This window comes from Methylobacterium currus, from assembly GCF_003058325.1.
Classification (GTDB): Bacteria; Pseudomonadota; Alphaproteobacteria; order Rhizobiales; family Beijerinckiaceae; genus Methylobacterium; species Methylobacterium currus.
This window is the reverse complement of record NZ_CP028843.1, coordinates 3,142,501-3,199,176: the sequence shown is the minus strand read 5'-3', so window position 1 is coordinate 3,199,176 and position 56,676 is coordinate 3,142,501. Positions and strand designations below refer to the sequence as shown.

The window sequence follows — 56,676 nt, the reverse complement described above, 5'->3', positions numbered from 1 at the left end:
GTTCTGGATCCTCGACGATATCGGCGATGCCGAGCAGCTCGTCGCCCGCAAGGGCACCGGGATCGTCTCGGTCAAGGACCTGAAGGGCAAGACGGTCGGCGTGCCGTTCGTCTCCACCGCCCATTACCAGCTGATGTTCGCCCTGCAGGAAGCGGGCTTGAGCGCGAAGGACGTCCGGGTCCTCAACATGCGGCCGCCGGAGATCGCGGCGGCCTGGGAGCGGGGCGACATCGACGCCGCCTTCATCTGGGCACCGGTGCTGACGGCGGCGAAGAAATCCGGCACGGTGATCGCCTCGGCCGGCGACTTCGCCCGCAAGGGCAAGGCGACCTTCGACGGCATCGTGGCGACCAACGCCGCGCTCGAAGCCCATCGCGACTTCCTGATCACCTTCGTGCGGCTGCTCGCCGCCGCCGACGCCGACTACGCCAAGGGCGGCGCCGCCTGGACCGAAGCCTCTCCGCAGGTCGCGGCGATCGCGAAATGGACCGGCGCCGCCCCCGCCGAGGTGCCCGCGGCGCTCAGTGCCTACCGGTTTCCGACGCTGGCCGAGCAGGCCTCCCCCCGCTGGCTCGGCGGTGGGGCGGCCGACGCGCTCAAATCGACGGCGGAATTCCTGAAGGCGCAGGGGCGCGTGCCCGATCTCGCGCCGGATTACGGCGCCTTCGTCACCACTGACCTGGTCGACGCCGCCATCAAGCCCTGACAGGTGTGCCGATGCTGGAGATCCGCAAGCTCAGCGTCCGCTACGGCGAGGGCGCGGGCGCGACGCTCGCCCTGTCCCGGGTCGACCTGGCGATCGAGCCGGGGGAGTTCGTGGTCGCGCTCGGCGCCTCGGGCTGCGGGAAGACGACGCTGCTCAACGTCATCGCCGGCTTCCTCCCGGCAACAGAGGGGCAGATCCTCCTCGACGGGCGCCCGGTCACCGGGCCGGGGGCCGATCGCGGCGTGGTGTTCCAGCGCCACGCCCTGATGCCCTGGCTCGACGTGCGCGACAACGTCGCCTTCGGCCTCACGATGCAGGGGGTTCCGCGGGCGCAGCGTGCGGCGCGGGCCCGCGCCATGCTCGACCTCGTCGGCCTGGGCGATGTGGCGGACAGGAAGATCTACGAGCTTTCCGGCGGCATGCAGCAGCGCGTCGGCATCGCCCGGGCGCTCACCGCCGATCCCCGCATGCTGCTGATGGACGAGCCGCTGGGTGCGCTCGACGCCTTCACCCGCGAGCAGGTCCAGGAGCTGATCCTGACCCTGTGGGCGCGGACGCAGAAGATGGCCTTCTTCATCACCCACGAGGTCGAGGAGGCGATTTTTCTGGCGACCAAGCTCGTCATCATGACGCCCCGGCCGGGGCGCATCGCCGAGATCATCCCGCTCGATTTCTGCCGGCGCTTCCTCGCCGGGGAGACGTCCCGGGCGGTGAAGTCCAGCCCCGACTTCATCGCCATGCGCGAGCGGGTGCTGCGCGTCATCCACGGCCATGGCGGGGCAAGCCCCGCCGCGCACGGCCATGGCGGGGCAAGCCCCGCCGCGCACGGCCATGGCGGGGCGATGCCGGACCCCGAGCGAGGAGCCGCCGCATGAGCGAGGCCGCCACCGATTCCCCCGAGGCCGCGATCCGCGTCCCGCCCTCCGCGCACGGACGCCGCGCGGCTTTGCGGTGGGGCGCGCCGCCCGCCTGGCTGATCAGCCTCGCGACCATCGTGCTCGCCCTCCTCGCCTGGATGGCGGCGACGCAACTCGGCCTCGTCAAGCCGCTCTTCCTGCCCCGCCCAGGCAGCGTGCTCGGGGCCTTCTCGGATGCGCTGGACGGGCGCATCGACGGCGCGCCGCTCCTCGATCACGTCCTGACCAGCCTGATGCGGGTGGCGAGCGCCTTCCTGCTCGCAGGCCTCGTCGGGATCCCGGTCGGCCTCGCCACCGGACTCAACCCCGCCTTGCAGGCGGCGCTCGACCCGTTCATCGAGTTCTACAGGCCGCTGCCGCCGCTCGCCTACCTGCCGCTCGTCATCATCTGGTTCGGCATCGGCGAAACCTCGAAGATCCTTCTGATCTTCCTCGCCTGCTTCGCCCCGGTCGCGCTCGCCGCCCGCGCCGGCGTCGCTGCGGCGAGCATCGATCAAATCAACGCGGCCCGGGCGCTCGGCGCCAGCCGCGCCCAGGTGGTGCGCCACGTCGTCCTGCCGGCGGCCCTGCCCGACATCCTGGTGGGCCTGCGGATCGGCATGGGCGTCGGCTGGACCACCCTCGTCGCCGCCGAGATGGTGGCGGCCTCCACCGGCATCGGCCAGATGGTGCTCAACGCCTCGAACTTCCTGCGCACCGACATCGTGGTGATGGGCATCCTGGTCATCGGCACCCTGGCGGCGGGGTTCGAGATCGGCATGCGCCGGCTGGAACGGCGCCTCACTCCGTGGAAGGGTAGGGCGTAACCCCCCGCCCGGACCCTCTTCGATTCGCGAGACGCCCGATGAACGACATGCTCCGCACCAACGACCTGCGCCACGTCATCGAGGCGGACCGGGCCCATGTCTGGCACCACCTGTCGCAGCACAAGGCCTACGAGACCACCGATCCGCGGGTGATGGTGGAAGGCAAGGGGATGCGGATCTGGGACGCGACCGGCCGCGAATACCTCGATGCTGTCTCGGGCGGCGTCTGGACGGTCAATGTCGGCTATGGCCGCACCAGCATCGCCGACGCGGTGCGCGACCAGCTCGTCAAGCTCAACTACTTCGCGGGCGCGTCCGGCTCGGTGCCGGCGGCCCTGTTCTCCGAGCGGCTGATCGCCAAGATGCCCGGGATGACCCGGGTCTATTATTCGAACTCCGGGTCGGAGGCGAACGAGAAGGTGTTCAAGATGGTGCGCCAGATCGCGCACCGGCACCATGGCGGGCGCAAATCCAAGATCCTCTATCGCGAGCGCGACTATCACGGCACCACGATCGGGGCCCTTGCGGCGGGCGGCCAGGACCAGCGCCGCGACCAGTACGGGCCGTTCCCGGACGGCTTCGTGGCGGTGCCGCACTGCCTCGAATACCGCAGCCAGTGGGGCGCTGTGGAGAATTACGGCGAGAGGGCCGCCGATGCGATCGAAGCGGTGATCCTGCGCGAGGGGCCCGACAGCATCGGGGCGATCTGCCTCGAACCGATCACCGCCGGCGGCGGCGTGATCACGCCCCCGACGGGCTACTGGGAGAAGGTGCAGGACATCTGCCGCCGGCACGAGATCCTGATCCATATCGACGAGGTGGTCTGCGGCATGGGCCGCACCGGGGCGTGGTTCGGCTACCAGCATTACGGCGTGAAGCCGGATTTCGTCACCATGGCCAAGGGCGTGGCTTCGGGCTACGCGGCGATCGCCTGCACCACGACGACCGAGGCGGTGTTCTCGCTGTTCAAGGACGACGCCGCCGACCCGCTATCCTATTTCCGCGACATCTCGACCTTCGGCGGCTGCACCGCCGGCCCGGCGGCCGCTCTGGAAAACATGCGGATCATCGAGGACGAGGGCCTCATCGACAACACGGTCGCGATGGGCGAGCGGCTGATGGCCGGCCTCCACGGCCTCGCCGAGCGCCACGCCGTCATCGGCGAGGTGCGGGGCAAAGGCCTCTTTTGCGGCGCCGAGCTCGTCGCCGACCGCGCCACCAAGGAGCCGGCGGAGGAGAAGCGCGTCCAGGCCGCGGTGGCGGATTGCATGGCGAACGGCGTCATCATCGGCGCCACCAACCGCTCGCTCGCCGGGCTCAACAACACGCTCTGCCTCAGCCCGGCCCTGATCGCGACGCCGGCCGACATCGACCGGATCGTCGAGGCGATCGACGGGGCGCTGGGGCGGGTGTTCGGGTGAGGAGGCCAGGCCACTGCCTCGCCTTCGCCACAGGGTTGCGGGCAGGTCGCTTGGAAGGCGCCATTTGGAAGGCGCCGTTTGGAAGGCGACATGACGATCCGGTCGGCGCGCATAGCCGCGCCTCACACGGAAGGGCGGTCGCGTCCTAGTAGTTGATCGTCGCGCGCAGCCCCATCACGGTGGCGTTCTTCAGCCGGCGGCCGTCGTCGCCGGCGAGGCCGCCACCCGGGCGCATCACGTATTGGAAGTCCGGCTGCACCGTGAAGCCGGGCACCACTTCCGCCTGGTACGTCGCCTCGATCACCACCTCGCTGCTGCGCAATGGGCCGGTACTCTGGCCGAACCGGATGCTGTCGCGGTCGAAGGCGCGGGCGGCCGGGCTGATGCGCGAGTAGATCACCCCGAGCGCCGCGGTGTCGTTGGGCCGGCCGGGCAGCAGGCCTTTGTAGGCGATGCCGCCGTCGAGGTAGACGTCGATCAGGTTGCGGTCGCCCGGCACCTTCGACAGCCGCAGGAAGGCGCTGGCGCCCTCGTCCTCGGTGTCGGGCTCGCGGTAGAGCGTCTGGTCGATGATGCCGTAGACCCCGCGGTCGCCGCGGAAGCGCCGGGCGATGCCGCTCGCCTCCGGATCGGCCAGCAGCCGGCCGGCGACGCCGTCGAGCCGTGGGCTGTCGAAGCCGCCGGCATGCTGCCAGCCGCCCAGCGTCGCGGTGCCGTGCAGGTTCTCCCCCCACAGGCCGAGCGTGTAGGCATACGCGACCTCGCCGATCAGCAGGGGCGGGTCGTTGACCCGGAAGCTGGTGCCGGTGCGGTTGATCCGCTGCGGGTCGGTGTCGTCGCCTCGGTGCATACCCGCGGGGTCGCCGTTGAAGAGCGCGGCCTGGACCGACAGGCGCGCGTCGGGAACGTATTTCACCCGCACGGCCGGGGTGGCCAGCGGATAGATCGGCCCGCCGCTCGGCAGCACCACCGCGCCGATATTGGGCCAGCCGAAGCCGGCATTGAAGAACACGACCGCGGATTGGGCGATGGCGAACTCGGTATCGGCCGAGACTTGGCCCACCTTGATCGAGAGCGTGTTGTCGAGGAGGCTCTGCTCCAGCCACAGCTCGAACAGCCGCGTCGCCGGCAGGGCCTCGATGCCGCTCACCGTCGTCAGGTTGTTGACATAGGAGCGCGATAGCCCGTGGCCGTGGATCTGGAAGAAGTCGGTGTGGAACTTCGCTCCGGTCCAGCCGGCGAGCCGGCCGAGATCGACGTCGAGGGAGGTATCGAGGCGCCCGCCATAGGTGGCGCCGCGCTTGAGGCCGCCGCGTAGGTTGGCCAGCCCCTCGCCAATATAGGTGATCGTATAGGTGATGCCGCGCTCCGAGAGGGCGGCGCGGAATCCGAGCGGGTCGCCATAGGGGCCGAGCGACGACTGGATCGAGCCGCCGATCGTCACCGAGACCTGGTCCGAGGTGCGCGCCTGGGCGATGGCGGTCTGCGGGTCGCCGCCGGCGCCGGTGAGGGGCCAGGCTGGCGGGACGACCGTCAGGCGCGGGGCGGGCTGCGCGGCGACTTCCCCCGAGGCGAGGGCAAGGACGGCGAACGTCGCGCGCAGAAGCCCGCTCAAGACCCCGCCCCGTCCGTGCTCAGTACCGCGCCGGCACGTACATCTCGGCCGGAACCGGCCCGCGGACATAGTCGGGGTTGCGCACCCGCTCCGGCAGGCGGACGGGGGGACGCTCGACGGTGCCGTAGGGCACCTGCTCCAGCAGGTGGCTGATGCAGTTGAGGCGGGCGCGCCGCTTGTCGACCGCGTCGACCACCCACCAGGGGGCCTCCGGGATGTGGGTGTGGGCCAGCATGTCTTCTTTCGCCCGGGTGTAGCTCTCCCAGCGCCGCCGCGACTCGACGTCCATCGGGCTGAGCTTCCACTGCTTGAGCGGATCGCGGATGCGCATCTCGAAGCGGGAGGCCTGCTCGGCATCGGTGATCGAGAACCAGTATTTCACCAGGACGATGCCCGACCGGATCAGCATGCGCTCGAACTCGGGCACCGAGCGGAAGAACTCCTCCACGTCGGCCTCCGAGCAGAAGCCCATGACGCGCTCGACGCCGGCGCGGTTGTACCAGGAGCGGTCGAACAGCACCATTTCGCCGCCGGTCGGCAGGTGGCTGACGTAGCGCTGGAAGTACCACTGGCCCCGCTCGCGCTCGCTCGGGGCGGGCAGGGCGGCGACGCGGCAGACCCGCGGGTTGAGGCGCTGGGTGATGCGCTTGATGACGCCGCCCTTGCCGGCGGAGTCGCGTCCCTCGAACAGGACCACGACCTTCAGCTTGTTGGTCTGGACCCAGTCCTGGAGCCGCACCAGCTCGTGTTGCAGGCGCAGAAGCTCGCGGAAATAAAGCCGGCGGTCGAGCTCCGGGGCGGCGCCCTCCCGCCGCGGCATCAGCCCGGCGAGGCGCTCCTCCTCGATCTCGAGCTCCAGCTCCTCGTCATAGGCCTCCGCGATCTCACGCCGCAACGCCTCGATCGTGGCCGCCTGCTGCGGCGCCTCGAACTCGCTCATGGCCGACCCCGTCCCTCGTGCTCGCCTCACGCGGCTGCCTTACAGCAGCGGCACATGACACTGATGAGAAGAGGCGCGGCCGGCCCATGACGGAGCGGAACGGGGGCCGGAACGCGGAAGGGACGACGCCGCCGCGCGAGGCGGCGCCGTGGCTGTCTGCGGAGGTGCCGGGCGCGTCAGCGCCGGGTCGTGGAGCCGGCGGTGCCGGACTTCGTGTCGTTCATCCGCGAGGTGGTCCCGGTCGTGTCGGACTTCATCGTGTCGGACTTCATCTCGTGGCCGGGAGCGTAGCCGGAGGCGCCGGGGCTGCCCTTGACGCTGCCGCGATCCTGCATCTCGTGCCCCGGTGAGCGCGCCGAGGCGCCGGGCTGCTCCGCCGCCATCGCGCCGCCGACGAGGGTGGCGGTGGCCAGCAGGGCGATCGTGATCCGCTTCATCGCTGTCTCCTGTGTGAGAGTGCGGAGAAACGGCACCTCCCGCGAAGTGGTTCCACGCCGTTTCGACACTGCTTCGGTGACCAGACGAAGAAGAATTTCCTCATTCGTCGAAGCGGCGAGGACGGAACGGTTTTCGGGACAGGGCCGTTGCTGGTCCCGATCGAGCCGAATGGAGATGTGCCGATGCGCAGGACCGTCCTTCCCCTCGCTTTCACTGCCATGGTCGCGGCGACCGGGTTGTTCGGCGCCACCAGTGCGGCGCGGGCCGACCCGCCCTGGGCCCGCGGCGGCTACGGCGAGTTCCGCGGCGGCCCGCCGGCCTGGGCGCCGGCGCATGGCTGGCGCCGCAAGATGGAGCGCCGGATGGATCGCTGGGACGACGACCGGCCCTACCGCACCATGCGCTACCGCGAGGAGCGGCGGTCCTATTACCGCGACTGACGGGACAGGCGCGCGACGCGAGACCCGGGAGCAGGCGCCTCACGGGCCTCGCGTCACGGCCGGCCTGTCCCGGCCGGGGCGTCGAGGGCATGCGTGGCATCGTACGCTGCCGCTTGGGGCTGCGGGGACGCCGCGTCGCCGCAGCGGGGCGCCGGTACCGGCAGGCAGGCCTCCGGCCGTCCGCCGCAGCAGGATTGCGTGAGGTAGTCGGTCAGGCCGGTGACGCCCGCGGGGCGCGCGGAATAGATCACCAACGCGCCCTGGCGGCGCGACTCGACGAGCCCCGCCTCCTGCAGCTGCCGGAGGTGGAAGGTGAGGGTCGAGGGCGCGCAGCCGACCGCGGCGGCGAGCCGACCGGCCGGGATCCCCTCGGGGAGGGCGTGCAGCAGGGTCCGCACGATGCGCAACCGCGTTTCCTGCGCCAGGGCCATGAGGGCCGCGAGGGCGCCCGCTTCATCGAGCATCGGTCAAGCTTCTATTGCCATCGAAATTCGAACCGTTAAAAAGAGGGCCTTCAACGGGATCAGGGGCCTTCTCGCGACAATGAAGATCGAACCGACCGCGCTCCCTCCCGCGCCGCCACCGTCCTCCGACACACGACCCTCTCTCGTCATCCAAGACTTCCTCAGAAAACCTCTGCAACAATACTTCAGCCCGGTCGAACAGACCGAGCTGCCGCCCCGCCTCGCCGAGGTGCTGGCCCGGGTCGAGGCCGCCCTGGCGGCGCGCGGGGATGCCATCAGCTTCGACTTCCGTAACGCTTTGATGACGGCGTTGCCGGCCCTGCGCACCTTCGGACTCTCGCTGTCGCACGACGTGGTGCGGGCCGACGACCTGGTTCAGGAAACCTGCGCCCGGGCCTGGGCGAACCAGCATCGGTTCCAGCCTGGCACGAACTTCACCGCCTGGCTGTTCACGATCATGCGCAACCAGTTCTACACGGATCTGCGCAAGGGGCGCCGGGAGGTCGAGGATGGCGACGGGATTCTGGCCGGTCAACTGGCCGCGCCGGCCGACCAGGACCATGCCAGCACCCTGCGGGTGGTGCGGGAGCGGATGGAAGCCCTCCCCGAGGCCCAGCGCCAAGCCCTGCTGCTGATCGGCGCCGAGGGCTACACCTACGAGGAGGCGGCGTTGCGGCTCGGCTGCCAGGTCGGCACGGTGAAGAGCCGGGTGAGCCGCGCCCGGTCGTCGCTGCTGGCGGCGCTCGGCGAGGTGGTGGATCACTGATCCACCCTCATCCGGTCCGCATCATCGCGGCTCAGGCCGCCCGGACGATCGTTCGAGAAGAAGAGGGAGGATGGTGGGGGAAGTAGGACTCGAACCTACGAAGGCATAGCCAGCGGATTTACAGTCCGCCCCCTTTGCCGCTCGGGACATTCCCCCACGCTGCCGTTGCCGGCAGGGGCCGCCGCGTCGGCGGCGGGTCCTTATGCTGGGGCGGCCTGCACCTGTCAAGGTGACGGAAACCCCACGATCCGACACCATCGATGTCCTGGAACATCCAAGATGGCGGACGCAAACTGAAAGAAGAGATGGTGGGGGAAGTAGGACTCGAACCTACGAAGGCATAGCCAGCGGATTTACAGTCCGCCCCCTTTGCCGCTCGGGACATTCCCCCACGCTGCCGTTGCCGGCAGGAGCCGCCGTGTCGGCGACGGGGCCCTTATGGTGGGGCTGCCGGGGGGTGTCAAGCCGGATACCAAGCCGGATCCATGGTCGGCTCAGCAGCTCCGCCGAGGGGAGCCGGACGCCGCCGCTCAGTCGGCCTCGGCCACGTCGCACAGGCGCAGCTCGACCCGGTCGCTGCCGCGCCAGCGGTCGCGGGAGAGCGTGCCGGCGGCGTGGATGTCGCGGCCGATCCGGGACAGGAGCAGGCGCCCGACCGGCGATTCCGCCGCCCGGAACGCGATGGCGCCGACCGCGACGCCGTCCCGGCCGCGCAGCTGCGCCTTGACGTGGCCGGTGCCGACGACGCGCGCATCCGCGACCCGGTGGCGGGCGAGAGCGAAGACCGGCTCCGGTGCGCCCTGGCCGAACGGGCCGGCCCGCTCGACCGCATCCGCCAGGTCCGGCTGCACGCCGCCGGCGGAGACGAGGCCGTCGACGAGCAAAGCCTCGCCGAGGCGGGCCTCCGCCACGGAAGCGGCGAGGTCGCCCGAGAGAGCCTCGCGGAATCGGTCGAGGTCGAGGGCGGCGAGCGTCACCCCCGCCGCCATGGCGTGGCCGCCGCCCTTGGCCGCGAGGCCCGCCTCGACGCAGGCCCGCACCGCCCGGCCGAGATCGGCGCCGGGGATCGAGCGGCCGGACCCGGTGGCGGTGCCGTCCTCACGCAGCGCGAAGGCGAAGGCCGGTCGGCCGAAGCGCTCCTTGAGCCGTGCCGCGATCAGCCCGACCACGCCCGGATGCCAGTCCGGGCTGCCGGCGACGAGGACCGGCTGGTCGGGGTCGCGCTCCAGCCGCATCCCCATCTCCGCCTCCGCCTCGGCGACGGCCGCGGCCTCGATCGCCTGGCGCTCGCGGTTGAGCGCGTCGAGCTGCGCCGCGATGCCCGCGGCCTCGATCGGGTCCTCGCACAGGAGCAGGCGGGCCCCGAGCGTCGAGTCGCCGATGCGCCCGCCGGCATTGATCCGCGGCCCGAGCAGGAAGCCGAGATGCCAGGCCTGCGGCGCCTCCGACAGGCCGGCCGCGTCGAGGAGGGCGGCGAGGCCGCGCCGCCCGCGGCCGCGCATCACGGCGAGCCCCTGGCGCACGAAGGCGCGGTTGAGACCGTGGAGCGGCACCACGTCGGCGATGGTGGCGAGCGCCACGAGGTCGAGCCCGGCCATCAGGTCGGGGATGGTAAGGCCGTCCCGGCGCAGGCGCCGGTTGAGCGCCACGAGGGTGAGGAAGACCACGCCGGCGGCGCAGAGATGGCCGAGGCCCGACAGGTCGTCGAGGCGATTCGGGTTGACGACGGCACGGGCCGGCGGAAGCAGCTCGGGGGCACCGTGATGGTCGAGCACCACCACGTCCAGCCCGAGGCGGGCCGCCTCGGCCAGCGGTTCGTGCCCGGCGGTGCCGCAATCGACGGTGACGAGGAGGGTGGCGCCTTCCTCGGCCAGCATCCGCACCGCCGCGACGTTGGGGCCGTAGCCCTCGGTGATCCGGTCGGGGATGTGGAGCCGGTAGGGCACGCCGAGGTCGCGGAGCGTCCCGGCGAGCAAGGCGGCGCTCGCCGCCCCGTCGACGTCGTAATCGCCGAAGATCGCCACCTTCTCGCGCCCCTGGATCGCCGCGGCGAGGCGGTCGGCCGCCGCCTCCATGTCGACGAGCACCGCGGGGTCGGGCATGAGGTCGCGCAGGCGCGGCTCGAGGAAGCCCGGCACCGCCTGAAGGTCGACGCCGCGGCCGGCGAGCACCCGGGCCAGCACCTCCGGCAGGCCGTGCCCCTGCGCGATGGCGACCGCCAGGCCCTGGGCCTGCGCCGAGGCGCAGCGCTCGTGCCAGGGCCGTCCGAGGGCGGAGCGGCGAACGTCGAGGAGCGGGTGGGGCAGGTCGAGGAGCGTGGACACGGGGTGCAGTCTTAAGGCGGTTCGGGCGTGGTGTCGTGCGGTTTTCCGCCCGGGCCGCTCCGTGCTGAGGCGGCCCGGCCGCCCTCCTTCGCCCAGGGAATCCGGCCAGTAATCCGCAGGTTCCCGCGACCATGATCCGCCCACTGACCCAGAGACGTCTCAGATTTTTGCGGTCCAAGGAGCGGCCTCGGCGTCGATGGGCGATTTGTGCTCATCGGATCCGCTCATCAATATTTTACCATTTCCATTCATCATGCGACGATCACGCCCATCCGCCAAGGTAAGTTCAAACGCCATGACATCCTGGTCCCTGCGAGCAACGATCCTGTCGATTGTGGTGATACTCGGGATATCCTTGATCGCGGTCGCAGGTCTTCAGGTCGTCGCAAGCATCGATGGCCGGGAAACGGCACGTCAGGTCAGCATCGATGCCGTCGCCGGCCGCGACCTCTTCACGAGCCTGAGCCAGGTCCGGCTCGAGCGCGGCTTCATCCGGTCGGCCTTCATGGCCGAGGGCGAGGCCGGCCGCCGCTACCGGGCGCCGCTCCTCGAGGCCCGGACCGAGGCGGACCGGTCGGTCGCGGCGGCCGCTTCGGGCTTGCGGATGGCCGCCGCCCCGGCTCTGGCGGAACGCGGTGCGCGCCTCGATGCGCTCTTCGCCGAGTGGCAGCAGATCCGTGCCCAGGCCGAGGCGGAGCTCGGCAAGGCCCTCCCTGAGCGGGACAAGTCCCTCCTGACCCGGCTCTACGCCGTCGGCGACCGCTTCCTCGCCGAGATCGAGGCCTCGGCCAAGGTCGTCGATGCGGCGATCCAGTCGCAGGATGCCAGCCTCGGGGTCCTGCTCAACACGCGGGCGACGACGTGGCTCGCCCGGACCGAGACCGGCCGCCTGAACGGCATCATCGGTACTCTCGCGGTGGCCGACCGCACCGCCACCGAGGGCGAGCGGCTCCAGGCCATCACGGCCGACGTCCAGAGCCGGACGGCCTGGCAGGTCGTCGGCCGGACGATCGAGGCCGGAGGCTTCGACCGCGCCCTGCGGGAGGCCTATGACCGGGGCAGTGCGGTGAATTTCGGCGGCCGCCTGGAGGCGATCCGCCGCGAGGCGGTGACGGCGATCCTCGCCGGGCGCAAGGTCCCGGTGACCACCGCCGAGTGGGACACCGTGACGGGGGAGGGGCAGGCTGCCGTGTCCGCCATGGGCCTGGCGCTGATGGACAGCGTGGTCGCCGAGGCCCAGGCGCGGTCCGACGCCGCCACCCGGAAGGTCCTCGTCTATGCGTGTGTCGTCGGCGTCACCATCGTCCTCCTGCTGTGCTCGGTCGTGATCGTGCAGACCCGCATCGTCCGGGGACTGCGCGAGCTGGCGGCGGCGATGCGCGACCTCGCAGCCGGCAGGGCCGACATCGCCGTGCCCGGCCTCACCCGCCGCGATGAGCTCGGCGCGATGGCGGCGGTGGTCCAGGTCTTCAAGGACAACCTGATCCGCACCCGCGCCCTGGAGGAGGAGACGGCTCTGGCCCGGGCCTCCGCCGAAGACCAGCGCCGGGCGGCGATGCGGCAGATCGGGCAGGACTTCCAGAACGCCGTCGGCGGCATCGTGCGCAGCGTCTCGACCGCGGCGACCGCGCTGCAAGGCACCGCGACGGCGATGACCCACGCTGCCGCCGAGACGGTGAGCCAGGCCGCCGCCGTGTCGGCCTCCGCCGGCCAGACCGCCTCCAGCGTCGGCACCGTGGCGACGGCGGCGGAGCAGCTCGGCAGCTCGGTGCAGGAGATCGGCCGGCAGGTCGCCGGATCGAACGAGCTGGTCCGCATCGCCGTGGGCGAGGCCGAGCAGGCGGCCGGCGGCGTCGAGTCGCTCAGCGCCATCGTGGCCCGGATCGGCGACGTGGTGAGCCTGATCTCCTCGATCGCCGGCCAGACCAATCTCCTGGCACTCAATGCCACCATCGAGGCGGCGCGGGCCGGCGAGGCGGGACGCGGCTTCGCGGTCGTCGCCGCCGAGGTGAAGGCCCTCGCCGACCAGACCGCCAAGGCGACCGAGGAGATCGGCCGCCAGATCGCGCAGGTGCAGGGCGCGACCGGCCGGACCGTGGCGGCGATCGGCGGGATCGGCGCGCGCATCCGCGAGATCAGCGCCGTCGCCGCCTCGATCGCCGCGGCTGTGGACGAGCAGGGCGCGGCGACGCAGGAGATCGTGCGCGGCATCGGCCAGGCGGCCGAGCGCACCGACGAGGTGACGCGGACCATCGCCGGGGTGGCGCGGGTCTCGGAATCGACCGGAACCGCCGCCGGCCAGGTCCTCGACGCCGCCTCGGACCTGTCGCGGGAATCCAGCCATCTCGCGGAGGAGGTCTCGTGCTTCATGGTCTCGCTGCAGGCGGCGTGATCCGGAAGAGAAACGCCGTCTCGGGCTCGGAAGTCCGCCGGGGCGGCTCGCCGGCGCTCCCGGCGCCATCAATGGTTTGGTCATCAAGAGAAAGGCCCGGATCCTCTCGGATCCGGGCCTTCTTTGTCGACGCGGCCGGTGGCGGGCACCGGTGGTCTCGCGGGGACGGTCGCGGCCCCCGAGGGCGCCCCCCCCGTCAGAGGTTCTTGACGATCTCGTCGACGACCTTCTTGGCGTCGCCGAACAGCATCATGGTGTTGTCGCGGAAGAACACCTCGTTCTCCACGCCGGCATAGCCGGAGCCCATGCCGCGCTTGATGAACAGCACGGTCTTGGCCCGCTCGACGTCGAGGATCGGCATCCCGTAGATCGGCGATTGCGGGTCGGTCTTGGCGGCCGGGTTGGTGACGTCGTTGGCGCCGATCACGAAGGCCACGTCGGCCTGCGGGAACTCACCGTTGATGTCCTCCAGCTCGTGCACCTCGTCGTAAGGCACGTTGGCCTCGGCGAGCAGCACGTTCATGTGGCCCGGCATGCGGCCCGCCACCGGGTGGATGGCGTACTTGACGTCGACGCCCGCCTTCTTGAGCTGGTCGGCCATCTCGCGGAGCGAGTGCTGGGCCTGCGCCACCGCCATGCCGTAGCCCGGCACGATGATGATCTTCTCGGCGTTCTTCATGATGAAGGCCGCATCGTCCGCCGAGCCCTGCTTGACCGGCCGGGTCTCGACCTGGCCGCCGCCCGAGGCCGCCGCGGCGTCGCCGCCGAAGCCGCCGAGGATCACCGAGATGAACGAGCGGTTCATCGCGTGGCACATGATGTAGGACAGGATCGCGCCCGAGGAGCCGACCAGCGCGCCGGTGATGATCAGCGCGAGGTTGCCGAGCGTGAAGCCGATGCCCGCGGCCGCCCAGCCCGAATACGAGTTGAGCATCGAGACCACGACCGGCATGTCCGCGCCGCCGATCGGGATGATCAGGAGGCCGCCGAGCACGAAGGACAGGATCACGATCAGCCAGAACAGCACCTTGCTGCCGCCGCCGATGAAGCCCGCGAGCAAAGCCACCAGCACGATGGCGAGCACGACATTGATGGCGTGGCGCTGCGGCAGCATGATCGGCTTGCCCGACATGCGGCCGTCGAGCTTGAGGAACGCGATCACCGAGCCGGTGAAGGTGATGGCGCCGATGGCGACACCGAGGCCCATCTCGAACAGCGACTGCTTGTGGATGTGGCCGTTCTCGATGATGCCGAAGGCCTGCGGCGCGTAGAGGGCGCCGGCCGCCACCGCGACGGCCGCGAGGCCGACGAGGGAGTGGAAGGCCGCGACGAGCTGAGGCATCGCGGTCATCGGCACGCGCTTGGCGATCACCGCGCCGGCGCCGCCGCCGATGCCGAGGCCGAGCAGCACCAGGAACCAGGCGCCGACGCCGGACGGCGCGTGGCCGACCAGCGTCGTCAGGATGGCGATGCCCATGCCGATCATGCCGTACAGGTTGCCCTGCCGGGAGGTGGTCGGGTGGGACAGGCCCCGCAGCGCCAGGATGAACAGGACGCCGGAGACGAGGTAGAGGAGCGAGGAGACGTTCTCCGACATCGCCTCAGGCCTTCTTCTTGTACATGCTGAGCATGCGCTGGGTGACGAGGAAGCCGCCGAAGATGTTCACGCTGGCGAAGACGAGACCGATGAAGCCGAAGAAGCGCGCCCAGCCGGTGCCCTTCTCGATCAGCGGCACGCCGACGGCGAGCAGCGCGCCGACCACGATCACCGAGGAGATCGCGTTGGTGACGGACATCAGCGGGGTGTGGAGGGCCGGGGTCACCGACCAGACCACGTAGTAGCCGACGAAGATCGCCAGCACGAAGATCGCGAGGCGGAAGACGGTCGGGTCGATGGCGCCGTGGGTCACGGCGGCGACGCCGTGGCCGACGCTGTCGGCGATGATCGCGGCCTGGTCGGCGGCGCGGGCGGCGATGTCGGCCGCGTTGCGGGCGGCGGCGGCGGCGGCGCGCGCCTGCTCGGCCGCCTGGTCGGGGGGAAGGGTAGCCATGAGGTCTCCTCCGATTGCGGGCGAGCGGCCTTAGGCCGCCTTGGGCTGGAAGTTCGGGTGGACGACGGCGCCGTCGCGGGTCAGGCAGGTCGCCTTGACGAGCTCGTCGTCCCACTTCACCGCCAGCGCCTTCGAGGCCTTGTCGACCAGGGTCTCGACGAAGGCGTAGAGGTTGCGGGCGTAGAGGCTCGACGAGGTGGCGGCGAGCCGTCCCGGCACGTTGGCGTAGCCGACGATCTTCACGCCGTTCTGCGTCTCGACGATCTCGTCGGCCTTGACGCCCTCGACGTTGCCGCCCCGCTCGACCGCGAGGTCGACGAGGACCGAGCCCGGCCGCATCGCCGCCACCATGTCGGCGGTGACGAGCCTGGGCGCCGGCCGGCCCGGGATCAGCGCGGTGGTGACCACGATGTCCTGCTTGGCGATATGGCTCGCCACCAGCTCGGCCTGCTTCTTCTTGTACTCGGCCGACATCTCCTTGGCGTAGCCGCCGGCGGTCTCGGCCTGCTTGAACTCCTCGTCCTCGACGGCGACGAACTTGGCGCCCAGCGACTCGACCTGCTCCTTGGCGGCGGGCCGCACGTCGGTGGCGGTCACCACGGCACCGAGGCGGCGGGCGGTCGCGATCGCCTGGAGGCCGGCGACGCCGGCGCCCATCACGAAGATGCGGGCCGCCGGCACGGTGCCGGCCGCGGTCATCATCATCGGCAGGGCCCGGCCGTAGACGGCGGCGCCGTCGACGACGGCGCGGTAGCCCGCGAGGTTGGCTTGGCTCGAGAGCACGTCCATCACCTGGGCGCGGGTGATGCGGGGCATCAGCTCCATGGCGATCGCCGACACGCCGGCATCCGCCATCGCCTTGACCTCGTCCTCGTGGCCGTAAGGGTCCATGATCGCGATCACGATCGCGCCGCGCTTCAGCGCGGGCAGCTCCTCGGCGGCGGGGCGGCGCACCTTGAGGACGATGTCCGCCCCGTCGGCGGCGGCCTTGGCGTCCGGCGCGATCGAGGCACCGGCGGCCTCGTAGTCCGCATCCGGCACGCCGGCTTTGAGGCCCGCTCCGGACTGCACCGTCACCTCGGCCCCGAGAGCCTTGTACTTCTTCACCGTTTCCGGGACTGCCGCGACCCGCGGCTCCGCCGGATCGGTCTCGGATAGGACCGCGATCCGCATTCAGGCTTCCTTTGGTCGATACACGGCGCGACGCGCCGATCCCCCCTACAAGGGCGGCATGTACAAGGCCACGCCTGCCCCACAACTGTAAAGCCGTTCCCTGTCGCCAGGGAACGGCTCCGTTGCGAATTTTTTACAATAAAATTGTGTGCAACTTATCGGACAAGAGGAAAGGGGCGGGCTGGCCGCCCGCGCCCTCGTTCCTTAGTAGAAAGCCAGCATCAGGGCGAGCAGCACCGCCACGACGGCGGGAGCGCGCCAGCCGATGGACGGCGAGAGGGCGCCGATGGCCCCGGCGATGCCACCCAGCACCACGCCCACGATGGCGCTGATCCAGGCTTCGCGCACGCCGCCCACGGCGAGCGACAGCACCCAGCAGATCACGACGCCGGTGGCGATCTCGACGAAGGTGACGAAGCCGCGATAGGTGGCCTCGTGGGACGGGCCGTCCATCTCCGGGCTGTAGGCGGAGTCGGTGGCGTGTGTGATGTCGGCCATGATGCGGTAGACCCCGTCTTGTGCTCGTTGGGCGGGCTTTAGCGCATGCTCAAGGTCCCGGCAATCAACCGCAGCAAGACCCGCGCCCAACCCCCGGGTGCTGCCGGCCAAGCTCCAAATCCTTGTGGATACTCGGGTCTTGGGCACCGGGACGGGTCTGCGGGCCCGCTTAGGCCGAAGGTCGAGGTGCGCAACCGCACCTTTTTCCAGATCGAAAGTGGGGCGCTGCGCGAGCGCCCCGCCTGTCAGGCCGGCTGCGGCAGGCCCGCCTTCTCCAAGGCCGCATGCTGGCGGGCGGCGAGGTCGTCGAGGGAGAAGCGGTCGATCTGGGCCTCGAACAGGCGGTGGTAGTTGAGTTCCGAGCGCAGGTGCAGGAACACCGCGCCCAAGCCCACCGCCGCCCGGTCCATGAACACGAATTCCCGCGGCACCGTCACGGGCCCGCGCTCCTTGAGGGCGCGGTGGACCTCGAAGGCCTGGCGGCGGCCATACTCGCCCGGCTTGACGCCGTCCGCCACCGTGCGGACCCGGTCCTCGAGCAGCGGCCCGTAGATGAAGCGGGCCCAGATGTTGAGGATGTCGACGAGTTCGCGGGTGAGGTTACGGAACCCCCAGCTCTCGTAGGCGTGGACGATGCGCGCCTCGTCTTCGTGCAGGAGCCCTTTGTAGAGATCGACCACGCCGCCGACGAAGCGGGGATGGAAGATGCGGATGCAGCCGTAATCGAGCAGGTTGATGCCTTGCGGTTCTCCATCTTCCGAGAAGACCGTGTAGTTGCCGAGATGGGGATCGCCGTGGATCACCGCGGCGCGGCTGAAGGGGTGCCACCAAGCCTGGAACATCGCGTGGGCGAGGCGGTTGCGCACCTCCAGCGGTCCGCCGGTGAAATTCAGGATCTTCTCGCCCTCGAGCCAGCCCTGGGTGAGCAGGCGCTTCGTCGAGAGCGCGGGGAAGACGACCGGAACCCGCACCGTCCCGATGCCCTTCAGCACGTCGGCGTAGAGGGCGGCGTGCTTGGCCTCGCGGTTGTAATCGAGCTCCTCGCGCACCCGGTCGCCGATCTCCTTGGCGATCTCGCGGGTGTCGATCACCGAGCTGATGCGCCGGTGCAGTGCGAAGGCGAGTTCCAGCTGCTTCAGATCCGCTTCAACGGCGGATTGCATGTCCGGGTATTGCAGCTTGCAGGCAAGCGGGATGCCGTCCAGGGTCTCGGCCCGGTGGACCTGTCCGAGGGAGGCGGCGGCGGCCGGGCGCAGCGAGAACTGGCCGAAGCGGGTCTGCCACTGGGGCCCGAGCTCGGCGGCCATGCGGCGCTTGACGAAGGCCGCGCCCATCGGCGGCGCCTCGGATTGCAGCTTCTGCAACTCGGCGGCGTATTCGGGTGGCAGCAGGTCCGGCACGGTGGCGAGCAGCTGCGCCACCTTCATGATCGGACCCTTCAGGCCGCCCAGCGCCTGGGCCAGGGCCGCGGCGCTCGACATGTCCTCGCCCTTGCGGCCGAGGAGCCGCGCGCCGGCCATCCGGGCGGCGACGCCGCCCACATTGGCGCCGACCTTCGCGTAGCGGGCGGCGCGGGCGGAGAAGCGATTGGCTTCGCTGTCGGAGGCGGACATGCGGAATGAGGCTCGTGCGTGAACGCGCGCAAGGGTCTGACGCGCAGGACTTCGAGCCTTAGATAAGCCCGGGCCCCGGTGCCGCCAGGGCGACCGGACAGCGCGGGGGTGCCATGGTCTGAGACGGGCATGACCCCGACGGGTACGGTCCAGGCGCGCCGTCTCAGGTCTGCCGCAGGGCGGCGCGCAGGACCCGCACCATCTCCTCGATGGCGCCGTCCTGGTCCTTGGCGCGGACCGCGTAATCGACCGAGGCGTCGAGATGGGTGCTGATGAGCTGGAGCACGGCCTCGCGCACCGCCGCCGTGATTGCGTTCATCTGCTGCACCTCGTCGAGGCAGTAGCGGTCCTCCTGCACCATCGCCTGGAGGCCGCGCACCTGGCCCTCGATGCGCTTGAGGCGCTGGAGGATAGGCTTCTTCTCCTCATCGGTGCGGCGAATCTGGAGGCGCCCGTCGACGTATTGGTAATCCATGATGTGCCTTCCCCGACCGTGGGGCCGCCTCGTCCGGGGGACTCGGGCGGCCCGGGCGACGTCGGGTCTGGTGATCGAGTGCCGCCCTGTCCCTAAGGAACGGCAATCGATCTTACATCCAGGGCGCGCAGGTCAAGCTCAATCTTGGCGCCCGGCCGGCGCGCCCGCGGGCCGGACGGCCTAGGTCTTGCGATCCGGCGAGTTCCCCGATCACCCGGCGAAGGGGAGTGGGACCGTTCCGATCCCCGGGGCCTCTCCCGCCCGCCGGAAGAGGAGGCGTCCAGACTTTCCGCTATCCGCATCGCCATGTCCGACAGTCAGCGTCCGACAGTCAGCGAGATCGCATCGGATCTCGACGCCGAAGCCCACCGATCCGCCGATACGAGACGCGACAAAACCGGGCTCCGGCCAAAGCCGATCCCCGGTCTCACTCGTCGAGGACGATGTCCAACCAAACAGAGGTTTGGTGGAGCTGAGGGGATTCGAACCCCTGACCTCCGCAGTGCGATTGCGGCGCTCTCCCATCTGAGCTACAGCCCCGCCGAAAGCGGGTATATGTCGTATCGCCGAGGCGATGTCACTACCCGGTGGCTCCGTACCACCTGCCTGCCACCTTGCCAACCCTGCGTTAACCACGCTGGGCAGGCCTGGTGGAGCTGAGGGGATTCGAACCCCTGACCTCCGCAGTGCGATTGCGGCGCTCTCCCATCTGAGCTACAGCCCCGTCCGAGGCGGGTGCCTTGTAGGCCGGCCCTTCTCAGCCTGTCAATTCCCTTGGTGGGCCCGCCGCGATGCGATTGCGCGCGGGTGCCCCGGGCTCGCACGGACCGCGCATGCGCTCGATTCTCTGGCTCATCGACAACATCATCACGCTCTACGTGTACCTGCTCATCGCCAGCGCCGTGCTGAGCTGGCTGGTGGCCTTCAACGTGGTCAACGTGCGCAACCCCATCGTGTCGCAGATCGGGGAGTTCCTGTACCGGGTGACCGAGCCGGCCCTGCGGCCGATCCGGCGCATCCTGCCGAATCTCGGCGGCATCGACATCTCGCCGATCATCCTGGTCCTCGGCCTCTTCTTCCTGCGCAACCTGATGTTCGAGCTCTTCGCCGGCATGGCGTAGGGCCGTGACCACTCCGCCCTGGCGGGTCACGCCCGCGGGGATCGAGGTCCGGGTCCGGGCCACCCCGCGGGGCGGGCGCGACGCCCTCGACGGCGTCGAGATCCGGGACGACGGCGCGGCCGTGCTGAAGGTGCGGGTGCGGGCGGCGCCGGAGGACGGCGCCGCCAACGCGGCGATCCGGGACGTGCTGCGGCGCGCCCTCGGCCTCCCGGCCTCGGCGGTGACGCTCGCCGCCGGGGCCACCGCACGCATCAAGCTGTTCCGCATCGCCGGCGACGGGCCGGCCCTGGCGGAGCGGCTGCACAGCCTGACCGGCGAGACGCCCGCCGGCAGGGCTTGACCATAGGGCGGGGCTGATCCTCAAATCGCCGGGAGCGGCCTGCTCTTCGCCGGCCCGACACCATCCAGAGCCTGCCGGGCTTCGCGCCCGGCAGGCTCTCGCACGCGAGCAGCGCCCGGTCATGGTGCGATCGGGCATTGCTCTCGGCCTTTGTACCGCGTTGTCTGCGACGGACCGGTGTCCACGTCGCCGGACGATGCTCGAGAGCGGATTCCCGCACGAGGGGCGACGATGAAGACCAATCCGGGCCGATTCTTCGAGGATTTCCGCCTCGGGGAGACCATCCGCCACGCCACGCCCCGCACGGTCACCACCGGCGACGTGGCGCTCTACACCGCCCTCTACGGCCCGCGCTTCGCGGTGCAATCCTCCGATGCCTTCGCGGCGGCCTTCGGCTACGCCCGAGCGCCCCTCGACGACCTGCTGGTGTTCCACGTCGTGTTCGGCAAGACCGTGCCGGACATCTCGCTCAACGCGGTGGCCAATCTCGGCTACGCGGAAGGCCGCTTCCTGCGCCCGGTCTATCCGGGCGAGACCCTGAATTCGGTCTCGGAGGTGATCGGCCTCAAGGAGAGCTCGAACCGGCAGACCGGCGTGGTCTATGTCCGCTCCACCGGCTACGACGCGCAGGGCGGGGCGGTGCTGAGCTACTGCCGCTGGGTGCTGGTGCGCAAGCGCGATCCCGAGGCCAGGATCGAGGGCGAGTTGGTGCCGAGCCTCGCCAAGGCGGTGGCGCCGGAGGAGCTGGCGGCCGCCCTGCCGCCCCTGAACCCGCAGGCCTACGATCTCGGCCTCGCCGGCAGCCCGCACCGGTTCAGTGACTACGAAGCGGGCGAGCGCATCGACCACGTCGACGGCATGACCGTCGAGGAGGCCGAGCACCAGATCGCCACCCGGCTGTTCCAGAACACCGCCAAGGTCCATTTCGACGGCTACGCCGCCAAGGACACCCGCTTCGGCAAGCGGCTGATCTATGGCGGCCACGTCATCTCGCTGGCCCGGGCCCTGAGCTTCAACGGCCTCGGCAACGCCTTCTCGATCGCCGGCATCAATGCCGGGCGCCACGTCGCGCCCTTGTTCGCCGGCGACACGGTCTATGCCTGGAGCGAGGTGCTGGCGACCGCCGAGCTGCCGGGGCGGACGGATGTCGGGGCCCTGCGCCTGCGCACGATCGCGACCAAGAACCAGCCCTGCACCGCCCATCCGGACAAGGCCGGCGAGAGCACCGACCCGGCGGTGATCCTCGACCTCGATTACTGGGCATTGATGCCGCGCTGAGGACCGGGGCGGCCCCGGCGGAACCGAGCCGCCCGATCCCTCGTCCGCGCGAGCCGGTGCAAGATCTGTCAACGACACTCGTGGAAGGTCCGCGCCGGCCCGTGGCGATCATTGCGTAAGACTATGTTCACAGCTCGCTTGTACTCACGGCGGAAGACGAACCGGACCGACATCCCGATGCTGAAGCGCTTCGCACGCAAAGACGGCTTTCTCGACCTGCTCGCGACGCGCGCCGGGGTGGGCTTATGGGAGCTCGTCCCGTACCGGGGCGACCTCGCCCATCCCAAGACCCAGGTGACCTGGACGCCGGAATTCCGCCGTATCGTCGGCTACCCGTCGGCCGAGGCGTATCCGAACACGCTGGAATCGTGGTCGAGCCGGATCTACCGCGACGACGTCGACCGCATCATGGCGGCCCTGGCGGCGGCGGTCAAAGACGTGGCGAACAAGGGCGCCTACGACGTCAAGTACCGGATCGTGATGCCGGACGGGACGCCGCGCTGGTTCCGCGCCACGGGCGGCGCGGCTTACGACGAGCACGGCGTCCCGCTGCGGATCTGCGGCTCGCTGGTCGACATCCACGCCGAGATGGAAGCCAAGATCAACGACGAGGCGCGGACCCGGCGGTTCGAGGAGATGGTCGCGTCCTTCGCCAAGGAGTCCTCCGCGCTGTTCTCGCGCCTGACCGGTGCCGCGTCGGAGATGCAGGCGGCAGCCGCCGCGATGGCCGGCACCGCCGACCAGACCAGCGCCCGCTCGAGCGAGGTGGCCGGCTCCGCCATGCAGACCTCGACCAATATCGGCACGGTCGCGGCGGCCTCGGAGGAGCTGGGCAGCTCGGTCACCGAGATCGGCCGTCAGGTCCAGGGCTCGGCCGGTCTCGCCGAGGCGGCGGTGGTCGAGGCCGACGCGACGGCGCGCCTGGTGCAGGAGCTGAGCGGCGCGGTGAGCAAGATCGGCGACGTGGTGAGCCTGATCTCCTCCATCGCCGGCCAGACCAACCTGCTGGCGCTCAACGCCACGATCGAGGCGGCGCGGGCCGGCGAGGCGGGACGCGGCTTCGCGGTCGTCGCCGCCGAGGTGAAGGAGCTCGCCAACCAGACCGCCAAGGCCACGGACGAGATCTCCGCGCAGATCACCCGGATCCAGGATTCGACCGCGCAGGCGGTCTCGGCGATCGGCGGCTTCGGCGCGCGCATCCGCGAGATCAGCAGCGTGACGACGGCGATCGCCGCCGCGGTCGAGGAGCAGAACGCGGCGACCCAGGAGATCGTCCGCAACGTCTCCCAGGCCGCAGCCGGCGCCGGCGACGTGATGAGCGGCACCGCGAGCGTCTCGGCCTCCGCCGAGGAGACCGGTCAGAATGCGGCGCGGGTGATCACCGCTTCGTCCGAGGTGTCGGACCGCACCCGCGATCTGAGCGCTCAGACCGAGGCGTTCCTCAAGAGCGTCCGGGCCGCCTGACCGCAGCCGCGCTCAGGCGTCGGTCCGGGTGGCGGTGAAGCGGCGGAACGCCTCCAGGGTCTCGCCGCTGACATGGTGCTCGATGCCCTCGGCGTCGCAGCGCGCCACGTGCGGGCTGACGCCGAGCGCGAGCAGGAACGATTCGACGATGCGGTGGCGCTCCCGCGCCTCCGCGGCCAGCGCCCGGCCGGCCTCGGTGAGGAAGACGCCCCGATAGGGGCGCTGCTGCACCAGGCCGTCCTCGGCCAGGCGCTTGAGCATCTTGGCCACCGTCGGCTGGGCCACGCCGAGGCGGGCCGCGATGTCGACCTGGCGCGCCTCGCCGCCATCGCCGATCAGGTCGGCGATCAGCTCGACGTAATCCTCCACCAGCTCGAGCCGGCGCGCCTCGCGCACCTGCCGGAAGCCGGCGGAATGCGCCTCGGCATCGACCAGGACGGCGGGCTCGCGCGGGTGATCGGGATCCTGCATGGGGTGGGGTCGTCGCCTCGTTCGGTTGGCTCGGGGTCACGCAGTCTTACCCGAGGCAGTCTTACCCGAGGAATTGCCGGGTGTGCAGGGCCTGAGGGACCGCGCGGCGGGCGGCATCCCCCGATGGGCCCTCACGCCTGCGGTGCCCGCAGATGGGCGACGAAGTCCTGGGCGAAGGGGGGCAGGGCGGCGAGGTCGCGCAGGCAGATCGTCAGGTCGCGCACCGCCCAGGGATCCTCCAGGGCCACGATGGCGATCGCCATGGTGCGGGCGGCCCGGCGGGCGGTCGTCTCCGGCACGATGCCGAGGCCGACCCGGCACTCGACCAGGCGGCAGACCGCGTCGAAGCCGCGGAGCTGCACCCGCAGGCGCAGGGGCTGGCCGCTGCGACCGGCCTTGGCGGCGAGGAAGCGGGTCAGCGCGCTCGCCCGGTCGAGCCCGACGAGGTCGTGGCCGAGCACCTCGGCGAAGGGGACCGAGGCACGGGCGGCCAGCGGATGATCCGCCGCCACCACCAGCACGAAGCGGTCGCTCCGAAAAGGATAGGTCGCGAGGCTGCCGGTCTCGACCGTGCCGGCGACGAGGCCGAGATCTGCCGCGCCCTCGGCGACGAGCCCGACGATCTCGTCCGACAGGCGCTCCTCGATGTCGACGCTGACCCCCGGATGCAGGGCGAGGTAGGCCGAGAGCACCTCCGGCAGGAACTCGGTGAGCGCGTTGGTGTTCGACAGGACGCGAATCTGCCCCGCCGCACCACCCGCGAAGGCGGCCAGATCCCCTTGCAGCCGCTCGACGCTGCCGAGGATCTGGCGGGCATGGGCGAGCAGCGTGCGCCCGGCGGGCGTCGGCGTGACACCGAGCCGCGCCCGGGTGAGGAGGGCGGCGCCGAGCGAGGCCTCCATGCTGCGGATGCGGTGGCTCGCCGCGGCGAGCGCCAGGTTGGCCCGGTTCGCCCCATGGGTGATCGAGCCCGCCTCGACCACGTGGCGGAACAGGCTGAGGTCGACGAGATCGAAATGCATGGCGGCGCCTCCCCCGGGCGTCGAAAGCCTGTCCCCGGCCGATCGTTTCGCCGGCCACGAAGGTAGATCGCGTCGGCGCACGATGGCCAGGGGCCTGTCCAGCCTTCGCGGATGACGAAGCCTGGGTCAACGAGAACCGCATTGCGAATTGGACGCGTTCCAGAGAGACAGGCGGACGCTTCTGTCACCAGCGCAAGTCCGCGGCCACGTTGCGCTCGCGCGGCGGAGCCGGTAGGTGACCCAGTTTAGAGCCGGTACAGACCAGGACTTCTCGAGGATCACGATGGCGGACACCGCAAGGCCCACGAATCCCGCCGGCAGACCGGTCGTGCGACCGCTCTCGCCCCATCTCCAGATCTACCGCTGGACCTGGACCATGGCGATGTCGGTGGCCCACCGCATCACCGGCGTCGCGCTCTACGGCGGCACCGCGCTCCTCGCGCTCTGGCTCGTGGCGCTCGCCGCCGGACCTGGCGCCTACGGCCCGGTGGCGTGGTTCTTCGGCTCGATCCTCGGGCGGCTGATCCTGTTCGTTTACACCTGGATCCTGATGCACCACATGCTCGGCGGCATCCGCCACCTGGTCTGGGATTTCGGCCACGGCATGGAGCCCGGCACCCGCATCGCGATGGCCCGCTTCACCCTGATCGGCTCGACCGCCCTGACGGTGCTGATCTGGCTCGTCGCCCTCGTGGCGCGCTGAGAGGACGACGAACGATGGTCGACAACCGCCCCGACATCCGCCCCTCGATCCGCACTGCGCGCGCCCGCGTCAGCGGCCTGGGCGCCGCCCATCACGGCACCCGCGAGTGGTGGATGCACCGCGTCACCGCGGTCTCGAACGTGCCCCTCGTCCTCGCCTTCGTGGTGATCGTCGCCCTGATGGCCGGCCGGCCCTACCCGGAGGCGGTCGCCCTGGTGTCGCACCCGCTGGTGGCGATCCTGCTGATTCTTGGCGTGCTCTCGGTTACCAACCACATGCGGATGGGCCTGCAGATCGTCATCGAGGACTACGTCCACGACAAGGGTCTGCGGATCGCCGCGGTGATCGCCAACAACTTCTACTGCGTCGTCGTCGCGGTCGCCTGCCTCTACGCCATCGTGCGTGTGAGCCTGCGGGCCCTCGCGTAACGCCAGAAACAGGAAAACCGCAATGGCCTCAACCGCTTCCGCTGCGCCGGCCCAGAACGGCAAGGCGTACACCATCATCGACCACAGCTTCGACGTGGTGATCGTCGGCGCCGGCGGCGCAGGCCTGCGCGCCACCGTCGGCTGCTCGCAGGCGGGCCTGCGCACCGCCTGCATCACCAAGGTGTTCCCGACCCGCTCGCACACCGTGGCGGCGCAGGGCGGCATCTCGGCCTCGCTCGGCAACATGGGCCCGGACGATTGGCGCTGGCACATGTACGACACCGTGAAGGGGTCGGACTGGCTGGGCGACCAGGACGCGATCGAGTACCTGGTGCGCAACGCTCCGGCGGCGGTCTACGAGCTCGAGCACTGGGGCGTGCCGTTCTCGCGCACCGCCGAGGGCAAGATCTACCAGCGCCCGTTCGGCGGCATGACCACCGATTACGGCAAGGGCACCGCCCAGCGCACCTGCGCGGCGGCCGACCGCACCGGCCACGCCATGCTGCACACCCTCTACGGCCAGGCCGTGAAGGCGCAGACCAACTTCTTCATCGAGTATTTCGCCCTCGACCTGATCATGGACGAGGAGGGGCGCTGCCGCGGCGTGATCGCCATCGACCAGGCGACCGGCGAGATCCACCGCTTCCGCGCCGCCATGACGGTGCTCGCCACCGGCGGCTACGGCCGGGCCTACTTCTCGGCGACCTCCGCGCATACCTGCACCGGCGACGGCAACGCCATGGTGCTGCGGGCGGGCCTCGCGCTCGAGGACATGGAGTTCGTCCAGTTCCACCCGACCGGCATCTACGGCGCCGGCTGCCTCATCACGGAGGGCTCGCGCGGCGAGGGCGGCTACCTGACCAACTCCGAGGGCGAGCGCTTCATGGAGCGCTACGCCCCCTCGGCCAAGGATCTCGCCTCGCGCGACGTGGTCTCCCGCTCCATGACCATGGAGATCCGCGCCGGCCGCGGCGTCGGAAAGAACAAGGACCACATCTTCCTCCACCTCGACCACCTCGACCCGAAGATCCTGCACGAGCGCCTGCCCGGCATCTCGGAGAGCGCGAAGATCTTCGCCGGCGTCGACGTGACCAAGGAGCCGATCCCGGTCATCCCGACCGTCCACTACAACATGGGCGGCATCCCGACGAACTATCACGGCGAGGTGCTGACCCTGAAGGACGGCAACCCCGACCACGTGGTGCCGGGCCTGATGGCGATCGGCGAGGCGGCCTGCGTCTCGGTCCACGGCGCGAACCGCCTCGGCTCGAACTCGCTCATCGACCTCGTGGTGTTCGGCCGCGCCGCCGGCCTGCGCTGCGCCGAGACGGTGGAGAAGGGCGGCCGCCTGCCGGAGCTGCCGAAGGATTCCGCCGACAAGGCGCTGGGCCGTCTCGACAAGTTCCGCTACGCCAATGGCGGCACGCCGACGGCCGAGCTGCGCCTCGAGATGCAGAAGACGATGCAGAACAACTGCGCCGTGTTCCGCACCGGCGAGGTGCTGGAAGAGGGCAAGGGCCTGATCCACAAGGTCTGGGCCGGCGCCGAGGACGTGAAGGTCACCGACCGCTCGCTGGTCTGGAACACCGACCTCCTGGAGACCCTGGAATTCGACAACCTGATCGGTCAGGCGGTCGTCACCATGGAATCCGCGGCCAACCGCACCGAGTCCCGCGGCGCGCATGCCCGCGAGGACTTCCCGGATCGCGACGACAAGCAGTGGATGAAGCACACCCTGGCCTGGCTCGACCCCGACGCCCGCAAGGTCGCGATCGATTACCGGCCGGTCCACACCTACACGATGTCGAACGACATCGCGTATATCGAGCCGAAGGCCCGCGTGTACTGATGATCACGACTGGCTGGCCCCGACGGGGCCAGCCATCGCGCGGCGAATCCGTCCTCCCGCATCTTTTACAATCCGGCCGCCGCGAGCGGGTCCATCCGCCTCCGCTCCCTCGGATTGATCGCACCGATCAGGCATAGACAGATGGCCCAGTTCAACCTTCCCAAGAACTCCCAGTACACCGAGGGCAAGACCTGGCCGAAGCCGGCCGGGGCCAAGAACCTCCAGGAATTCCGGATCTATCGCTGGAACCAGGACGACGGCGCCAATCCGCGCATCGACACCTACTACGTCGATCGCGACGATTGCGGCCCGATGGTCCTCGACGCGCTGTTGTGGATCAAGAACAAGGTCGATGCGACCCTGACCTTCCGGCGTTCGTGCCGCGAGGGCATCTGCGGCTCCTGCGCCATGAACATCATGGGGCAGAACACGCTGGCCTGCACGCTCGGCATCGACGACTGCAAGTCGGGCCAGATCAAGATCTATCCGCTGCCGCACATGCCGGTGCTGAAGGATCTGGTCCCCGACCTGACCTCATTCTTCGCCCAGCACGCGGCGATCGAGCCGTGGCTGCAGACCGAGACGCCGTCGCCCGAGAAGGAGTGGCGCCAGACCCCCGAGGACCGTGCGCGGCTCGACGGGCTCTACGAGTGCATCCTGTGCGCCTGCTGCACCACCTCCTGCCCGAGCTACTGGTGGAACGGCGACCGCTTCCTCGGCCCGGCAGCCCTGCTCCAGGCCTATCGCTGGCTGATCGACAGCCGCGACGAGAACACCGGCGAGCGCCTCGACGGGCTGCACGACCCGTTCCGGCTCTATCGCTGCCACACCATCATGAACTGCGCCAACACCTGCCCGAAGGGCCTGAACCCGGCCAAGGCCATCGCCGAGATCAAGAAGATGATGGTGTCTCGCGAGGTCTGATCGACCCCGCGAACGCTCCGGGTGCGGCCGACTGGGTCCTGTCGGCCACACCCTCCCGAAAAGGCGCCTCCGGGCGCCTTTGTCGTTGGGGAAACCCCTGCACGCGCCCTCGCGGGATCGTATTTGCCGGGCACAACCGATCCTCGATGAACGGCCACCGGCCAGGCCGGGACTCCCGGACCGGGACCGCATTCTGGGCCGGGATTCTTGCAGGACCCCTCGATCAGGACCCCTCGATGCCGCGTCAGATCCTCTGCACCGTCGCCGCCCTGGCCCTCGCCGCGAGCGCCGGCGCCTGCTCCTCGTCGCGCTTCGATACCGGGCTCAACGCTTCGGCGCGGCCTGCTTCCCGCCCGGCCCGGCCGCTCGCGCCCGAGGAGCCGGATCTCGGCCCTGGCCTCTCCTCCGGCCCGGTGACCTCGGCCCCCCTGGCACCGCCGCCCGGCGCCGCCGCGGCTCCGTCCGGCCCGGTCGTCGCCAATCCCGGGGGTTCGATCATGGCGGAGGCGAGCCCGCCGCCGGTACAGCAGCAGGCTGCCATCGCGCCCCCGCCCCCCCCGGTGGTGGCGAGCGGCGGGCGCTCGGCCGTCGTCGGCGGCTGGACTGCCAAGGATGCCACCGGCGCGAGCTGCCGGGTCAACCTGGCGAGCACCCCGGCCCTCGACCTCTACAAGGCCTCGTCCACCGGCTGCGCCAACAAGGACCTCGCCAAGGTCACCGCCTGGGACTTTCGCGACGGGGAGGTCTACCTCTACCAGCCTGGCGGCACCGTCGCGGCGCGCCTGCGCCCGGCGGGCGGCGCCATGGACGGCGCCCTGTCGAAGTCCGGCGCGCCGCTGGCCATGGTGCGCTGAACCGCTACTCCGCCGCACTGAGCCGGAAGGCGGGCCGCGGCGGCACCGCCTCGCCGGCCATGCGCCGGCAATCCGCGATGGTGGAGCGGGCGGTCTCGATCGCGATCATCACCGCGGCCATGGTGCGGGTGTCGGTCTCGCGCTCGCGGGTGTAGCGCACCACGTCGGCGGCGAGGGTGTCGACCTCGCCCGTCAGGGCGTCGAGGCCGGCCGCGTCGGCCCGGCGGGCCTCGGCCAGGATCTCGAGCAGGCGGTCCATCACCACGTCGATGCGCTCGCGCCGCAGGCGCCGCAGCCGCTGGCGCAGCCAGGCGAGAGCCGAGCCGAAGCCGCCGCCGAGCACCGCCAGCAGGTAGATCCAGTCGCCGTAGCGCTCGATGAAGCCCTGCTGCTCGCGCTCGTAATAGTCGATGGCGCCCGGATGGATCGGCAACCGCGCGCTCGTCGCCTCGGCGGTGGTCTCGTAGGCCGGCGCCGCGACGTAATCCGCCGCCGGCGTCGCGTCGGAGAGGCGCGAACGCAGCTCGAACAGGTGCTGGGTCACGTCGGCTGCCACGGTGCGGCTCATCGAGGCCTTGGCCATCAGCCGGTAGGAGGCGCCGACGGTCTTCACCTCCTCCTCGGGCACCTTCGGGCTGCCGCCGAACAGCCCGGCCGGCACCGTCACCGCCTGGAGCCGGGGCAGGCGCTCGATGATCGCCGGCCCGTCCTCGACGCCGACGAAATCGACCTTGCGGGTCCGGCTCGCCGCCTGGACCGTGCCGACGAGGCGGAGCGCCATCGGGGCGGCGGGCGCGATCACCGCGACCACCGCGTCGATGCGCTTCTGCGCGAAGGCGCTGGCGAGATCCTCCTCGGCGAGCGGCACGAGCCGCACCTGACCGGCCGGGATCGGGCCGGTGCCGCCCTCCTGGAGGGTGAGGCCGTAATAGCCCATCAGGCTCTTGAGGAGCCACAGATCGGCGTCGCGATGCGCCACGATGCCGAGGCGCTTGCGGGCCAACCCTGGGAAGGTCGTGATGCCGGAGGGCGCCGGCGAGGCGATCAGCATCGCCTGGTCGCGCAGGATCGCCAGCGTCAGGCCGTTCGCCGGCAGGTCGACATCCGGCCGCACCACCGCGAGGTCGGCACGCCCCTGCTCCAGCGCCTTGGCGCTCTCGCGCACGTCGTCGAAGGGCAGGATCCGCAGGCGCACGCTCTTGTGCGTGCTCGTCAGGGCCTCCGCATAGGCGCGGATCAGCGCCGGCTCGGTGCCGTCCCGCGGAGCCACCGCGATGGTGAGCGTGGTCGCCTGCAGCACGTAGAGCGCCACCGCCGCCGCGATGGTCAGCACCAGGCTGGTGACCAGGAAGATGCGCTCGGGGCGGAACGCTCTCGTCATCGTGCGGACACGCCCTCCCTCGACGACCGGGGTCTCGATTGGATGAAACCGGGGGAGGGCGCTCCGGGTTGCGCGGCGTGCGTGTCGCAGGGAGAGGCCCGCCTACGGATTGACCCGCACCCCCACCAGATACGTATCCGAATGATAGCTCGACCCGACCGCCGTGCTGCTCAGCAATTCGCGGACGTAGCTCGCCCGGAACCCGAGCCAGCGGTTGAGGCGGTAATCGAGCTTGACGCCGGCGCTGTAGCCCTGCTCGCGGATGCTGGTGCCCTGGTAGTCGTTGCTGATCAGCGTGCCGGTGAGGGTCAGGCGCAGGTTGCGGCGCAGGTCGTGGGTCAGCTCGGCGACGGCGGTGCGGGTGAGGATGCCGCTCGCCCCCGGCACGATGGTCTCGATCACGCCGGTCGAGGCGCCGAGCCGCAGCGAGGTGAGGGCGGTCGCCGCCCAGGTCACCGAACCGTCGATCACCGGCCCGGTGACGTCGCGCAGCCGGCTGTCGGCGTAGTGGCGCGACAGGTAGCCGCCCGAGACCTCGCCGGCCAGAAGCCGGCTCAACTCGAAGCTGGTCCCGGCGCGCAAGGTCACGCCGTCGGAATCGCGCCGCAGGCCGGATTGGTCGACCGCGACATCGTGGACCCGCGTGTCGAGCAGGGTGTCGACGAAGGGGGTGAAGCCGGGGCGGATCTCGTAGCCGGTGCGCAGGCGCAGGCCGTACTGGTTGGCGTTGCGGTCGTCCTGGCGCAGGAGGGTGCCGTCGGCGAGCTGGGCGTTCTCGAAGGTCTGGCGATCGACGAGGCCCGCCACCGTGACCTGCAGCCGGTTGAAGGTCTGCGTCGCCCCGACGGTGCCGCCGTAGGCGGCGACGAGCGGCCGGTCGCGGACCTGGGCGTTCAGGTCCGGGCTGCCGGCGCGCTGGGTCGAGATGGCGTAGCGGCCCTCGACGTCGACCCGCGTGTCGCGGGCGACGTCGAGGCGCAGGCGCATCGCGCCGTCGCCGTCCGGCCGGTTGGCGTTGCGGTTGTCCGGATAGTCGAAATAGCCGAAGCGGGCCTCGCCGGTGAGCGAGTGGGACGACCAGTCGCTCTCGACGCGCAGCTCGCCCTGGCTGCGCAGGGCCATCGAGCCGCGGCGATAGATCGAGCGGTCGGGGTTGGAATCGTAGCCGACGCTCTGCTGGAGGGCCGGGAACAGGGTGAGGCCGCCGACCCGGATGCCGAGCGGCCCGTAGGGGTCGAGGGGATCGATCGAGCGCCGGCGCAGGAGGGGCGTCGCCCCGGCGAGGTCGGACAGCCCCGAAACAGGGACCTGCACGGTGGGGCGCAGGCGCAGGTCGTCGGCCACGCCCTGCTGGGTCGCCTGGCGGGTGACGGCCGTGGTGGGCGCGCGCGTCCGCCGCGGCAGGGGCGTGCGCGGCCGGGCGCCGGAGCGGGAGGCGGGACCCGGACGTCCGACGCCGCGGGCCAGGCCGCCAGGCTGCGCCGCACCGGCGCTGCGCAGGGCGAAGGTGCCGGGATCCTGGCCGCCCGGGAGCGGGCCGGCCAGGGTGGGATCCGTCGCCTGACCCAAATCCGCTGCCGCGGTCTGGGCCTGCGCCGGCCCCGTACCGAGCAGGGAGGCCGCCAGCGCCAAGGCCGCGAGTCCGGGGCCGGCCTGTCCGGGTGTTCGCCGCTCGTCCGCCACGGGCCTGACGCTCCGATCCGCCCCGTCACGTTCGACGGGCCATCATGGTTAAGAGCGTTACAACAGTGAGGGTTAAGTCCCCGTAACTGGCCCCGGGACAGGATTGTCCCTGCGGACGGATCCCTCTCTCACGGCTCCGGCGGGCTCGCATCGCCGGGGCCGAGGGCGCGCTGCATCAGCACGGTGTCGAGCCAGGTGCCGTGCTTCCAGCCGACGGACGTCAGCACCCCGACGGGCCGGAAGCCGCAGGCGGCGTGCAGGGCGATCGAGGCGGCGTTGTGCGAATCCCCGATCACCGCCACCATCTGGCGAAAACCCGACGCCGTCGCCTGCGTGATCAGCTCCTCCAGCAGGCGCCGCCCGAGGCCGCGCCCGGCCTGGTCCGGCCGCACATAGACGGAATTCTCCACGGTGCCCCGATAGGCCGGCCGGGTCCGGTAGGGGCCCGCATAGGCGTACGCCACGATCTCGCGGCCCGAGGCCATCCCCGCCCGCTCGGCGACCAGATAGGGATAGCCGCCCGCGACCAAAGCCGCCCGGCGCCGGCCCATCTCGGCCTCGTCCGGCGGCTCGAGCTCGAACGAGGCCCGGCCGGTGGCGACCGCGCGGGCGTAGATCGCCGTCACCGCGGCAAGGTCGGCCTCCGCGCAAGGCCGCAGGATCACGTCGTCGATCGGGGCCCCATCGTCCTGCGCCATCGCGGTCGTCCATCCGGTGGAAACGCGGAATCCCGCACCTTCTGGCGGGCCCGGCGAAACCTTATATTCGGGGCATGTCGCATTCACCCCCCGGACGCCCAGCGGTCCGCCGCCTCGACCCGGTCCTCGTCGACCGCATCGCCGCCGGCGAGGTCGTCGAGCGGCCGGCCTCGGCCGTCAAGGAGCTGGTCGAGAACGCGGTCGATGCGGGGGCCTCCAGCATCGCGGTGACGATCGCGGCCGGCGGGCGCAAGCTGATCCGGGTCGTCGACGACGGCGGCGGCATGAGCGCGGAGGATCTCGCCCTCGCGGTCGAGCGCCACGCCACCTCGAAGCTGCCGGACGGCGATCTCGAGCGCATCGACACCCTGGGCTTCCGCGGCGAGGCCCTGCCGTCGATCGGTGCGGTGGCGCGGCTCGCCATCACCTCGCGGGTGCCGGGCGCCGAGAGCGGCCACAGCATCGTGGTCGATGCCGGCCACAAGGGCCCGGTGCGGCCGGCCTCCGCCCAGCCCGGGACCCGGATCGAGGTGACGGACCTGTTCGCCGCCACCCCGGCGCGGCTGAAATTCCTGAAATCCGACCGGGCCGAGGCGACGGCGGTCGGGGAGATCCTGCGCCGCCTCGCCGTCGCCCACCCGCAGATCCGCTTCACCCTCGCGGGCGAGGGCTCCTCGTCCTCCGGCCTCGTCTTGCCGGCCGAGACCGGGCCGGGCTCGTGGCTGCGCCGCCTCGTCGCGGTGCTGGGACCGGAATTCGGCCAGAACTCGGCGCCCTTGAGCCTGGAGCGCGAGGCCTTCGCCCTCGACGGCCATGTCGGCCTGCCGACCTTCCACCGGGCCGCGGCCACCCACGTGCATTTCGTCGTCAACGGCCGGCCGGTGCGCGACCGGCTGCTGCTCTCGGCGGTGCGGGGCGCCTATGCCGACGTGATGGCTTCCGACCGCCACCCGGTCCTGGCGCTGGCGCTCACCTGCGACCCGGCCCTCGTCGACGTCAACGTCCATCCGGCCAAGACCGAGGTGCGCTTCCGCGATCCCGGCCTGGTGCGCGGGCTCATCGTCAGCGCCATCCACGAGGCCCTGCGACGGGAGGGCGGGCGCAGCTCCGGCACGGTGGCGGCCCGCACCCTGGAGAGCCTGCGGCCGGCGATTGCGCCGGTGCCGGCGCTTGCGCCGGTGCCGGCCTCTGCCGCCGCGGAACGCCGGCCCGCGAGCCTGTTCGCGCGCCGCGACGAGACGGCGCCGTCCCAGCCTGCCGGCTCGGGCCGGCCGGAGGAATTCGAGCGCGACTTCGGCCGCGATCTCGGCTCCGCGCCCTGGGAGGCCCGCGAGCCGGACCAGGCGGCCTATGAGGGACCGCCCTCCGCCGGGGGCTTCGGCGACGGGCACCAGGCGCAGTTCTCGGGTGACCTCGCCCTGCCGAGCGCCGACCAGCGCGTGCGGGCAGCCGAGGCGACCGTCCATCCGGCCGAGCAGCATCCCTTAGGCGCCGCGCGGGCGCAGCTGCACGAGACCTACATCGTCGCCCAGACCCGGGACGGCATCGTCATCGTCGACCAGCACGCCGCCCACGAGCGGCTGGTCTACGAGCGGTTGAAGCGCGAGCGGGCGGGCGGGGGCATCGCCCGCCAGATCCTGCTGATCCCCGAGGTGGTCGAGCTCGATCCGGTCGAGGCCGACCGGCTCGCCGGTGCCGCGGAGTCCTTGCAGGATCTCGGCCTCGTGCTCGAAGCCTTCGGCCACGGGGCGGTGCTGGTGCGGGAGGTGCCGTCCGCCCTGGCCGGCGGATCCTTGCGCGGGCTCCTCACCGACGTGGTCGACGCGCTCGTGGAGGGCGGGGCCGACCCGCTCGCCCGCCGCCTCGACGCCGTCCTGTCCCGGATGAGCTGCCACGGCTCGATCCGCGCCGGCCGCCGCCTGCGGCCGGAGGAGATGAACGCGCTCTTGCGCGAGATGGAGGCGACGCCGTTCTCCGGCCAGTGCAACCACGGCCGGCCGACCTATGTCGAATTGAAGCTGTCGGACGTGGAGCGGCTGTTCGGCCGGCGCTGAGCCGCGCCTCCCGCCAGGGAGCCGCGGGGAGGGCCTTCCAGACCGCCCGGCCCTCGCCTACCTTTGCGCTGATCCCATCCCCGGAGTCCCGGCATGCCCGTGGCGCGGCGCGGCGCGTTCATCGACCTCGACGGCTATGACCGTCTCTGCGCGCAGGCAGAGGACGGCGAACGGCTCGAATACATCGACGGCCAGGTCTTCCGCATGATGGTCGGTGGCTCAACCGCGCATCATGCCCTGACCCGGCGCCTCGACAACCTCATCGCGGACCGCCTTGCCCCCGATGGCCCTTGCGCGTCGTTCCGCGAGACGATGCGGCTCGAGGCCGGCGCGGCGCGGTTCTACCCGGACGTCTTCGTCTCGTGTGGCGGCCGTGTCGTGCCCGATCCGGACATGAAGGGCGTGGCGTCCGCAATCGTCATCCTGGAGGTCCTGTCCCCCTCGACCGAGCGCTACGACCGCGGCCGGAAGTGGCTCGCATACCAGAGCCTGCCCGACCTCCGCCATTTCGTCCTCGTCGCCCAGGATCAGCGCCGGATCGAGGCGTTCCATCGCGAGGGCACCGGATGGCGCTACGAACTCCTCCAGGCGCCGGACGCCGCCCTCCGGCTCGACGCGGTCGCCGTCGACCTGCGGCTCGACGAGATCTACGCGGTCGTCCCGATGCTCGCGACGGAGAGCCACGATCGCCCGCCGCGCCCCGTCTTCGGGCCGGCTCACCTCGCGCGCATCGCCGGCCTGAAGGGCCTCGCCGTCTCCCGCGGCGTCGAGGCCCTCCTCGCCGAGCTGGATGGCGACGAATGCGCGGCGGCGGTCACGGTTCTCGTCGGCATGGCGGGCCCGCCGGCGAAGGAGCCGTGGAAGGCGGTCCTGCCGGAGAGGCTGCATCACAGGCTGGACACGGCCCTGCACGGGGCGGCGTGATGCCGATCCGTGCCGGCCTGGTCGGTCGGATTCCCGGCCTCTCGATCGTCCTCGAATCGCAGCTCTCGCATGTGGAGCATCCGCTCGCCCGGCGTCGAGACCAGCCGAGTGCCACTCTGAACAATCGGTCGCAGTACCTTTCAGTACAGGCGTGGGGCGTTTCGGTTTTGTTACATTGAAATCTCCGGTATAGAAAGCTCGAACGAGCACCAAAGCTCGAGAGCCTGTTTGGGAAGGCCTCTCCTCCGACGGATCCGGGCGACGCGCGGCGTCGCAGCCGGGCCCGATGCCTGCGGCCGACGTCCCCGCGCCTGATCGAGCCGGCCCGAAGTCCGGCACGGGATTCCATCCCGCAAAGGACGACATCCCGCACGAGGAGACGCTCCCATGGACATCCGCAAATGCGCCGCCGAGGCGATCGGCACCTTCTGGCTCACCTTCGCCGGCTGCGGCAGCGCCGTCGTCGCGGCGGCCTTCCCGCAGGTCGGCATCGGCCTGCTCGGGGTCTCGGCCGCCTTCGGCCTCACCGTCGTCACCATGGCCTACGCGATCGGTCACATCTCCGGCTGCCACCTCAACCCGGCGGTGACGATCGGGCTCGCCGCGGGACGGCGCTTCCCGGGCCGGGATATCGTCCCCTACATCGTGTCGCAGCTCGTCGGCGGCGTCGCGGCGGCGGGCCTGCTCTACGTGATCGCCTCCGGCGCACCGGGCTTCGACCTCGCCAAGGGCTTCGCCGCCAACGGCTATGGCGAGCACTCGCCGGGGCAGTACTCCCTCGTCGCGTGCTTCCTCGCCGAGGTGGTGCTGACCCTGATGTTCCTGTTCGTGATCATGGGGGCGACCCACGGCAAGGCGCCGGTGGGCTTCGCCCCGCTGGCGATCGGGCTCTGCCTCACCCTCGTCCACCTCGTCGGCATCCCGATCACCAACCTGTCGGTCAACCCGGCCCGCAGCACCGGCCCGGCGCTGATCGTCGGCGGCTGGGCGGTGGCGCAGCTCTGGCTGTTCTGGGTCGCGCCGGTCATCGGCGGGGCTCTCGGCGGCATCCTGTATCGCTGGCTCAGCGAGGAGCCCGCGGCGCAGGTCACCGGCATGCCGACGGCCGCCGCGACGCACTGAATGCCGGCGCGCCTCTGCATCGACGCGTCGATGCAGAGGCGTTCGGTGCCGGCGGCGCAGAGTCGGACGGGATAGGCCGGCACCGTCGAACGATCCCGTTCGAAGGCGCTGCGGGACGAGTGCGCGGGCGGCCGGTTGACGTCAGCGGGCCGCCACCTCGTCGAGGCGCCCGGCCGGATCGTGAGGTTCGAGGCCGCGCCGGTCGCGGGCATCGCCCACGACCCGGCCGGGCACGCCGACCACCAGGGCGAAATCCGGCACGTCGCCGCCGACGACGGCGCCGGCGCCGATCATCGCGCCGCGGCCGATCGTGACGCCGGGCAGCACCGTGGCGCGCGAGCCCAGGGACGCGCCCGGACCGATCCGGGTCGGCCGCGCGCCGTCGGCCGGGACGGTGCCGCCTTCCGCGTGGCCGATCACCACCCCGTGGCCGACGAACACGCCCTCGCCGAGCTCGACCGAGGGGCCGAGCACGCTGTGCGAGGAGACCTTGCAGCGCGCGCCGACGCGGCTGCCCGCCCGGATCTGCACGAAGGGTCCGATCCGGGCGCCGGCGCCGATGCGACAGCCCGCGAGATCGACGAGGTCCGGATGCGTGATGCTGGCGCCCTCCTCGAGGGAGATGTCGGTGATCGGCATGCGGGCGGGCTCCGGTCTGTCGTCGCGCGAGACGTCTTTGCGCGTCGACCCGGAGCCTAGGCTGCGGCCGAGCCGCCCGGCAGCACCGGCTTTGGGGGCGCCCGTCCGGGCCTCTCTCGACCGGCCGGGGCGGGTGGCGCGGGCCGGTCGTGACCCGTCCGGGGGATGCGCCTCCTCCTTCGGAAGGGGGCCGACGCGGTCGATCCGCCCCGAAAGGCGAGGGGGGAGCCGATCGGGCTTAATCCCGCCTCCGCCGCCCGGGCGCCCCGGGGCCAAGCCTACGCCGTTCCGCGGCGTTCCGGCCCTGGCTGCGCCGGACGTACATCTCTGAGGGTCACGGGCGGATCCTCGGGGTCGAGAGATTCCGGGTGTCCGCCCGCGGCGGCCACCAGCGCCCGCGGGGGAGCCGCCGAATCCAGGATCCCCCGCCGCGGTCGAGCCGAAGAGAGCGCGATCTTGCTGAACAACCCGATCTGGACCGACCCGTCCCTGGCCCCGCGCCTCCGGGACGACCCGCCGGAGACGCGCACGCTCGAGGTCCGCGACATCCTCGCGTTCCTGCGTCGGCGCCGCGCCCGCATCCTCGCCTGTGCCCTCGCGGGGGCGGCGCTCGGCGCGCTCTACGCGCTGGCCTCGACCCCGGTCTACACCGCCCGGGCGCAGCTGGTGATCGATTCCAAGATGCCGCCGCTCTTCGCCGAAGCCGGCGGCGATGCGCGCACCGCCATCGATACCGGCCAGATCGCCAACCAGGTGGCGATCCTGCGCTCCGAGAAGGTCGCCCGGATGGTGATCGACAAGCTCGGCCTGCGGGGCGATCCGGAATTCGCCGGCTCGCCGCTCCGGCTCCCGGCCTGGGCCGCGGCGGCGCAAGGCCGCGCGGCTGCCCTGTTCGAGAGCGCCCGCGCGGCCTTCAAGGGCGCGACCGGGCGCGCCGAGGCCGAGGTCGACAGCGGCCTCGAGGCGGAACGGCGCCTGCTCGACACCTTCGCGGCAAGGCTCGACGTGCGCCGCGCCGGCCTCGCCTATGCGCTGGACATCACCTTCTCGGCCCGCGATCCGCAGAAGGCGGCCGACATCGTCAACGCCGTGGTGGAGCAGTTCCTGCGGGAGAAGATGGAGGCCCGCGTCGAGGCCTCGCGCTTCGCCACCGACTGGCTCAACGAGCGCGTCGACCGGTTCCGGACCCAGATGAACACGGCGATCCGCGCCGTGCAGGAATTCCGCGCCACGCACAATTACCGCATCCGGCGCGGCCGGCGCGACGAGGCCGACGGGCCGGTGGCGAGCGCGGGCACGCAGATCGTCCCCCGGGCCCCGGCCGACGACGAGCCCGGCACGCTGGAGGAACTGGAATCCGCCGCCGAGACCTCGCGCAAGGTCTATGAGAGCCTGCTGGTGGTGCTGGCCGAGGCGGTGCAGCGCCAGAGCGCCCCGGTCGCCGATTCCCGGGTCATCACCGCGGCGACCCGGCCGCTCTTCCGCTCCAATCCGGGCCTGCGGCTGACCATGCCGGCCGGCGCGGTGGCGGGAGCCGGGCTGTTCGTGATGGTCGGGGTCGCGGGCCTGCTCCTCGACGGGCGCGCCCGCTCCCGGCGCCAGGTCCGGGCGGCGACCGGGCGGGCCTGCCTCGGCTGGATCCCGGCCCGGCCGGATGCGCGTCCGGGGCTTCGCCGCCGCGGCCTGACCGACGAGGCGCGGCTCTGTGCCGGGCTGGCGGAGGGGCTGCAATGGACCCGGCTCTCCCTCGCCTCGGCGAACCACGCCGCGCCCTTGCGGACCATCGGCCTCACGGCGGCGGGGCGCACCTGCGGGCGCACCAAGGCGCTCGCGGCGATCGAGCTCGCCCGGCTCTACGCCGCCGCGGGCGCCCGCGCCCTGGTGATCGATGCCGACGCCGCCGACCCGGTGCTGCGCGCGCACGAGGCGGGCGAGGGGATCGTCGCGGATCTGCGCGGCTTCGGCACCCGGGCCTCCGAGACATGGCGCAGCGAGTCCTGGCGTGCGCACGTCACGGCGCTCGCCGACGGCTGCGACGTGCTGCCGCTCGCCCACGAGGCGCTGCCGTCGCCGCACTGGCTCGGCTCGCCCGCCATGGAGGCGCTGCTCACCAGCCTCTGCGACGCCTACGACGTGGTGATCGTCGACCTGCCGCCGGTCGGCCGCTCGGCCGCCACCGTGGCGCTGGCGCCGCTCCTCGATGGCGTCGTGCTGATGACCGAGTGGGGCCGCACCCCCCTGCGCACCCTGACCGAGGCCTGCGAGGCCCTGGAACACGCCCGCGCCCGGATCCTCGGCACGATCACCACGGAGGTCGACCGAACCGCCCTCAACGGTTGAGGCGCGGCCTCCAAGCCTCGCCAATCGCCCGCCAGTCAGGCATATCGTGCATGATTGGCGGGCAAATCGGCATGATGACGCCGGTTGCATGCGAAGTGCGCATATCGCAACTGCGAGATCGACGATTGTTGCGACGCAACATCGGAGGCATGGTCACGGACAGGAACCACAGAGTTCCAGTCCACCTCCCACTGCGGAGCCGAAACCATGGCCTCCTCCCCGTCGATCGCCGCGACCCGTCCCATCGCTCCCGCCACGGCTTCGTCCAAGCCGGGCCTGTTCGCCAAGATGCTGCGCCTCTGGGCCGAGCATAACCGCCGCGTCACCGAGTTCGGGATCCTGCCGCTCTGATCCAGGTCGTCCGGCGGGGGCGTGCCGACCGTCCGCACGAGGCTCCTCGACCGGACCGACGCTGTTCACAGGCTCCGCGTCGTCCCGGGGCTCACCGAAGGCGAGAGCCCGGGGTAACCCGATGAGGTGGCGAGGGAAGCGGCGCGTTCCGCGCCGCTGCTTCACGACGCCGTCCCGACCTGCTCACGCCGGACCGCTCACCTCCGGCTCATGCGCCCGGCGTCCGGTGATCCGCACGACCATCGGCTCGGCGAGCGCGTGGTAGAGCCCCTCCGGGCAGACCAGCTTCGAGGCCGCGTCGGCGATGAGCGCCGCGACCATCAGGGGAATCACCAGGGCGTGGTTCTCGGTCATCTCCGCCACGATGACGAACGAGGTGATCGGCGCCTGCAGCACGCCGGTCAGGTAGGCCACCATCCCGACCAGCACCACGGCCCCGACCGGCACGTCCGCGAACAGGCGCGCGATCTCGGCGCCCAGGCCCGCCCCGACCGCGAGGGAGGGGGCGAACAGCCCGCCCGGGATGCCGCTGATCGACGACAGGGTCGTGGCGACGAATTTCAGCGGACCGAACCAGGCATGGGTGTCGGCATGACCGTGCAGCAGCCCCTTCGCCTGCTCGTAGCCGGTGCCGTAGACGTGCCCGTCGGTGGCGAGCCCGCACAGGGCGACGCCGAGGCCGCAGAGGGCCGCGAACAGCACCGGCTGGCCTGAGACGAACCGCCCCGCGAGGCCGGGCAACCCGCGGGAGACCGCGATGACGATGCGGCTGAACAGCCCGCCTGCGAGCCCGCCGAGGAGCCCGCAGAGCGGCACCACGGCCCAGGCCCGGAGCGGCAGGGTGTCGGCGGTCGTGCCGAAATAGGTGTAGTTGCCGACCAGCGCCAGCGAGGTCAGGCCCGCCGCGATGATCGCCCCGAGGATCAGGCTCGAGGTCTTGGCCTCGTAGGAGCGGCTGAGCTCCTCGATGCCGAACACGATGCCGGCGAGCGGCGTGTTGAAGGCCGCCGCCACCCCGGCGGCCCCCCCGGCCAGCAGCAGGCCGCGCTGGCGCTCCGGCGCGAGCCGCCCGGCCGCCGCCATCAGGGCGGCGCCGACCTGCACCGTCGGCCCCTCGCGCCCGGTCGAGGCGCCGCAGAGGAGTCCTAAGCTCATCACCACGATCTTGCCGGCGGCAGTCCGCAGGGAGACCAGCGGATGACGGAGGCCCGCATCCTCGATGTCGCGGGCGGCGATCACCTGCGGGATGCCGCTGCCTTGCGAGTTCGGGAAGACCGTGCGGGCGAGGAGCGCCGCGATTCCGAAGCCCAGGGGTGTGAGGACGAGCGCGACCAGCGGCGAGATCCCGAGCACGGCCCGGAATCCGGCCTGCGCCGCATCGGCGAGGACCGCCATCAGCACCGCCGCGGCCCCGACCGCGATGCCCCCGATCACGAACAGCCCGCGCCGGACCCAGAGCCCGGCGAGATCCCGCGACCCGGACAGCCGCCCCTGCAAACCCCGCACGCGCCGTACACTCCCAAGACCCGGACCGCCGGCCACCTTGGACGAAACCGCCGGGAATGCGAAGCTCGACCGAGGCAGGACGGGTAGGAGGACACGGCATGCGGGTGCTGGTGGTGGGAGCCGGCGCGACCGGCGGGTATTTCGGGGCCAGGCTCGCGGCGGCGGGGCGCGACGTGACCTTCCTGGTCAGGCCGGCCCGGGCGGCGCGTCTGGCCGAGGGTGGCCTCTCGGTGAGGAGCCCGCTCGGCGATTTTCGCGTCGAGCGGCCCGCCACCGTGACGGCGGGTGCGATCGCCGGACCCTTCGACCTCGTGCTCCTGAGCTGCAAGGCCTACGACCTAGGCAGCGCCCTCGACGACGTCGCCCCGGCGGTCGGACCCGGCACGATGGTCTTGCCGATCCTCAACGGTCTCGCCCATCTCGACGCGCTCGACGCGCGCTTCGGGCCGGAGCGGGTGCTCGGCGGCTCCTGCGCCATCGCGGCGACGCTGTCGCCCGAGGGCGAGATCGTGCAGATGAGCGAGCTGCACGCGCTCACCTTCGGCGAGCGGGACGGGACGCGCCCGGAGCGCATCGCCCGCGTCGCCGGCATCATGGAGGGGGCGGGCTTCGCGGCTCGCCTGAGCGAGACGATCCTGCTCGAGATGTGGGAGAAGTGGGTCTTCCTGGCGACGCTGGCCTGCGGCACCTGCCTGATGCGGGCCCCGGTCGGCGACATCGTGGCGGCACCCGGCGGGCGTGCGGTGATGCTCGGCCTGCTCGACGAGTGCCGCGGCATCGCGGCGGGAGCCGGCCACGCGCCGCGGGACAGGTTCCTGGAGACCAGCCGCGGCACCCTGACGGCGGAAGGCTCCCGCTTCACCGCCTCGATGCTGCGCGACATCGAGAGGGGCGCCCGGATCGAGGCCGACCACATCGTCGGCGACCTGCTGGCCCGCGGCCGCCGGGCGGATCCGGCGGGGGCGTGGCCGCACCTCGCGACCGCCTATGCCCACCTCAAGGCCTACGAGGCCCGGCGGGCGCGGGAGCAGGGCTGAGCGCCGGCCTCACCGGACGACTTTCCCGGGCCGGAGCGGATCCCGCTCCGGCCCGGCGGCGCGGCTGGGGGCCTACCGCATCAGGAAGGTCTGGTTCGCCCCGCCATGGCAGGTCCACGCCTGCACCGCGGCGCCGGCCTGGTACGAGATTCCCGCGACGTCGAGGCAGAGACCGGTGTTGTAGACCGAGGTGAGGGCGTTGCCGGTCCCCTGTGGCTTCGACGTCCAGGCCTGGTTCGTCCCGCCGTGGCAGGCCCACTGATAGATCGGCGAGCCCGAGGTCGGCACCTTCGCCAGCGAGAGGTCGAGGCACTTGCCCGAGGCCTTGTTGACATAGGCGAGGGCGCCGTTGCTCGGGGTGCTCGTCCAGGTCTGCTCCGCCGAGCCGTTGCAGGCCTGCTGCGTGACGGCGCCGCCGTCGCTGCGGTCGCCGGACGCGATCGACAGGCACATCCCCGAATGGGCCGCCTTCAGGACAGAGGCCGTGGGAATCAGGCCCGTGGCCGGACAGAATGATGCGTCCTGGTTGTAGCTCTGACCACCATCCGGCTTGGCGATGTAGAAGCCGAAGTTCTGGTGGCGCAGGTAATAGCCGGGCCAGTCGATCGACTCGTAGGACGTGCAGGTCCCGGTGTTGCAGCCGCAGGTCCCGGCGAGGCCGGGGCGTGGGATGAAGGTCGCGCCGCGCTTGAACACGTCGCCGCCGTCATGGGCCTGCTGGACGATCTGGAAGTTCTGGTGGCGCAGGTACTGGCTGGCATTGGTGCTGGCCTGGAACGACACGCCCTGTCCGGCCAGTCCCGGCACCTGCCGGAACGTCGCCTGCTGGCGGTCATTCGCATTGGCCGGCACGACGAGGCGGGCGGTGCCGCCGAGATTGGTCAGGTAGCTCGTCGGATAGTTGCTCGCCTGCAGGCTCACCGCGGCGCCGGTGGCGACGCCCGTGCCGGTCCCGCCGGTGCCGCCACTCGTGCCGCCACTCGTGCCGCCACTCGTGCCGCCACCCGTGCCGCCGCCGGTGGACCCGCCGGTCCCGCCGCCCGCCTGGCCGCCCGTCTGGACGGCCACGGCCGGCGCCGTCACCTGGCTCGGCGCCGCGACGCCGGCGCCGAGCGCCACGATCACACCCGGGGAGGGCACGCCCTTCTGGTCGATCGCGACCACCTGGTAGTAGCCGGGCGGCGCGATGCCGGCGGAGGGCGGCGCCTGCATCGTCACGGCATTGCCGGACTGGGTGAAGGTCGCGACGATGCGGCGCTGGCCCGAGTTGAAGCTGTGCGTCACCGCGCTCAGGCCCACCAGCACCACCTGCGACAGGCCGCTCGGCGAGCTCAGCTCGAATTGCAGCGGCTGGCCGTGCTGGAGCTGCACGGTGGAGAGGCTGACGATCTGCGGCCGCGGGGCGATCGCCGTCTTGCCGTTCACGGTGGTGAACAGGTAGGGCGGGTAGAACACCTCGGCGTTCTGGTTGCTGACCGGCCCCGGCGCGCCGCCGCCGGCGACGAGGAGGGCGCCGTTCTGCATCAGGATCGCGGTCGAGTGGTAGCCGCGATAGACCGAGCCCGAGGCGCCGGCCGACCAGCGCCCGGTGCGCGGATCCCAGATCTCCGATTGCAGCACGGCGTCGCCGCCGGCCCGGTCGTTGAACTTGCTGCCGCCGGTGACCGCGACCTGCCCCGTGGGCAGCACCGTGGCGTTGGCCCAGGCGCGCCCGACGCTCATCGGGCTGGTGTCGGTCACCACCGGGTTGCCGGTGGTGATGTCGATGATCGAGGCGCGGCTGCTCGACAGGAAGCCGTTGCCGTTGTCGTAGCCGTTGCCGCCGACCTGGAGGATCTTGCCGGTGTCGAACATCGCCGCGGTCGAGACCGGGCCGACATTCGGCGCGTCGGTCGCCGAGGCGGCGTTGCGCTGCGGCTCCTTGAAGGTCATCGCCGTGACGGAGCCGTTACCGGCGGGGTCGAGGACCCACATCTTGTCGGCGGTGATGCCGAACACCTTGCCGTTCGGGGCGACCCAGGCGCGGGGATACCACCACCTGTTGTTCTCGGGCCCGAACGCGTCGCGGCTCTTGGCGCCGAACAGGCTGTTCCACTTCTGACCGTCGTAGAGCTCCGGGGTCATCCCGGTCATCAAGCCCTTGTCGATGCTGCCCTGGGGATCGGAGTAGCTGCCCTGGTAGGGGTAGGAGCCGCCCATGATGAGCTGCTGGCCGTTGGGCAGCGTCAGCATGGTCGAGTAGTAACGGTCATTGGCGAGCCGGGCCGTGACGGCGAACGCACCGTTCGCGCCGTTCGGGGTGCTGCTGACGACGAGGCTGCCCTTGTCGTTGCCGTTGTCGAAGATGCCGCCGGAGGTCATCAGCGTTCCGTCGGGGCGCAGGGCCTGCGCGCTGCAGAAGCTGTTGACGCCGCCGACGCCGGTATAGGTGGTGTAGCCCTGACCAAGGCCCTTGGACGGATCCCAGAAGGTGAAGGTCCGGCCGTCCTGGACGCCGGGATTGCCGACGGGAGTTCCGTACGACACGATCCGGCCGCTCGGCATCATCGCGACGGAGATGGCGTTGATCGGCCAGCTCTGCACGCCGGACCACAGGCCCATCGCCGGGGCGGAATCGGGCAGCGGCAGGCCGGCCATCAGCGGATCGGCGACCTGGTTCACCACGATCCGGAATTGTGCGGCCTGTGCCGGGGCGAGGAGGCCCGTCGCCAGCATCGTGGCGGAGAGGAGGGCGGCGTCGTGCAGGCGTCTGCGGGGCGGGCGGGGGACGATCACGGATGTCATGGTGCTGGGCCTGCGTTTCGGAGAACGGGTGAGGACTTCGACCGCAGCCGCGCGGATGGTCCGCCGCTCCGGCACGCCGATGTCCTGTGTGAGGGAGCACGACCGATGGTCGTGATCCGCGGGCCGGATGATCCCTGGCATCGACAGGGCCGGCCGGGCGCGTGGCGCCGGGCCAAGTTCTCAGTCTAGAAACGATAGATGTTGCGGTCGGCGCCGACGATGATCGCGCGTTGCGCGTTGGGGATCGTAACGGCGGTCGCCCGGACGTTGGTGTTCAGCTGCGTCCAGGCTTCGACCGCGTTGTCGCCGACCTTGCGCCACAGCGTTCCCACATCCGAGTTGACGACCATGACGCTGCCGTCGGGCGAGGCCGCGATGTCGGAGGCGGAGTGCCCGACCAACGCCCAGGCACCGCTCTGGTCGGCCCGGTAGACGTTCTTGTCGAGGCCGATCGACCACAGGCTGTTGCGGCTCATGACCGCGATCTTAGCCGCCTTGCCGGGGACTTGCGTCCACGCCTCCGTGTTGTCGTCCTTCTGCTTCAGCCAGACATCGTTGTTGACATTGACGACCGCGATCGTCCCATCCGAAGCGGCACTGATCGACTTGGCGTTGATGCCGACCCGGGTCCAGGTCTGTCCATCGTAGCGGTAGATGTTGTTGTCCGCTCCGATGCCGTACATGCGCGTGGCGCTGATGACTGCGATGTCCTTGTAGATCCCGGGAATTTGGACCCAGGCGTTGTTGCTGACGTAGCGCCAGAGAGAGTTGTTGTCGGCGTTGACGATGACGAGAGTGCCGTCTGCACCGATTGAGACGCGCGCAGCGGCAATGCCGATCTGCGTCCCGGTCCCCGATGCCGCAGTCGTGCCAGGGCCGGCAGTGCCGCCGGGATTTCCGCCGCCCCCCTGACCACCCGTCGTGGCAGCGACTGCCGGGGCCGCGACCTGGCTCGGCGCCGCGACGCCGGCGCCGAGCGCCACGATCACGCCGGGCGAGGGCACGCCCTTCTGGTCGATCGCGACCACCTGGTAGTAGCCGGGCGGTGCGACGCCGGTCGACGGCGGCGCCTGCACGGTCACGGCATTGCCGTTCTGGCTGAACCCGGCGACATAGCGGCGCTGGCCCGAGTTGAAGCTGTGCGTCACCGCGCTCAGGCCCACCAGCACCACCTGCGACAGGCCGCTCGGCGAGCTCAGCTCGAATTGCAGCGGCTGGCCGTGCTGGAGCTGCACGGTGGAGAGGCTGACGATCTGCGGCCGCGGGGCGATCGCCGTCTTGCCGTTCACGGTGGTGAACAGGTAGGGCGGGTAGAACACCTCGGCGTTCTGGTTGCTGACCGGCCCCGGCGCACCGCCGCCGGCGACGAGCAGCGCCCCGTTCTGCATCAGGATCGCGGTCGAGTGGTAGCCGCGATAGACCGAGCCCGAGGCGCCGGCCGACCAGCGCCCGGTGCGCGGATCCCAGATCTCCGATTGCAGCACGGCGTCGCCACCGGCCCGGTCGTTGAACTTGCTGCCGCCGGTGACCGCGACCTGCCCCGTGGGCAGCACCGTGGCGTTGGCCCAGGCGCGCCCGACGCTCATCGGGCTGGTGTCGGTCACCACCGGGTTGCCGGTGGTGATGTCGATGATCGAGGCGCGGCTGCTCGACAGGAAGCCGTTGCCGTTGTCGTAGCTGTTGCCGCCGACCTGGAGGATCTTGCCGGTGTCGAACATCGCCGCGGTCGAGACCGGGCCGACATTCGGCGCGTCGGTCGCCGAGGCGGCGTTGCGCTGCGGCTCCTTGAAGGTCATCGCCGTGACGGAGCCGTTACCGGCGGGGTCGAGGACCCACATCTTGTCGGCGGTGATGCCGAAGACCTTGCCGTTCGGGGCGACCCAGGCGCGGGGATACCACCACCTGTTGTTCTCGGGCCCGAACGCATCGCGGCTCTTGGCGCCGAACAGGCTCTTCCACTGGGTGCCGTCGAAGAGTTCCGGGGTCATCCCGGTGAGATACCCCTGGTTGATCGCGCCCTGGGGATCGTTCCAGCCACCAGCATAGGGATAGTTGCCGCCCATGATGAGTTGCTGGCCGTTGGGCAGCGTCAGCATGGTCGAGTAGTAACGGTCATTGGCGAGCTTGGCCGCGACGGCGAACGCACCGTTCGCGCCGTTCGGGGTGCTGCTGACGACGAGGCTGCCCTTGTCGTTGCCGTTGTCGAAGATGCCGCCGGAGGTCATCAGCGTTCCGTCGGGGCGCAGGGCCTGCGCGCTGCAGAAGCTGTTGACGCCGCCGACGCCGGAATAAGTGATGAACCCCCGGTCGAAGCCCTGCGACGGATCCCAGAAGGTGAAGGTCCGGCCGTCCTGGACAGCGGGGCTGCCGGAGGCGGTTCCGTAGGACACGATCCGGCCACTCGGCATCATCGCGACGGAGATGGCGTTGATCGGCCAGCTCTGCACGCCGGACCACAGGCCCATCGCCGGGGCGGAATCGGGCAGCGGCAGGCCGGCCATCAGCGGATCGGCGACCTGGTTCACCACGATTCGGAATTGTGCGGCCTGTGCCGGGGCGAGGAGGCCCGTCGCCAGCATCGTGGCGGAGAGGAGGGCGGCGTCGCGCAGGCGCATCCGGCGCCGGTTGGCGGCCTGGGTCGGGTCGGTCATGGATGAACTCTCGTTGGAGGGTTGGAATGTGTGCGGAGCGGGGTCGGTGTGCACTTCCAGCGCATCGGGATCCCGTGCGAGGTTTTCGGGGAGGGCGAGGCCGCTCTCGCGCCGCGGATGGCCGACGGATGCGACGATCGTGATCCTGTCGCCGGGCTCAGGACGACGTCGCACCGATCGACACGCCCTGCTCCGCCCGAAGATCGGAGCAGGGGCTCCCGGTCGAACCGGGATGCCGCCGCAGGGTTCGTCCGCGGCGCGAGCGGGGCGACCCTGGGGATGCCCCAGGGGGCGGACCGACCGCGAGAACCGCGATGATCGTCACTGCCCGTCCCATGGCTCGATCCCGCCACTCCGTTGTCCGGTTGCCCCAGTGCCAAACCTGACGGATGGGCGTTTAAATCTTGTAATCGGGCGCAGATAACGAATCATCACCGGCATTCCGCAGCGAGCGCGCCAGCCGTCGCGGATGCAATCTGAAGTGTAGGCCTGCGTGGGAGGCTATCAGCATTAATAAAGTGCAGACATATTTATTATAAAAAGCCGGACGCACGTGACATCCTGCACGCCGCCAGGTGACGTTGCGGCGGCGTAGGACGGCGCGTCCGCCATGTCTGCCGCCGGCCCGGGAATGCGACGCCTCCGACAGCAGTGCAGCGATGATCCCTCCTGCCGGACGACGGGGAGCCGCAACGCGGCCCGCCCGCGGGTGGCGCGGCACCGGACGATGATCCTGAGCGGACTTCGCGAAAGGAGGTCGGCTGAGCGACCGGCACCTGCGGCAGGGTAGCCGCCGCGTCGGGCGAAGCGTTCCTATGCGGCCTGCCGACGCACGTCTGCCTAAGCGGATTTCGCAAAGGCAATTGCAGATTTTGCGGCAACGATCTGCAAAAACAAGATAAGCGGAAGAGGCGTTGGCAAGCCAACGCAAGTCTGCTTAGCGGAGCGTATAAGCTTGGTAGAGCCGGCTCACCTCCGCGGTGACGGGGCCGGGCCGGCCGGCGCCGATGCGGCGGCCGTCGATCCGGGTCACCGGGGTGATGCCGCCCAGCGTGCCGGTCACGAAGGCCTCGTCGGCGGCGTAGGTCTCCGCCAGGGTGAAGTCGAGTTCGCGCACCGTGCCGCCGCTCTCGCGCCACAGCTCCATCACCTTGCGGTGGGTAATGCCCTTGAAGCTGCACCGCCCCGTTGAGGTCCACAGCTCGCCCTTGCGGACGATGAAGAAGTTGGTGGAATTGCAGCTCGCCACGAAGCCGGAGGGGTCGAGCATCAGCGCCTCGTCGGCGCCGCAATGGATCGCCTGGATCAGCGCCTGGATGAAGTTCAGGCGACTGTGCGAGTTGAGCCGCAGGTCGAACACGTCCGGCGTGCTGCAGCGGATGGTGGATGTCATCAGCGTGAGGCCGGCGGCCTTGGCCTCGGGCCGCGGCGTCTTGTACTCGGCGATGATGACCACCGTCGCCTGGCCCAGCGCGAAGCGGGGATCCTGGTTCGGCGTCCGCTTCCGGCCGCGGGTGACCATCAGGCGGATATGGGCGCCGTCCTGCATGCCGTTGCGGTCTAGCGTCGCCCGGATCGCCGCGACCATCTCCGCGCGGGTGAGCCCGATATCGAGGGCGATCGCGCCGGCGCCCTCGTAGAGCCGGTCCATGTGGTCCTCGAGGGCCAGCAGCTTGCCGTTGACGAGGCGCAGGCCCTCCCACACCCCGTCGCCGAGGACGAACCCGGCATCGAAGACCGAGACCGAGGCCTGGTCGCGGGGGAAGAACTCGCCGTTGATGAAGACGAGCACGCCCTCGTTGCGGGGATCGTCGAGGTAGCCCTGCGCGCTCGCCGCGCTGCTGGTCGCTGTGCCGGACACGGGTGGTTCCTTGGTTGGTCTCGAGGGGAGCGCCGCGTCAGAACGCGAACTCGCTGTGGCGCGCCAGGAAGGTGCGGGTCCGCTCGCCGCGCGGATGCTTCAGGACCTCGTCGGGGGTCCCGACCTCGTAGAAGCGGCCATCGGCCAGGAAGACGACCTTCGTGGCGAAGTGGTAGGCGAAGCCGAGCTCGTGGGTGACGAGGAGCATGGTGCGCCCCTCCTCGGCGAGGCCCCGGATGACCCGCAAGACCTCGCCGACGAGTTCGGGATCGAGGGAGGAGGTGGGTTCGTCGAAGAGCAGGATCTCGGGATCCATCGCCAGCGCCCGGGCGATCGCCACGCGCTGCTGCTGGCCGCCCGAGAGCCGGCTCGGATAGGCGTCGTGCTTGTCGCCGAGGCCGACCTTGCCGAGCTCGGCCTCGGCCCGGGCGCGGGCCTGGCGCCGGGGCGCGCCCTTCACCGTGACGAGGGCCTCCATCACGTTCTCGACGGCCGTCATGTGCGGGAAGAGGTTGAACTGCTGGAAGACCATGCCGACGCGGCGGCGGACACCGCACAGCTCGCCCTCCGGATAGACGGTCGAGCCGTCCCGGCCTGGTCGGCCGAGCAGGCGCCCGTCGAGGGCGATCCGGCCTTGCGTCGGGACCTCCATGAAGTTGAGGCAGCGCAGGAGCGTGCTCTTGCCCGACCCCGAGCCGCCGATGATCGCGACGCGCTCGCCCGACATCACCGCGAGGTCGATGCCGCGCAAGACCTCGTGCGGCCCGAACGACTTGCGGAGGTTCTGAACCTCCAGGAGGGGACCTTGGGCCTGGAGCGGGAGTTTCGTCATCGCGGGCAGGGCCTTTCAGCTGCGGGCGGCCATCCGCCGCTCGAGGCGGGCGGAGAGGACGCTGCCCGGATAGATCAGGACGAAGTAGACGATCGCCACACTCGTCAGGATCTCGAGCGGGCGGTAGTAGGTCGCGCTCAACAGGCGCCCCTGATCCATCAGCTCATGCACCGAGAGCACGGAGGCGAGCGAGGTGACCTTCGCCAGCTCGATGGCGCGATTGGTGAAGGCCGGCAGCATGCGGCGCAGGACCTGCGGCAGGATCACCCGCCGCATCACCTGGGCGCGGGTCATGCCGAGCGCCCGCGCGCCCTCGAACTGGCCCTTCGGCACCGACTGGATCCCGCCCCGGAAGATCTCCGCGCAATAGGCCGCGGTGTTGAGGGTGAGCCCGAGCAGGGCCGCCACGAACGGCGACAGCTGGACGCCGATGACGATCGGAAAGGCATAGAAGAACCAGATCAGCTGGATCAGGACGGGCGTGCCGCGGAACAGCTCCACGGCGCCGAGCGCCGGCTCGGCGATCCATCCCGACCGGGAGAGGCGGGCGAGGCCGAGGAGGAGCCCGAGGGCGAGCCCGGCCGACATGGCCGGCACCCAGAGCTGCACCGTGACGAGGAGGCCGCGCAGCAGCACGGGCCAGTTCTGCACGAGCAGGCTGAAATCCCAGTCGTACTCCATGTCCCAAGACCTCAGCGATAGGCGGTCAGGCGCCGCTCGGCCCGGCGCGCCAGCGCGCCCGCCGTCACGAGCAGGACCAGGTACAGGAGCGCCACCACGGTGTAGACTTCGAGGGGCCGGAAGGTCTGGCTGTTGACCTGCATCGCCTGGTAGAGAAGCTCGCCATAGGCGAGGGTGGAGGCGAGCGCGGTGGTCTTCGTCAGCTCGAAGGAGCGTTCCACGAAGGGCGGCACCATGCGGCCGACCGCCTGCGGCAGGACCACCCGGCGCATCACTTGCGCCCGGGTCATGCCGAGCGCCTTCGCTCCCTCCCACTGGCCCGTCTCGATCGAGACGATGCCGCCGCGGAACACCTCGGCGTAGAACGCCCCGGACTGGGTCGCGAGCGCCAGGATCGCCGCCGCAAGGGGATCGAGGCTGAGATCGGCCAGGACCGGCAGCGCGTAGAAGAACCAGAAGAAGTGCACGATCGGCGGCGTGTTCCGGTAGAACTCGATGAAGGCCGTGGCCGGCGCCCGCACGAGCCGGGACGGGGACAGCCGCATCAGCGCGAGCAGAAGCCCGAGCCCGCAACCGAGCACGATCGACGCGACCGCGATCTTGACGGTGTTGAGGAGCCCGAGCGCCAGCATGTCGAGGTGGCGCAGGACGGGCACGAAGTCCCAGGAATAGGTCACGACCGTCCTCCCCGGCGCCGGTCGTCAGACCCACTTCTCCCGCACGAGGCCCGGAACGGTCGCCGGGTCGATGCCGCGGGTCCGAAGGTACGAGGCGAAGGACTCCTGCGGCTTTCCCGCCGCGTAGAGGGTGGCGAAGCGCTCGCCGAGCCAAGTCCTGAAGGCCGGATCGGCGTCGCGGCGGATGCCGGCGCTCGTGGCGACGGGGGTGACCGGCTTCATCAGGATCACCTTGCCGAGCTTGAGCCGGGCGTACTGGACGACCAGGGCCGGATGGAACTGCGCCACCGCATCGACGCGCTTGGCCGCGAAGGCGGCCACCGCCTCGTCGTTGTTGGCGAAGCGGCTGACGCTGGCGCTCTTCAGGGTCTCGGTCACCATGCGGTCGACCGAGGTGCCGAGCGTCACGCCGATGCGGGTGCCGGGCTTGTCGAGGTCGCTCCAGGCGGTGGCCGTCTGGTCGGGCCGGACGAGGGCGCCGGCGGCGTAGTAGAAGAGCGGGGCGTCGGGAAAATCGATCGCCTTGCGGCGCTCCTCCGTCGGGTCGAGCACGAACATGACATCGATCTGGTCGGCCTGGATCGCCGCGACGCAGTTCGCCCAGCTCGTCTCCACCGGCACCATCGTCACCCCGAGTTCGCCCGCGAGCGCGGTGCCGAGATCGATGCCGACGCCGCTCCAGGTTCCGGCCATCGGGTCCTTGAAGAACCACGGCTCGGCCGACGTGACGCCGATGCGGAAGCGGCCGCTCCGCTTGATGCGATCGAGCGAGGTCGCGCCCTGCGCCACCGCCGGGCGAAAGCCCGCGGCGCTGGCGGCCGAGGCGAGGGCGAGCGCGAGAAAGTCGCGGCGACGGGTCATGGGGCTCTCCTGGGGTCGATCGGTAAGCGGGGCGAGGGCGGGGACGATCCGGCCTCGGCCGTCTCGCGCCGGGCAGAGGATGGGTCGCATGGGTGAGGCGGTCACGCGCGCCTCTCGGGCAGGCGCTCGCGTCCGACGAGGAAGGCCTTCGTCTGCTCGGCGCCCCGGCGCATGTGGCTCTCGATCTCGCGGCGCATCGCCTCCAGGTCGTCGCCGAGGGCGAGGCGCAGATAGGCGTCGTGGCCGTCGCGACGGGGTCCGCGCAGACCGTGGGCGCGGTGATGCGCCGCCCAGTAGAGTTGCAGCCGGCCACGCAGGCCGTGCCAGACGGTCAACAGGAAGGCATGCCCGGTCGCCTCGTAGACCGTGCCGTGGAAGCTCAGCTCGGCGAGGAGGCTCGCCTTGTCGTCGCCCGCATCGATCGTCGCCGTCAGGGCCTCGTGCCGCCGGCGCAGCTCGCTCCGGAAATCCTCGTCGCGCCGCTCCCATAGCTGCTCGAAGGCGAAGGTCTCCAGGTTGCGGCGGATCGAGTAGATCTCGTCCACGTCCTTGACCGAGATGTCGATGACGTAGGTTCCCGTATACGGAATCGCCTCCAGAATCCCTTCCTCGACCAATTGCCGGATGGCCTCGCGCAAGGGGCCGCGGCTCACGCCGAACTGCTCGGCGAGCGCCGTCTCGACGAGCTGCGTGCCGGGCGCGATGTCGCCGCCGAGGATCGCGCTGCGAAGGCTGTCGGCGATGCGGCTGCGGAACGTGTCCTTCGGCACGCGGGCGAAGCCGTCGGAGGTCGGTTTTGGGCGTCGAGCGGTCATGCGGGCCTCGTCGATCGTCGATTGTCAACAATCGACGAACTGACGCAAGAGGCCGCGTGCCTGCTCTGCGAGCGGCAAACGTGGCGTCGCCGACCTTGCGGCGTGCGAGGCGATCGCCGACGGTGGCCCGACCACGCGGCTTCGCCGGTGCGATGCTCCGATGCAGGGGAGAATGGCAGAGCGCGTCAGATGTGCGAGGATGCCGCCGATGCCGTTCCGCGCAAGCGCGTCGACACCGCGGCTGTTGCAACCGGATTGAAGTGTCGCAGCCCTCTGCAAACTAGACGTGTCACCCCGCTGCTGGCGAGGCTTGCGCCGACGCAGCCCCGCCGCGGGCTGGCCGCGCCACCGCCGCACGGCCCCGCTTCACGTACCCGGCCTTCTCGCTGTTGGTCTTCACCCACGGTGGCCGCAACTCGTCCTGCCGATCCTTCACGTAGGCCAGCACCTCCGACAGACGCTTGTTCTCCACGATCGCCGCCTGCGTCACTCGCTGGTCCTTGTCGAACATCCGGTAGGGCAGCGCCACGCCCTGCCAGCGCACCTCCAGGCGCCCGTCCGCGAACTGGTAGGTGTCCCCGTAGCGTCCCGCGACGCCCCGCGTCAGATCGCTGTCCTCCAGGATCACCCGTTGACGCTCGTACGACAGCGCCAGATCCCGCCCGGCATGGCGCTGCTCTCGCCACGCCAGCACGTCGCCGAGATGCTCCTGCGACAGACCCAGCGGCCGGTGCCGATCGTCCACCCGCACCGCCACCCGGGCCAAGCGCGCGTTGAAGCGCTCCATCTGCAGCACCTCGATCCGGCGCAACTCCCGCTCGCTCATCAGGACCCACCCCATGGCGACATCCCGCGTTCCGCGGAACAGGGGAATGTGCCATTCCACCTTGGCTCAGGTGGGACATGTTAATCCGGTGCCTCCACCCTCGATTCGCATAAGGTAGGTTATGGAACCATCGCCCGCGTTCCGTGCGCCCCCGGCAAGTCCCTGAGGCGGCACGGATTCTCTCGGCGGACGAGGTCAGGCCGTCTCCCGCGCGGTATCGGCCGCTGCATCCTGTAGCCGCAACGCCACCGTCCGCGCCAGCTCCTCCGCCTGGGTGCGGATGTCGGGCACCGCCGTGCATTCCCAGAGCGTTCCCCGCAGCAAGGGCCCCAGCGTCCAGAGCGACCGGCCGGCCTCGCCGCGCTGGTCGAGCACCGCGAGATCGTCGGCCACCGCGAGGCCGAGGCCGAGGGCATCCGGGCGGATCAGCCCGCGCCCCATCAGGCGGCGCAGGAGCAGGTCGTCGGTGTCGGCGACGCGTCCGACCCCGGATGCGTCGATGATCCGCTGCACCTCGACGATCCGCGGCGCGGCGGCGCCCCGTTCGCGCAAGCTGACCCGGGCATGGCCGGCCACGTCCTCGACCGCGACAACCCGGGCCCGCATCACGCGCAGTCCGCCGCCGGCGAGTTCGCGGCCGATGATCTCCGCAGCGGGCGGCGCCATCCGGTGCCTATGCACGTCCCAGAAGGCGCGGACATGGCGCAGGAAGCGGCGCTGCTCGGCGAGCGGCAGGCCGCGCCAGAGACCGATGCTGGCGCCCCGCAGGGCGTCGATCACGCTGCGCCAATCGACCCCGGCCGCAGCGGCCCGGCGCGTCTCATCGCGGAGGACCCGCAGCAGCGTCAGGAGCGACCGCCGGGCCGCAGCCGGGATTTCGGGTGCAGGCCAAGGCGCGGTCGCGGCATGGACCTGCGGCAGCAATCCGCGGCGCGAGACCGCCAGGATCATCCCGGCGAAGCCGCGCTGGCGCAGGGCCGCGACCGCATCGACCATGGTCAACCCGGTTCCGATGATGAGCAGCGGCAGGTCCGGCCGCAGGTCGTCGAGAGGCGCGTCGTTCCAGGGGTCGACCGTGTAGCGGCTGCGCGATCCGCGCGGCGCCCGCAGGTTGCCGCAGGCCAGGATCGCGCCGGCGACCCTGCGCCGCCTCCCGGCCGCGAGGGTCAGCTCGAATCCGTCCTCTGCCGGCACGAGATCGACGACCTCGTCGTTCTCGAGCATCAGGCGCGGCGCCGGCCCAGGTTCGGACAATGCCGTCAGAAGCAGGTCGGTGAGATATCGCCCGTAGAGCCCGCGGGCCGCGAACAGCCCCGCCGGCGTCGACCGGGTCCAGGCGACCCCGTCGAGGGGGCACGCTTCCAGCCAGCGCGAAAAATGATCCGGCTGGTCCGGAAACGCGCTCATGTTGGTGGCGCGCACGTTGAGCAGGTGGTCGCTGCAGCCGGTCGCGTAAGCGA

50 protein-coding genes and 4 tRNA genes (2 of these 54 cut by a window edge) are annotated in these 56,676 nt (G+C 71.0%); 22 read left to right on the top strand and 32 right to left on the bottom strand.

Features of this window, described 5'->3' with window-relative positions; genetic code table 11:
• The 4 genes in view from tauA to DA075_RS14980 are tightly spaced (at most 38 nt apart) and all read left to right on the top strand, a layout consistent with a single transcriptional unit that may run on beyond the window.
• Positions 1-706, top strand: the 3' portion of a protein-coding gene (gene tauA / locus DA075_RS14995) for a taurine ABC transporter substrate-binding protein (RefSeq protein WP_099953909.1). Its footprint begins 311 nt before the window's first position; 706 of the gene's 1,017 nt are visible here — the last part of the coding sequence; the start codon falls outside the window, past its left edge; its stop codon occupies positions 704-706.
• A gap of 11 nt (positions 707-717) precedes the next feature.
• Positions 718-1,581, top strand: coding sequence for a taurine ABC transporter ATP-binding protein (locus tag DA075_RS14990; RefSeq protein WP_210207039.1), 864 nt, complete (start codon positions 718-720; stop codon positions 1,579-1,581).
• Positions 1,578-2,429, top strand: coding sequence for an ABC transporter permease subunit (locus tag DA075_RS14985; protein WP_099953907.1), 852 nt, complete (start codon positions 1,578-1,580; stop codon positions 2,427-2,429). Before DA075_RS14990 ends, DA075_RS14985 begins: the two co-directional genes overlap by 4 nt.
• Positions 2,430-2,467: 38 nt before the next feature.
• Positions 2,468-3,850: an aminotransferase family protein gene (locus tag DA075_RS14980; protein WP_099953906.1), complete on the top strand. Its 1,383-nt coding sequence runs from the start codon at positions 2,468-2,470 to the stop codon at positions 3,848-3,850.
• Between the two features lie 145 nt (positions 3,851-3,995).
• Here DA075_RS14980 and DA075_RS14975 read toward each other — a convergent pair whose 3' ends face one another.
• The 3 genes from DA075_RS14975 to DA075_RS14965 form a co-directional block, all read right to left on the bottom strand.
• Positions 3,996-5,465, bottom strand: a complete 1,470-nt coding sequence (locus tag DA075_RS14975; RefSeq protein WP_420813145.1) for a carbohydrate porin — start codon at positions 5,463-5,465, stop codon at positions 3,996-3,998.
• Positions 5,466-5,484: 19 nt separating this feature from the next.
• Positions 5,485-6,405: a polyphosphate kinase 2 gene (ppk2, locus tag DA075_RS14970; protein WP_099953904.1), complete on the bottom strand. Its 921-nt coding sequence runs from the start codon at positions 6,403-6,405 to the stop codon at positions 5,485-5,487.
• 176 nt (positions 6,406-6,581) lie between these two features.
• Complete coding sequence (locus DA075_RS14965; RefSeq protein ID WP_099953903.1) at positions 6,582-6,842, bottom strand: hypothetical protein; 261 nt, start codon at positions 6,840-6,842, stop codon at positions 6,582-6,584.
• A gap of 183 nt (positions 6,843-7,025) precedes the next feature.
• On the opposite strand from DA075_RS14965, the gene DA075_RS14960 reads away from it, so the two are divergent.
• Positions 7,026-7,283, top strand: a complete 258-nt coding sequence (locus tag DA075_RS14960) for a hypothetical protein (protein WP_099953902.1) — start codon at positions 7,026-7,028, stop codon at positions 7,281-7,283.
• 53 nt (positions 7,284-7,336) lie between these two features.
• On the opposite strand, the gene DA075_RS14955 is transcribed toward DA075_RS14960, so the two are convergent.
• Positions 7,337-7,747 (bottom strand): ArsR/SmtB family transcription factor, encoded by a 411-nt coding sequence (locus DA075_RS14955; protein ID WP_099953901.1) that lies wholly within the window; start codon positions 7,745-7,747, stop codon positions 7,337-7,339.
• A gap of 79 nt (positions 7,748-7,826) precedes the next feature.
• Between DA075_RS14955 and DA075_RS14950 the strand changes: the two genes are divergently transcribed.
• Entirely contained in the window at positions 7,827-8,513 is a 687-nt protein-coding gene (locus tag DA075_RS14950; protein WP_099953900.1) for a sigma-70 family RNA polymerase sigma factor, read from the top strand.
• Between the two features lie 71 nt (positions 8,514-8,584).
• Here the strand turns inward: DA075_RS14950 and DA075_RS14945 are convergent.
• The 3 genes from DA075_RS14945 to recJ form a co-directional block, all read right to left on the bottom strand.
• Positions 8,585-8,669 (bottom strand) — tRNA-Tyr (locus tag DA075_RS14945).
• Positions 8,670-8,819: 150 nt separating this feature from the next.
• Positions 8,820-8,904, bottom strand: a tRNA-Tyr gene (locus DA075_RS14940).
• Positions 8,905-9,043: 139 nt separating this feature from the next.
• Positions 9,044-10,837 carry a single-stranded-DNA-specific exonuclease RecJ gene (recJ, locus tag DA075_RS14935; protein ID WP_099953899.1) on the bottom strand — a complete coding sequence of 598 codons (1,794 nt, stop codon included), beginning with the start codon at positions 10,835-10,837 and terminating at the stop codon, positions 9,044-9,046.
• 355 nt (positions 10,838-11,192) lie between these two features.
• Between recJ and DA075_RS14930 the strand changes: the two genes are divergently transcribed.
• Positions 11,193-13,229: a methyl-accepting chemotaxis protein gene (locus DA075_RS14930; RefSeq protein ID WP_244936580.1), complete on the top strand. Its 2,037-nt coding sequence runs from the start codon at positions 11,193-11,195 to the stop codon at positions 13,227-13,229.
• Positions 13,230-13,425: 196 nt separating this feature from the next.
• On the opposite strand, the gene DA075_RS14925 is transcribed toward DA075_RS14930, so the two are convergent.
• The 8 genes from DA075_RS14925 to DA075_RS14890 form a co-directional block, all read right to left on the bottom strand.
• A complete protein-coding gene (locus DA075_RS14925) occupies positions 13,426-14,826 on the bottom strand; it encodes an NAD(P)(+) transhydrogenase (Re/Si-specific) subunit beta (protein ID WP_099953897.1) in 1,401 nt (466 codons plus the stop codon).
• 4 nt (positions 14,827-14,830) lie between these two features.
• Positions 14,831-15,280 (bottom strand): proton-translocating transhydrogenase family protein, encoded by a 450-nt coding sequence (locus tag DA075_RS14920; RefSeq protein ID WP_099902777.1) that lies wholly within the window; start codon positions 15,278-15,280, stop codon positions 14,831-14,833.
• A 30-nt stretch (positions 15,281-15,310) separates the two neighbouring features.
• Positions 15,311-16,453, bottom strand: a complete 1,143-nt coding sequence (locus tag DA075_RS14915; protein WP_099953896.1) for a Re/Si-specific NAD(P)(+) transhydrogenase subunit alpha — start codon at positions 16,451-16,453, stop codon at positions 15,311-15,313.
• A 204-nt stretch (positions 16,454-16,657) separates the two neighbouring features.
• Positions 16,658-16,951: an aa3-type cytochrome c oxidase subunit IV gene (locus DA075_RS14910; protein WP_099953895.1), complete on the bottom strand. Its 294-nt coding sequence runs from the start codon at positions 16,949-16,951 to the stop codon at positions 16,658-16,660.
• Between the two features lie 245 nt (positions 16,952-17,196).
• Positions 17,197-18,564, bottom strand: coding sequence for an ABC1 kinase family protein (locus DA075_RS14905; RefSeq protein WP_099953894.1), 1,368 nt, complete (start codon positions 18,562-18,564; stop codon positions 17,197-17,199).
• 163 nt (positions 18,565-18,727) lie between these two features.
• Positions 18,728-19,039, bottom strand: a complete 312-nt coding sequence (locus DA075_RS14900) for a metal-sensitive transcriptional regulator (RefSeq protein ID WP_099953893.1) — start codon at positions 19,037-19,039, stop codon at positions 18,728-18,730.
• 464 nt (positions 19,040-19,503) lie between these two features.
• Positions 19,504-19,579: transfer RNA gene (locus tag DA075_RS14895), tRNA-Ala, on the bottom strand.
• A gap of 108 nt (positions 19,580-19,687) precedes the next feature.
• Positions 19,688-19,763: transfer RNA gene (locus DA075_RS14890), tRNA-Ala, on the bottom strand.
• Positions 19,764-19,872: 109 nt separating this feature from the next.
• On the opposite strand from DA075_RS14890, the gene DA075_RS14885 reads away from it, so the two are divergent.
• From DA075_RS14885 to DA075_RS38130, 4 genes are all read left to right on the top strand, one after another.
• On the top strand, positions 19,873-20,160 hold the full coding sequence (locus tag DA075_RS14885; protein WP_099953892.1) for a YggT family protein: 288 nt from the start codon (positions 19,873-19,875) through the stop codon (positions 20,158-20,160).
• A 4-nt stretch (positions 20,161-20,164) separates the two neighbouring features.
• Positions 20,165-20,500 carry a DUF167 family protein gene (locus DA075_RS14880; RefSeq protein ID WP_099953891.1) on the top strand — a complete coding sequence of 112 codons (336 nt, stop codon included), beginning with the start codon at positions 20,165-20,167 and terminating at the stop codon, positions 20,498-20,500.
• Positions 20,501-20,731: 231 nt separating this feature from the next.
• Positions 20,732-21,778, top strand: a complete 1,047-nt coding sequence (locus DA075_RS14875; protein WP_099953890.1) for a MaoC family dehydratase — start codon at positions 20,732-20,734, stop codon at positions 21,776-21,778.
• A gap of 177 nt (positions 21,779-21,955) precedes the next feature.
• Complete coding sequence (locus DA075_RS38130) at positions 21,956-23,242, top strand: methyl-accepting chemotaxis protein (protein WP_269153961.1); 1,287 nt, start codon at positions 21,956-21,958, stop codon at positions 23,240-23,242.
• A gap of 12 nt (positions 23,243-23,254) precedes the next feature.
• On the opposite strand, the gene mntR is transcribed toward DA075_RS38130, so the two are convergent.
• Complete coding sequence (gene mntR, locus DA075_RS14865) at positions 23,255-23,713, bottom strand: manganese-binding transcriptional regulator MntR (protein WP_099953889.1); 459 nt, start codon at positions 23,711-23,713, stop codon at positions 23,255-23,257.
• Between the two features lie 131 nt (positions 23,714-23,844).
• A complete protein-coding gene (locus DA075_RS14860) occupies positions 23,845-24,735 on the bottom strand; it encodes a LysR substrate-binding domain-containing protein (protein ID WP_099953888.1) in 891 nt (296 codons plus the stop codon).
• Between the two features lie 283 nt (positions 24,736-25,018).
• Here DA075_RS14860 and sdhC point away from each other — a divergent pair, with 283 nt between their 5' ends.
• From sdhC to DA075_RS14835, 5 genes are all read left to right on the top strand, one after another.
• The gene (sdhC, locus tag DA075_RS14855; RefSeq protein ID WP_099953887.1) at positions 25,019-25,438 is read left to right on the top strand and encodes a succinate dehydrogenase, cytochrome b556 subunit; all 420 of its coding nucleotides are present in this window, start codon (positions 25,019-25,021) and stop codon (positions 25,436-25,438) included.
• A gap of 14 nt (positions 25,439-25,452) precedes the next feature.
• A complete protein-coding gene (sdhD, locus tag DA075_RS14850) occupies positions 25,453-25,866 on the top strand; it encodes a succinate dehydrogenase, hydrophobic membrane anchor protein (protein ID WP_099953886.1) in 414 nt (137 codons plus the stop codon).
• Between the two features lie 22 nt (positions 25,867-25,888).
• Entirely contained in the window at positions 25,889-27,715 is a 1,827-nt protein-coding gene (sdhA, locus tag DA075_RS14845; RefSeq protein WP_099953885.1) for a succinate dehydrogenase flavoprotein subunit, read from the top strand.
• Positions 27,716-27,856: 141 nt separating this feature from the next.
• The gene (locus tag DA075_RS14840) at positions 27,857-28,639 is read left to right on the top strand and encodes a succinate dehydrogenase iron-sulfur subunit (protein ID WP_099953884.1); all 783 of its coding nucleotides are present in this window, start codon (positions 27,857-27,859) and stop codon (positions 28,637-28,639) included.
• Between the two features lie 236 nt (positions 28,640-28,875).
• Positions 28,876-29,493: an AprI/Inh family metalloprotease inhibitor gene (locus tag DA075_RS14835; protein ID WP_099953883.1), complete on the top strand. Its 618-nt coding sequence runs from the start codon at positions 28,876-28,878 to the stop codon at positions 29,491-29,493.
• 4 nt (positions 29,494-29,497) lie between these two features.
• Here DA075_RS14835 and DA075_RS14830 read toward each other — a convergent pair whose 3' ends face one another.
• From DA075_RS14830 to DA075_RS14820, 3 genes are all read right to left on the bottom strand, one after another.
• Entirely contained in the window at positions 29,498-30,874 is a 1,377-nt protein-coding gene (locus DA075_RS14830) for a TAXI family TRAP transporter solute-binding subunit (protein ID WP_099953882.1), read from the bottom strand.
• A 102-nt stretch (positions 30,875-30,976) separates the two neighbouring features.
• Complete coding sequence (locus DA075_RS14825) at positions 30,977-32,557, bottom strand: outer membrane beta-barrel protein (RefSeq protein ID WP_099953881.1); 1,581 nt, start codon at positions 32,555-32,557, stop codon at positions 30,977-30,979.
• A 128-nt stretch (positions 32,558-32,685) separates the two neighbouring features.
• The gene (locus DA075_RS14820; RefSeq protein ID WP_099953880.1) at positions 32,686-33,255 is read right to left on the bottom strand and encodes a GNAT family N-acetyltransferase; all 570 of its coding nucleotides are present in this window, start codon (positions 33,253-33,255) and stop codon (positions 32,686-32,688) included.
• Positions 33,256-33,329: 74 nt separating this feature from the next.
• On the opposite strand from DA075_RS14820, the gene mutL reads away from it, so the two are divergent.
• From mutL to aqpZ, 3 genes are all read left to right on the top strand, one after another.
• On the top strand, positions 33,330-35,309 hold the full coding sequence (mutL, locus tag DA075_RS14815; RefSeq protein ID WP_099953879.1) for a DNA mismatch repair endonuclease MutL: 1,980 nt from the start codon (positions 33,330-33,332) through the stop codon (positions 35,307-35,309).
• 93 nt (positions 35,310-35,402) lie between these two features.
• Positions 35,403-36,233 carry a Uma2 family endonuclease gene (locus DA075_RS14810; RefSeq protein ID WP_099953878.1) on the top strand — a complete coding sequence of 277 codons (831 nt, stop codon included), beginning with the start codon at positions 35,403-35,405 and terminating at the stop codon, positions 36,231-36,233.
• 387 nt (positions 36,234-36,620) lie between these two features.
• A complete protein-coding gene (gene aqpZ / locus DA075_RS14805) occupies positions 36,621-37,355 on the top strand; it encodes an aquaporin Z (protein ID WP_099953877.1) in 735 nt (244 codons plus the stop codon).
• 141 nt (positions 37,356-37,496) lie between these two features.
• Here the strand turns inward: aqpZ and DA075_RS14800 are convergent, their stop codons facing one another.
• Positions 37,497-37,994 carry a DapH/DapD/GlmU-related protein gene (locus tag DA075_RS14800; RefSeq protein WP_099953876.1) on the bottom strand — a complete coding sequence of 166 codons (498 nt, stop codon included), beginning with the start codon at positions 37,992-37,994 and terminating at the stop codon, positions 37,497-37,499.
• A gap of 456 nt (positions 37,995-38,450) precedes the next feature.
• Here DA075_RS14800 and DA075_RS14795 point away from each other — a divergent pair, with 456 nt between their 5' ends.
• The gene (locus DA075_RS14795; protein WP_164712330.1) at positions 38,451-40,334 is read left to right on the top strand and encodes a GumC family protein; all 1,884 of its coding nucleotides are present in this window, start codon (positions 38,451-38,453) and stop codon (positions 40,332-40,334) included.
• A gap of 207 nt (positions 40,335-40,541) precedes the next feature.
• A complete protein-coding gene (locus DA075_RS36580; RefSeq protein ID WP_164712328.1) occupies positions 40,542-40,685 on the top strand; it encodes a hypothetical protein in 144 nt (47 codons plus the stop codon).
• Between the two features lie 183 nt (positions 40,686-40,868).
• On the opposite strand, the gene DA075_RS14790 is transcribed toward DA075_RS36580, so the two are convergent.
• A complete protein-coding gene (locus tag DA075_RS14790) occupies positions 40,869-42,191 on the bottom strand; it encodes a chloride channel protein (protein ID WP_244936579.1) in 1,323 nt (440 codons plus the stop codon).
• A gap of 98 nt (positions 42,192-42,289) precedes the next feature.
• Between DA075_RS14790 and panE the strand changes: the two genes are divergently transcribed.
• Positions 42,290-43,228, top strand: a complete 939-nt coding sequence (gene panE, locus DA075_RS14785; protein WP_099953874.1) for a 2-dehydropantoate 2-reductase — start codon at positions 42,290-42,292, stop codon at positions 43,226-43,228.
• Positions 43,229-43,300: 72 nt separating this feature from the next.
• Here panE and DA075_RS14780 read toward each other — a convergent pair whose 3' ends face one another.
• The 10 genes from DA075_RS14780 to DA075_RS14735 form a co-directional block, all read right to left on the bottom strand.
• A complete protein-coding gene (locus DA075_RS14780; RefSeq protein WP_099953873.1) occupies positions 43,301-46,012 on the bottom strand; it encodes an AbfB domain-containing protein in 2,712 nt (903 codons plus the stop codon).
• 185 nt (positions 46,013-46,197) lie between these two features.
• Positions 46,198-48,663, bottom strand: a complete 2,466-nt coding sequence (locus DA075_RS14775; protein ID WP_244936578.1) for a tectonin domain-containing protein — start codon at positions 48,661-48,663, stop codon at positions 46,198-46,200.
• A gap of 937 nt (positions 48,664-49,600) precedes the next feature.
• Entirely contained in the window at positions 49,601-50,524 is a 924-nt protein-coding gene (locus DA075_RS14770; RefSeq protein ID WP_099953872.1) for an aminotransferase class IV, read from the bottom strand.
• 37 nt (positions 50,525-50,561) lie between these two features.
• Positions 50,562-51,356 (bottom strand): amino acid ABC transporter ATP-binding protein, encoded by a 795-nt coding sequence (locus DA075_RS14765; RefSeq protein ID WP_099953871.1) that lies wholly within the window; start codon positions 51,354-51,356, stop codon positions 50,562-50,564.
• Between the two features lie 15 nt (positions 51,357-51,371).
• On the bottom strand, positions 51,372-52,037 hold the full coding sequence (locus DA075_RS14760) for an amino acid ABC transporter permease (RefSeq protein WP_099953870.1): 666 nt from the start codon (positions 52,035-52,037) through the stop codon (positions 51,372-51,374).
• A gap of 11 nt (positions 52,038-52,048) precedes the next feature.
• The gene (locus tag DA075_RS14755) at positions 52,049-52,714 is read right to left on the bottom strand and encodes an amino acid ABC transporter permease (protein WP_099953869.1); all 666 of its coding nucleotides are present in this window, start codon (positions 52,712-52,714) and stop codon (positions 52,049-52,051) included.
• 24 nt (positions 52,715-52,738) lie between these two features.
• Positions 52,739-53,575, bottom strand: a complete 837-nt coding sequence (locus DA075_RS14750) for a transporter substrate-binding domain-containing protein (protein WP_099953868.1) — start codon at positions 53,573-53,575, stop codon at positions 52,739-52,741.
• 101 nt (positions 53,576-53,676) lie between these two features.
• Positions 53,677-54,390, bottom strand: a complete 714-nt coding sequence (locus DA075_RS14745; RefSeq protein WP_099953867.1) for a GntR family transcriptional regulator — start codon at positions 54,388-54,390, stop codon at positions 53,677-53,679.
• A gap of 289 nt (positions 54,391-54,679) precedes the next feature.
• Positions 54,680-55,231, bottom strand: coding sequence for a hypothetical protein (locus tag DA075_RS14740; RefSeq protein ID WP_099953866.1), 552 nt, complete (start codon positions 55,229-55,231; stop codon positions 54,680-54,682).
• A gap of 180 nt (positions 55,232-55,411) precedes the next feature.
• On the bottom strand, positions 55,412-56,676 hold the 3' portion of the coding sequence (locus DA075_RS14735) for an FAD/NAD(P)-binding protein (RefSeq protein WP_099953865.1). 136 nt of this gene lie beyond the right edge of the window; only the last 1,265 of its 1,401 coding nucleotides appear in the window; its start codon lies beyond the right edge, outside the window — the gene reads right to left on this strand; its stop codon occupies positions 55,412-55,414.

Bases quoted from the DNA above. Each gene is read 5' to 3' on its own strand.
- DA075_RS14820 (WP_099953880.1), bottom strand. From the start codon at position 33,255: ATGGCGCAGGACGATGGGGCCCCGATCGACGACGTGATCCTGCGGCCT.
- DA075_RS14760 (WP_099953870.1), bottom strand. From the start codon at position 52,037: ATGGAGTACGACTGGGATTTCAGCCTGCTCGTGCAGAACTGGCCCGTG.
- DA075_RS14765 (WP_099953871.1), bottom strand. From the start codon at position 51,356: ATGACGAAACTCCCGCTCCAGGCCCAAGGTCCCCTCCTGGAGGTTCAG.
- DA075_RS14745 (WP_099953867.1), bottom strand. From the start codon at position 54,390: ATGACCGCTCGACGCCCAAAACCGACCTCCGACGGCTTCGCCCGCGTG.
- DA075_RS14840 (WP_099953884.1), top strand. From the start codon at position 27,857: ATGGCCCAGTTCAACCTTCCCAAGAACTCCCAGTACACCGAGGGCAAG.
- sdhD (WP_099953886.1), top strand. From the start codon at position 25,453: ATGGTCGACAACCGCCCCGACATCCGCCCCTCGATCCGCACTGCGCGC.
- DA075_RS14830 (WP_099953882.1), bottom strand. From the start codon at position 30,874: ATGACGAGAGCGTTCCGCCCCGAGCGCATCTTCCTGGTCACCAGCCTG.
- panE (WP_099953874.1), top strand. From the start codon at position 42,290: ATGCGGGTGCTGGTGGTGGGAGCCGGCGCGACCGGCGGGTATTTCGGG.
- DA075_RS14985 (WP_099953907.1), top strand. From the start codon at position 1,578: ATGAGCGAGGCCGCCACCGATTCCCCCGAGGCCGCGATCCGCGTCCCG.
- aqpZ (WP_099953877.1), top strand. From the start codon at position 36,621: ATGGACATCCGCAAATGCGCCGCCGAGGCGATCGGCACCTTCTGGCTC.
- DA075_RS14915 (WP_099953896.1), bottom strand. From the start codon at position 16,453: ATGCGGATCGCGGTCCTATCCGAGACCGATCCGGCGGAGCCGCGGGTC.
- sdhA (WP_099953885.1), top strand. From the start codon at position 25,889: ATGGCCTCAACCGCTTCCGCTGCGCCGGCCCAGAACGGCAAGGCGTAC.
- DA075_RS14775 (WP_244936578.1), bottom strand. From the start codon at position 48,663: ATGACCGACCCGACCCAGGCCGCCAACCGGCGCCGGATGCGCCTGCGC.
- DA075_RS14800 (WP_099953876.1), bottom strand. From the start codon at position 37,994: ATGCCGATCACCGACATCTCCCTCGAGGAGGGCGCCAGCATCACGCAT.
- DA075_RS14920 (WP_099902777.1), bottom strand. From the start codon at position 15,280: ATGGCTACCCTTCCCCCCGACCAGGCGGCCGAGCAGGCGCGCGCCGCC.
- DA075_RS14740 (WP_099953866.1), bottom strand. From the start codon at position 55,231: ATGGGGTGGGTCCTGATGAGCGAGCGGGAGTTGCGCCGGATCGAGGTG.
- DA075_RS14885 (WP_099953892.1), top strand. From the start codon at position 19,873: ATGCGCTCGATTCTCTGGCTCATCGACAACATCATCACGCTCTACGTG.
- DA075_RS14900 (WP_099953893.1), bottom strand. From the start codon at position 19,039: ATGGATTACCAATACGTCGACGGGCGCCTCCAGATTCGCCGCACCGAT.
- DA075_RS14750 (WP_099953868.1), bottom strand. From the start codon at position 53,575: ATGACCCGTCGCCGCGACTTTCTCGCGCTCGCCCTCGCCTCGGCCGCC.
- DA075_RS14780 (WP_099953873.1), bottom strand. From the start codon at position 46,012: ATGACATCCGTGATCGTCCCCCGCCCGCCCCGCAGACGCCTGCACGAC.
- DA075_RS14965 (WP_099953903.1), bottom strand. From the start codon at position 6,842: ATGAAGCGGATCACGATCGCCCTGCTGGCCACCGCCACCCTCGTCGGC.
- DA075_RS36580 (WP_164712328.1), top strand. From the start codon at position 40,542: ATGGCCTCCTCCCCGTCGATCGCCGCGACCCGTCCCATCGCTCCCGCC.
- DA075_RS14860 (WP_099953888.1), bottom strand. From the start codon at position 24,735: ATGCATTTCGATCTCGTCGACCTCAGCCTGTTCCGCCACGTGGTCGAG.
- sdhC (WP_099953887.1), top strand. From the start codon at position 25,019: ATGGCGGACACCGCAAGGCCCACGAATCCCGCCGGCAGACCGGTCGTG.
- DA075_RS14950 (WP_099953900.1), top strand. From the start codon at position 7,827: ATGAAGATCGAACCGACCGCGCTCCCTCCCGCGCCGCCACCGTCCTCC.
- mutL (WP_099953879.1), top strand. From the start codon at position 33,330: ATGTCGCATTCACCCCCCGGACGCCCAGCGGTCCGCCGCCTCGACCCG.
- DA075_RS14980 (WP_099953906.1), top strand. From the start codon at position 2,468: ATGAACGACATGCTCCGCACCAACGACCTGCGCCACGTCATCGAGGCG.
- mntR (WP_099953889.1), bottom strand. From the start codon at position 23,713: ATGCAGGATCCCGATCACCCGCGCGAGCCCGCCGTCCTGGTCGATGCC.
- DA075_RS14925 (WP_099953897.1), bottom strand. From the start codon at position 14,826: ATGTCGGAGAACGTCTCCTCGCTCCTCTACCTCGTCTCCGGCGTCCTG.
- DA075_RS14910 (WP_099953895.1), bottom strand. From the start codon at position 16,951: ATGGCCGACATCACACACGCCACCGACTCCGCCTACAGCCCGGAGATG.
- ppk2 (WP_099953904.1), bottom strand. From the start codon at position 6,405: ATGAGCGAGTTCGAGGCGCCGCAGCAGGCGGCCACGATCGAGGCGTTG.
- DA075_RS14955 (WP_099953901.1), bottom strand. From the start codon at position 7,747: ATGCTCGATGAAGCGGGCGCCCTCGCGGCCCTCATGGCCCTGGCGCAG.
- DA075_RS14810 (WP_099953878.1), top strand. From the start codon at position 35,403: ATGCCCGTGGCGCGGCGCGGCGCGTTCATCGACCTCGACGGCTATGAC.
- DA075_RS14835 (WP_099953883.1), top strand. From the start codon at position 28,876: ATGCCGCGTCAGATCCTCTGCACCGTCGCCGCCCTGGCCCTCGCCGCG.
- DA075_RS14960 (WP_099953902.1), top strand. From the start codon at position 7,026: ATGCGCAGGACCGTCCTTCCCCTCGCTTTCACTGCCATGGTCGCGGCG.
- DA075_RS14875 (WP_099953890.1), top strand. From the start codon at position 20,732: ATGAAGACCAATCCGGGCCGATTCTTCGAGGATTTCCGCCTCGGGGAG.
- DA075_RS14990 (WP_210207039.1), top strand. From the start codon at position 718: ATGCTGGAGATCCGCAAGCTCAGCGTCCGCTACGGCGAGGGCGCGGGC.
- DA075_RS38130 (WP_269153961.1), top strand. From the start codon at position 21,956: ATGCTGAAGCGCTTCGCACGCAAAGACGGCTTTCTCGACCTGCTCGCG.
- DA075_RS14905 (WP_099953894.1), bottom strand. From the start codon at position 18,564: ATGTCCGCCTCCGACAGCGAAGCCAATCGCTTCTCCGCCCGCGCCGCC.